General features: G+C 54.9%; 46 protein-coding genes (2 of these 46 only partly in view). 28 read left to right on the plus strand and 18 right to left on the minus strand.

Annotated elements, in window-relative coordinates; genetic code table 11:
* On the plus strand, positions 1–123 hold the end of the coding sequence (locus H7U06_RS08975) for an energy-coupling factor ABC transporter ATP-binding protein (protein ID WP_175625785.1). Its footprint begins 567 nt before the window's first position; the window shows 123 of its 690 coding nt (coding positions 568–690); its start codon lies off the left edge, out of view; the stop codon is at positions 121–123.
* Between the two features lie 7 nt (positions 124–130).
* Here H7U06_RS08975 and H7U06_RS08980 read toward each other — a convergent pair whose 3' ends face one another.
* The 6 genes from H7U06_RS08980 to H7U06_RS09005 all read right to left on the minus strand — a co-directional run bounded on the left by H7U06_RS08980 (position 131) and on the right by H7U06_RS09005 (position 5856).
* On the minus strand, positions 131–730 hold the full coding sequence (locus tag H7U06_RS08980; RefSeq protein ID WP_175625786.1) for a sensor histidine kinase KdpD: 600 nt from the start codon (positions 728–730) through the stop codon (positions 131–133).
* Between the two features lie 2 nt (positions 731–732).
* Positions 733–2361 carry a tetratricopeptide repeat protein gene (locus tag H7U06_RS08985; RefSeq protein ID WP_175625787.1) on the minus strand — a complete coding sequence of 543 codons (1629 nt, stop codon included), beginning with the start codon at positions 2359–2361 and terminating at the stop codon, positions 733–735.
* A 98-nt stretch (positions 2362–2459) separates the two neighbouring features.
* On the minus strand, positions 2460–3221 hold the full coding sequence (imuA, locus tag H7U06_RS08990; protein WP_175625788.1) for a translesion DNA synthesis-associated protein ImuA: 762 nt from the start codon (positions 3219–3221) through the stop codon (positions 2460–2462).
* Between the two features lie 149 nt (positions 3222–3370).
* Positions 3371–4033 (minus strand): hypothetical protein, encoded by a 663-nt coding sequence (locus H7U06_RS08995; RefSeq protein WP_254873189.1) that lies wholly within the window; start codon positions 4031–4033, stop codon positions 3371–3373.
* The gene (locus tag H7U06_RS09000; protein WP_175625790.1) at positions 4030–5013 is read right to left on the minus strand and encodes an MlaD family protein; all 984 of its coding nucleotides are present in this window, start codon (positions 5011–5013) and stop codon (positions 4030–4032) included. The genes H7U06_RS08995 and H7U06_RS09000 overlap by 4 nt, the downstream gene beginning before the upstream one ends.
* A 27-nt stretch (positions 5014–5040) precedes the next feature.
* Positions 5041–5856, minus strand: coding sequence for an ABC transporter permease (locus H7U06_RS09005; RefSeq protein ID WP_175625791.1), 816 nt, complete (start codon positions 5854–5856; stop codon positions 5041–5043).
* Between the two features lie 126 nt (positions 5857–5982).
* Between H7U06_RS09005 and H7U06_RS09010 the strand changes: the two genes are divergently transcribed.
* Positions 5983–6738 (plus strand): fused MFS/spermidine synthase, encoded by a 756-nt coding sequence (locus H7U06_RS09010; RefSeq protein WP_175625792.1) that lies wholly within the window; start codon positions 5983–5985, stop codon positions 6736–6738.
* 62 nt (positions 6739–6800) lie between these two features.
* Here H7U06_RS09010 and H7U06_RS09015 read toward each other — a convergent pair whose 3' ends face one another.
* Positions 6801–7238 (minus strand): PPC domain-containing DNA-binding protein, encoded by a 438-nt coding sequence (locus tag H7U06_RS09015; RefSeq protein ID WP_175625793.1) that lies wholly within the window; start codon positions 7236–7238, stop codon positions 6801–6803.
* 384 nt (positions 7239–7622) lie between these two features.
* Between H7U06_RS09015 and H7U06_RS09020 the strand changes: the two genes are divergently transcribed.
* Complete coding sequence (locus tag H7U06_RS09020) at positions 7623–16403, plus strand: GH36-type glycosyl hydrolase domain-containing protein (protein WP_175625794.1); 8781 nt, start codon at positions 7623–7625, stop codon at positions 16401–16403.
* 201 nt (positions 16404–16604) lie between these two features.
* The gene (locus H7U06_RS09025; RefSeq protein ID WP_175625795.1) at positions 16605–17537 is read left to right on the plus strand and encodes a methyltransferase domain-containing protein; all 933 of its coding nucleotides are present in this window, start codon (positions 16605–16607) and stop codon (positions 17535–17537) included.
* A 57-nt stretch (positions 17538–17594) separates the two neighbouring features.
* Here the strand turns inward: H7U06_RS09025 and H7U06_RS09030 are convergent, their stop codons facing one another.
* Positions 17595–17807: a DUF2970 domain-containing protein gene (locus tag H7U06_RS09030; RefSeq protein ID WP_230089586.1), complete on the minus strand. Its 213-nt coding sequence runs from the start codon at positions 17805–17807 to the stop codon at positions 17595–17597.
* 111 nt (positions 17808–17918) lie between these two features.
* Positions 17919–18986, minus strand: coding sequence for a histidinol-phosphate transaminase (gene hisC / locus H7U06_RS09035; RefSeq protein WP_175625796.1), 1068 nt, complete (start codon positions 18984–18986; stop codon positions 17919–17921).
* 188 nt (positions 18987–19174) lie between these two features.
* On the opposite strand from hisC, the gene H7U06_RS09040 reads away from it, so the two are divergent.
* Positions 19175–19891: a pseudouridine synthase gene (locus tag H7U06_RS09040; RefSeq protein WP_175626098.1), complete on the plus strand. Its 717-nt coding sequence runs from the start codon at positions 19175–19177 to the stop codon at positions 19889–19891.
* A gap of 240 nt (positions 19892–20131) precedes the next feature.
* The gene (locus H7U06_RS09045; protein ID WP_175625797.1) at positions 20132–22540 is read left to right on the plus strand and encodes a DUF1631 family protein; all 2409 of its coding nucleotides are present in this window, start codon (positions 20132–20134) and stop codon (positions 22538–22540) included.
* A 6-nt stretch (positions 22541–22546) separates the two neighbouring features.
* Here H7U06_RS09045 and ppnN read toward each other — a convergent pair whose 3' ends face one another.
* Together ppnN and H7U06_RS09055 are read right to left on the minus strand one after the other, a co-directional pair.
* Positions 22547–23917: a nucleotide 5'-monophosphate nucleosidase PpnN gene (gene ppnN / locus H7U06_RS09050; RefSeq protein ID WP_175625798.1), complete on the minus strand. Its 1371-nt coding sequence runs from the start codon at positions 23915–23917 to the stop codon at positions 22547–22549.
* Positions 23918–24094: 177 nt separating this feature from the next.
* Positions 24095–25078, minus strand: a complete 984-nt coding sequence (locus tag H7U06_RS09055; RefSeq protein ID WP_175625799.1) for a DnaJ C-terminal domain-containing protein — start codon at positions 25076–25078, stop codon at positions 24095–24097.
* 301 nt (positions 25079–25379) lie between these two features.
* Here H7U06_RS09055 and H7U06_RS09060 point away from each other — a divergent pair, with 301 nt between their 5' ends.
* From H7U06_RS09060 to H7U06_RS09070, 3 genes are all read left to right on the plus strand, one after another.
* A complete protein-coding gene (locus tag H7U06_RS09060; RefSeq protein WP_175626099.1) occupies positions 25380–25607 on the plus strand; it encodes a hypothetical protein in 228 nt (75 codons plus the stop codon).
* Between the two features lie 130 nt (positions 25608–25737).
* A complete protein-coding gene (locus tag H7U06_RS09065; protein WP_175625800.1) occupies positions 25738–26859 on the plus strand; it encodes a class I SAM-dependent methyltransferase in 1122 nt (373 codons plus the stop codon).
* Between the two features lie 69 nt (positions 26860–26928).
* Complete coding sequence (locus H7U06_RS09070) at positions 26929–27150, plus strand: hypothetical protein (protein WP_175625801.1); 222 nt, start codon at positions 26929–26931, stop codon at positions 27148–27150.
* A gap of 25 nt (positions 27151–27175) precedes the next feature.
* On the opposite strand, the gene dbpA is transcribed toward H7U06_RS09070, so the two are convergent.
* Positions 27176–28570 (minus strand): ATP-dependent RNA helicase DbpA, encoded by a 1395-nt coding sequence (dbpA, locus tag H7U06_RS09075; protein WP_175625802.1) that lies wholly within the window; start codon positions 28568–28570, stop codon positions 27176–27178.
* A 136-nt stretch (positions 28571–28706) separates the two neighbouring features.
* Positions 28707–29840, minus strand: a complete 1134-nt coding sequence (locus H7U06_RS09080; protein WP_175625803.1) for a GGDEF domain-containing protein — start codon at positions 29838–29840, stop codon at positions 28707–28709.
* A gap of 610 nt (positions 29841–30450) precedes the next feature.
* Between H7U06_RS09080 and aceA the strand changes: the two genes are divergently transcribed.
* Both aceA and aceB read left to right on the plus strand, forming a co-directional pair.
* Entirely contained in the window at positions 30451–31773 is a 1323-nt protein-coding gene (aceA, locus tag H7U06_RS09085) for an isocitrate lyase (protein WP_175625804.1), read from the plus strand.
* A 94-nt stretch (positions 31774–31867) separates the two neighbouring features.
* Positions 31868–33466, plus strand: coding sequence for a malate synthase A (aceB, locus tag H7U06_RS09090; protein WP_175625805.1), 1599 nt, complete (start codon positions 31868–31870; stop codon positions 33464–33466).
* Positions 33467–33566: 100 nt separating this feature from the next.
* Here aceB and chrA read toward each other — a convergent pair whose 3' ends face one another.
* On the minus strand, positions 33567–34895 hold the full coding sequence (gene chrA / locus H7U06_RS09095) for a chromate efflux transporter (RefSeq protein WP_254873192.1): 1329 nt from the start codon (positions 34893–34895) through the stop codon (positions 33567–33569).
* A gap of 157 nt (positions 34896–35052) precedes the next feature.
* Between chrA and H7U06_RS09100 the strand changes: the two genes are divergently transcribed.
* The 5 genes from H7U06_RS09100 (at position 35053) to H7U06_RS09120 (ending at position 39481) form a co-directional block, all read left to right on the plus strand.
* Positions 35053–35469 carry a MarR family winged helix-turn-helix transcriptional regulator gene (locus tag H7U06_RS09100; protein WP_175625807.1) on the plus strand — a complete coding sequence of 139 codons (417 nt, stop codon included), beginning with the start codon at positions 35053–35055 and terminating at the stop codon, positions 35467–35469.
* Between the two features lie 46 nt (positions 35470–35515).
* Positions 35516–35905 carry a 4-oxalocrotonate tautomerase family protein gene (locus tag H7U06_RS09105; RefSeq protein ID WP_175625808.1) on the plus strand — a complete coding sequence of 130 codons (390 nt, stop codon included), beginning with the start codon at positions 35516–35518 and terminating at the stop codon, positions 35903–35905.
* Between the two features lie 122 nt (positions 35906–36027).
* Positions 36028–38022, plus strand: coding sequence for a glycosyltransferase family 41 protein (locus tag H7U06_RS09110; RefSeq protein WP_175625809.1), 1995 nt, complete (start codon positions 36028–36030; stop codon positions 38020–38022).
* Between the two features lie 48 nt (positions 38023–38070).
* Positions 38071–38463, plus strand: a complete 393-nt coding sequence (locus H7U06_RS09115; RefSeq protein WP_175625810.1) for a VOC family protein — start codon at positions 38071–38073, stop codon at positions 38461–38463.
* Between the two features lie 118 nt (positions 38464–38581).
* The gene (locus H7U06_RS09120; protein ID WP_175625811.1) at positions 38582–39481 is read left to right on the plus strand and encodes a DMT family transporter; all 900 of its coding nucleotides are present in this window, start codon (positions 38582–38584) and stop codon (positions 39479–39481) included.
* Between the two features lie 10 nt (positions 39482–39491).
* On the opposite strand, the gene H7U06_RS09125 is transcribed toward H7U06_RS09120, so the two are convergent.
* The gene (locus H7U06_RS09125; protein ID WP_175625812.1) at positions 39492–41279 is read right to left on the minus strand and encodes a monovalent cation:proton antiporter-2 (CPA2) family protein; all 1788 of its coding nucleotides are present in this window, start codon (positions 41277–41279) and stop codon (positions 39492–39494) included.
* A 369-nt stretch (positions 41280–41648) separates the two neighbouring features.
* On the opposite strand from H7U06_RS09125, the gene H7U06_RS09130 reads away from it, so the two are divergent.
* The 5 genes from H7U06_RS09130 to H7U06_RS09150 are packed head-to-tail and all read left to right on the plus strand — an operon-like array spanning position 41649 to position 46908.
* A complete protein-coding gene (locus H7U06_RS09130) occupies positions 41649–43121 on the plus strand; it encodes an efflux transporter outer membrane subunit (RefSeq protein WP_175625813.1) in 1473 nt (490 codons plus the stop codon).
* A complete protein-coding gene (locus H7U06_RS09135; RefSeq protein ID WP_175625814.1) occupies positions 43118–43621 on the plus strand; it encodes a MarR family winged helix-turn-helix transcriptional regulator in 504 nt (167 codons plus the stop codon). The genes H7U06_RS09130 and H7U06_RS09135 overlap by 4 nt, the downstream gene beginning before the upstream one ends.
* A complete protein-coding gene (locus H7U06_RS09140) occupies positions 43618–45840 on the plus strand; it encodes an FUSC family protein (RefSeq protein ID WP_175625815.1) in 2223 nt (740 codons plus the stop codon). The genes H7U06_RS09135 and H7U06_RS09140 overlap by 4 nt, the downstream gene beginning before the upstream one ends.
* The gene (locus H7U06_RS09145; protein ID WP_012079785.1) at positions 45830–46027 is read left to right on the plus strand and encodes a DUF1656 domain-containing protein; all 198 of its coding nucleotides are present in this window, start codon (positions 45830–45832) and stop codon (positions 46025–46027) included. Before H7U06_RS09140 ends, H7U06_RS09145 begins: the two co-directional genes overlap by 11 nt.
* An 11-nt stretch (positions 46028–46038) precedes the next feature.
* Positions 46039–46908 (plus strand): HlyD family secretion protein, encoded by an 870-nt coding sequence (locus tag H7U06_RS09150; RefSeq protein WP_175625816.1) that lies wholly within the window; start codon positions 46039–46041, stop codon positions 46906–46908.
* A gap of 14 nt (positions 46909–46922) precedes the next feature.
* On the opposite strand, the gene H7U06_RS09155 is transcribed toward H7U06_RS09150, so the two are convergent.
* Positions 46923–47540, minus strand: coding sequence for an NADPH-dependent FMN reductase (locus H7U06_RS09155; RefSeq protein WP_175625817.1), 618 nt, complete (start codon positions 47538–47540; stop codon positions 46923–46925).
* Positions 47541–47760: 220 nt separating this feature from the next.
* Between H7U06_RS09155 and soxR the strand changes: the two genes are divergently transcribed.
* The 6 genes from soxR to H7U06_RS09185 all read left to right on the plus strand — a co-directional run bounded on the left by soxR (position 47761) and on the right by H7U06_RS09185 (position 52820).
* Positions 47761–48237, plus strand: coding sequence for a redox-sensitive transcriptional activator SoxR (gene soxR / locus H7U06_RS09160; RefSeq protein WP_175625818.1), 477 nt, complete (start codon positions 47761–47763; stop codon positions 48235–48237).
* A 142-nt stretch (positions 48238–48379) separates the two neighbouring features.
* The gene (gene ycaC, locus H7U06_RS09165) at positions 48380–49006 is read left to right on the plus strand and encodes an isochorismate family cysteine hydrolase YcaC (protein ID WP_175625819.1); all 627 of its coding nucleotides are present in this window, start codon (positions 48380–48382) and stop codon (positions 49004–49006) included.
* A 225-nt stretch (positions 49007–49231) separates the two neighbouring features.
* Complete coding sequence (locus H7U06_RS09170; RefSeq protein WP_175625820.1) at positions 49232–50749, plus strand: CYTH and CHAD domain-containing protein; 1518 nt, start codon at positions 49232–49234, stop codon at positions 50747–50749.
* Between the two features lie 189 nt (positions 50750–50938).
* Complete coding sequence (locus tag H7U06_RS09175) at positions 50939–51472, plus strand: DUF3455 domain-containing protein (RefSeq protein WP_175625821.1); 534 nt, start codon at positions 50939–50941, stop codon at positions 51470–51472.
* The gene (locus H7U06_RS09180) at positions 51472–52122 is read left to right on the plus strand and encodes a sigma-70 family RNA polymerase sigma factor (protein ID WP_175625822.1); all 651 of its coding nucleotides are present in this window, start codon (positions 51472–51474) and stop codon (positions 52120–52122) included. The genes H7U06_RS09175 and H7U06_RS09180 overlap by 1 nt, the downstream gene beginning before the upstream one ends.
* On the plus strand, positions 52119–52820 hold the full coding sequence (locus H7U06_RS09185) for an anti-sigma factor domain-containing protein (RefSeq protein WP_175625823.1): 702 nt from the start codon (positions 52119–52121) through the stop codon (positions 52818–52820). Before H7U06_RS09180 ends, H7U06_RS09185 begins: the two co-directional genes overlap by 4 nt.
* 38 nt (positions 52821–52858) lie before the next feature.
* On the opposite strand, the gene H7U06_RS09190 is transcribed toward H7U06_RS09185, so the two are convergent.
* The gene (locus H7U06_RS09190; RefSeq protein ID WP_175625824.1) at positions 52859–53800 is read right to left on the minus strand and encodes a DMT family transporter; all 942 of its coding nucleotides are present in this window, start codon (positions 53798–53800) and stop codon (positions 52859–52861) included.
* A gap of 100 nt (positions 53801–53900) precedes the next feature.
* Between H7U06_RS09190 and H7U06_RS09195 the strand changes: the two genes are divergently transcribed.
* Positions 53901–54668 carry a helix-turn-helix transcriptional regulator gene (locus H7U06_RS09195; protein ID WP_175625825.1) on the plus strand — a complete coding sequence of 256 codons (768 nt, stop codon included), beginning with the start codon at positions 53901–53903 and terminating at the stop codon, positions 54666–54668.
* A gap of 13 nt (positions 54669–54681) precedes the next feature.
* On the opposite strand, the gene H7U06_RS09200 is transcribed toward H7U06_RS09195, so the two are convergent.
* On the minus strand, positions 54682–57671 hold the 3' portion of the coding sequence (locus tag H7U06_RS09200) for an error-prone DNA polymerase (protein ID WP_175625826.1). It continues 142 nt past the right edge of the window; 2990 of the gene's 3132 nt are visible here — the last part of the coding sequence; the start codon falls outside the window, past its right edge; the stop codon is at positions 54682–54684.

Here is a 57671-nt window from a genome sequence, read left to right on the forward strand (position 1 = left end):
ATCATGGCATGCCATGACCGGGATTTGATCGCCTTGCCGGGCGTACAGCGCCTGAAAATCCGTGACGGCAAACTGGAGATGCGTCCGGTGAATTTGCATCCGTCAGCAGAGACGCCGGCCTAGCCTGAACCTAAGGTAAATACAGGCAGAACAGCGCACCACCTTGCGGCAGGTTGTGCAAGCGGGTGCGTCCTTCTCTGTCCCCATTCTTATGGGCAGCGGCAATGGCAGAACACAAGGCCATGCCCATGCCGGTCGATTGTTTTTCTTCTTCGGTACCGAGACCGGGTCCATCATCCTGTACCGTAAACACCGTTTCCTCAGCCACGGTTTTGCAGCCGACCACGATAGTTGATTTGGCGAAGCGCAAGGCATTTTGTAATGCTGCATCCAGCGCCAGTCCCATCAGGTTTTCATCAAAAAAAGCTACCGGCGGCATGTCGTCGGTATCCAGCGTGATGCTGATCGCGGCTTTGCTGTGATTGCGCAACAAGCCTTTCAGGAAGTCTTCCGGATTGACCGCTTCGATGCGCGGGTGCAAGCCTTGTTCCGACGCTTTGTACAAGGTGAGGAAGCCCACCATCTTGTCGCGCAAGTTCTGGCAGTGATGGTGTGCTTCGGTGGCCTTGCCCTGATCCAAGTCTAGCGTCAGCGCGGAGAGTTCGCCTTCCAGTTCTCCCAGCGCATTCTTCAGGTCGTGCACGATGATGGCGGCCAGTTGCGGATCCATACTCAGGCCTCCACGCTGGCTTTGACCAGGGTTTCACGCAGGAAGCGATACATTTTGGCGACGCGTTCGCTATTTGGCATCAACACATCGAGCTGTGCCAGATAGGCGTTCACGCGTTCGACGTAGTTGCGATCCAGTCCTTTCTGGCTCATCCACAGCAAATGCAGTTGTGCGGCTGCCAGCAGCACGCCGGTGTTTTCAGGTGTTGCAGTGAGCGCTTCTTCCAGCTTGGCCAGCGATTCATCGAATTGACCGGAGCGCATCAATTGCGTCGCTTGTTCGACGATGAGCGCACCTTCGCTGATGGATTCATCGACGACTTTTTCTATCAGCGCTTCATTGCCGGTATCTTGCAGTACGCGACGGGCGAAGGCGACCAGACGAGTATTTTCGTGATCGGCCTTGATGGCTTTGGCGACGATGCGTGCACCTTCTTCGTCCAGGCCGACGCAAAATGCCGCTTTTGCCAGGGTCAATGTATGGATGTCGGCACGTATGCCGTCAGCCAGTTCTTTGGCTGAAGCAAAAGCCGCTTGTGCCGAGTTCATATCACCAAGGCGGGCAAAGGCTTGTGCCGCTATCGTGGCTTGTCGTGCGGCGAAGTAGGGATCGTCCTGATGGTCCTGCGCTGCTGCGCTGAGTACGGCGAGTGCATCTGCTGCATCGCCTATATCGACTTGTACCTGTGCCAGTGACAGTGCATCGGAAGCCTGTGCAGTGAGCGAGCCACGAGTATGCGTGAGCGCTTTGTTGAATGCCTGCTTAGCCTGTTCCAGATTGCCGACGCGGTAGGCGGCATCGCCCATCAGGCGGCTGCGTCGTGCAGATGGAATGACTGCATAGGATTTGTTGAAGGCGTCGAGTACCGCTTCTTCATTGCCCTGAGCTTCAGCAATTTGCGCCAGCAAATCATAGGCGTCGACGAATTGAACATTCGTTTCCAGTACTTCGTTGACCAGTTTTTTTGCCTGATCGAGCTGACCGGCAGCCTGGTCGCAGCGTGCGAGGCCGAGCCTGGCCCAGACCAGGTCGTTACGCAAAGTCAGCGCTTTGTTATAAGTTGAGCGCGCCTGTTCGATATTGCCCAGCTCCAGCGCGGAGCTACCCTTGATTTTAAGGATGTCGACTATCCACTTGGGTTCGGCTGCAAGTACGGTATCGCATTCGGCGATGGCGCCTGCCAGGTCTTTCATTTGCAGGCGGTCCGTGATTGGTTTCAACGCCTGTTGGCGATCCAGCAGGCGTTCCAGGCGATCAGCGATTTTGCCTCCGGTCAGTGGCTTCACCATATAAGCATCGGGCTGGAATTCGGCGGCGCTGGCCACGCTGTCGTAACTGCTTTCGGCTGTCACCATGAAGAACATGGCGGTCGGCGACAGCAGCTTTTGCGAGCGCAGGTACTCCAGTACTTGCTGGCCGTTGGTTTCCTTGTTCAGGTTGTAGTCGCAGATGATGACGTCGTAATTGGTATTGCGTATGCGTTTGATCGCATCATTCGGCGTGACGGACTGGTCGACTTGCTCGATACCGAGTTGGCCGAGCTGGGTGCGAATATTTTGTCGCATCGTCTGCATATCGTCGACAACGAGTGCGCGCAGCCTGGCAAGACGGGTATTGAGGATGGTGGCCATTGTGGGGCATGGAATTGGGATACCCCATCATACGGCTATGTGTGCGTGCTTGCCATCAAAAATGTTTTCTATACTAGTGTTTGCAACGACATTCAGGATTAAACCGGCAAGGCTGCGCGATGGCGGGCTGCGGTCGCTGCCAGTGCGGAGTGCGCAATGGTATAGGAGGGCATCTCGAATACCGACGAGCTTAAGGAGCGGGCGACGCGTGGTCGATGCATGATGACCGGTACCGCCAGCGGCAACACGATAGGTTTGCAATGCACCGGGCCGCGACGCTTGATGATCTCTACCGACATGCGGCCATCAGCAGCGGGCTGGCACAACATACGCAAAGGAGCTGGTGAAGACTGGTTTTGTGCTGCCAGCGGACGGAATACGAAAGTCAGGCCATCGTTGGCCGCTGCCATCAGTTGCAGGCGACGCAGATGATCGGGACGAGCTTCCGGCAGCCAGCACAGAAGGGCGCCGAAGTGCACGTTTTTGACGGCTTGTTCGACCGCCCAGATGCGGTCCATAGGCTTGTCGGCTTCAATCAGGATCAGGTGGTTCTTATCCAGGCCGAGGTCGGATAGCGCGGCGGAAATATGCGCCGGTGCCAGCAAAATAACGGTTTTGCCTTCTTGTGTCAGGCGTGTCAGGGTGGGAGCCAGCAAGCGCAGTTCACCGATATCAGGTTGCGCCAGCAGCAATTCGATCAGCACCGAAGCAGGCCAGCCGCCATTCGGCAATTCCAGGTCCAGCGCGCGATAAGCGGACGGCTGTGGGTGCGCACGAGCGGCTTGTGCTGCTTCTGCCGACCATGCCGATTCAGGAAAGGACGCTGCTGGGAAAGTGAAATTGCTTGCGACTGCGGCCATAAAACCTCCAAATGCTGTTTGGGATAACGCACCCGATGAACAGGTGAGTTAGCAATATACTGTATAAACATACAGTATAAAAGGTTTTTTTATATAAATTTGCTGACAGTCGTTTATGTGGCTTGCATGCCTTTCCTGGTCTTGGCCTGTTACTTGCCGCCTTCCACCAGCGTCATTTTCCGGCGTATACGCTGGGCTTCAGCGGCATCCCCGGCCTGTTCTGCACGCATCGCCTGCACTCCCAGCCAGGCCAGTAAAGGCCGTCGCCAGCCCTGTGCCGATGCTGTTTCTACCGCCGCACTAATGACTGCGGGAGACGCGCGTTTGCCTTGCAAGAGGACGCCAGCGGCAAGCAGACGCGATAGCGGATCTTCGATGCCGAGCATGGCACTGGCAGCGGCGCTGTCTGAGCTGGCTCCGGCTACTGCGCGATGCTGGGCCGGGAGTTGTGCGATCTCCGATGGCTGGATTTTTCCTGCCAGGTAGTTGGCATAGGCGACTTCGGCAGCGGGAGCGTCCTGTCTCAATTTCTCAAACTCGGTGCAGCCATCCAGTACCAGGCTCGCGACCTGGGCTGCGCAACGTGTGAGTTCTACGCGTGCCAGCAAGTCTATGCGCCCTGTGCGGGTGACTTCATTGCGGGCATACAGGAATTCCTGATCGGCGACGCGGGTATTGCCTGTGAGGTAGGCATTGCTGGCGCGTTCGGTCGCATCCTTGGCATTGATTTGCCAGTCAGGTACAGGTTTGCCTGCGCATGCAGCTAACAACAGGGTAGCTAATAGAGCAGGGGCGAGACGGATAGTCTTCATGGCAGGTTCAACTCCGTATCGCGGGCAAATGGCCATTTGCGGTTGATTTCATTTACCAGTTGTTCGACTTTGCGCAGGCTGCGATCCACATCGGCGCGCAAGGAGCCGAGGTCGCCGCTGGCTGCTTTGGCATTGCCACTGATGACTTGCGCATCGGCCAGTACCGTGTCGATTTTCTTCAGGCTGTTGCGTGCCTCGCCCAGCATGGCGTTGAGCTGGACGATGGTGGCCTGGCTGTCGCCATCCTTGCCGAAGACCTGCTTGTCGGTTTTCACCAGCAAGCCGTCGACCTTGGCCAGTACATCGTTGGCGCGATCCAGTGTCTGCAGGATTTTTTGTGCATCCTTGTCGCTGCCTACCAGCGCACCCAAAGCGCCATGTTTGCCATTGAGCTTGTCGGTCAGGCCTTGCAGGTTGGTCAGGCTGGCATTCAGCGCGGATTCGGCCGAGGTCAGGTTGTTGACGTTGTCGATTAATTGCTTGGCGGCGGAAACCAGCAGCGGTATTTCTGCCGCCACATCACCGACCAGCAAGGCACGTTCGGCACCGGCATCCAGCGGCGGATCAGTAGGGACGCCAGTAAAGGCGCGGATACGCGTGCTGCCGACGATGCCACGCTCCATCGTGAAGATGCTGGAGCTGCGCAGCCAGTGCGCATCCTTTTTGGCAATCGCGACCAGGATGCGGGCCTTGCCATCCTTGCCCAGTTCTATGCGGTTGATACGACCGACCGGAAAGCCGGAAAAGGTCAGGTCCATGCCGACGCTGACGCCGTCCGAATCATCTGCCAGCAATACCAGCTCCTGCGTCGCTTCGAACGCACCGCGTGCATACATCAGATAGGCGATCGAGCCCGCGATCAGGGCGATCAGGAAGATCAGCAGGATGGCGGCCTTGAATTCAAGGTTGTGCGGCACCACCGCGCGCAGTTGTGCGTTCGGTGAGGCTGGATTAGGTGTCTGTTCTGGTGGTACTTGCATGGCAATCAGGCGCAGCCTTTATCAGGATTAGAAATAATTGCCCATCAGGGAAGCAATCTGTATCAACAGGATAACGAAGAATAGCCTGACCATAGCTGCCAGTTCGCTGGCAGCCTTGAGACGGCTGGCGAGTGGTTCCCGCGGATTATCGTATAGCGACGAAGCCATAGGAATCAACGATACAGCAAGACTGAAGAATAAAGTCTTGAGCAGGAAAATCATCGAAACCGAGGGATTGAAGATTTGTCCGACCACGCGGGTGTAATCCGCGAGTGCCCATTGCGTGAAACCGTAGATCGACAGATAAGTCAGGATCAGCGCCAGTATGCAACTGACTGCGGCCAGCATCCAGACCGAGAAGATACCTGCAATCGCACGCGGGAAGAATTCAGCACGTATCGGGTCTATGCCTTGCTGGCGCATCGCCAGCAGGTCGCCGCGCCTGCGCATTTCTGCCAGCTCTACACCATCCGGCAAGGTACGGCGCAAGGCGACGAAGAGGGCGGCCGTCAGCGGGATCAGTTCCAGCACCAGCATGCGCACCACCATATCCAGTGCGTATTTGGAGAGGCCGTAGCTCAGTGCGGTGACCATCACGATGCGGATCAGGATCACGCTGATCAGTGATGACAGCAGCGAGAACCAGATCAGGTTGGTACTGGTGCCGAGTACCAGCTGGTGCGCAATCGCATAGCGATGCTCACGCTTATAAGTGGTGGGAGAGAAGGTCAGCGATAGTACGATGACGCCGAACAGGAGTATGCGCCAGCCGCCCAGCAGCCAGCTGAAGGCTGCGCCGCCGGTACGTACTACGGATTGCGGGACGGGTACTTTTACGCTCATGCGAATATGGTAGCAGTGAATTCTGTTCTATAGTCACACACCAGCGGAACCGATGCATAGTAGTCTTGTATCCGACGCGCAATGCCGTAAGCTTGCATCTTGTGATCCACAGACAAATAAACTTATATGGATTTCTTCAAGCCGGAACGTATAGCCCGACTCAAAGCCATGTCGCATGGCGGCAAACCCTTCGTCTTTGACGATGGCGATATACGTACGTTGCAGTTTGACGAGCGCATCGTGCAGAGCGCGATGCGTTTGTCAGCGCCGGATGAGCTGTTGATTCCTTACACACAGGCGATGACGGGCTTTTTGCTGTTTAATCCGGCGCCCGCGCATATCCTGCTGATCGGGCTGGGCGGCGGCTCACTCGTTAAGTACTGCTACAAACATTTGCCAGCGACCCGTTTGACGGTGCTGGAGATAGATGCTGACGTGATTGCCCTGCGCGAGCAATTCATGATTCCGGCGGACGATGAGCGACTGCAAGTTGTGCACGCCGATGCGCACAGCTATTTACGCGAGATGGCGGAAGCAAGTACTGATGTGATTTTGCTTGATGGCTTCAATGCTGACGGCGCGGTAGCGGAGTTGAGCAGCCATGTTTTCTTCGATGACTGTCATCGCGTGCTGCGTGACGGTGGCATCTTGTTGATGAATATGGCTGACGATATGAATACGGCGACTGTCGCCCTGACTGAGGGGCAGTCCCTGTTCACGCTGGGCCGCCTGTGGTGGCTCAAGACGGTAACAGGGAATAGTCATCTGGCCGTGATGCTGAAGGTGGCTGACGATGTGCCTGATGACGGTTTGCGTGACACCATGATGCGTATGTGTCGACAATTTTCACTGGAACTGATTTATCCGCGTCACTTGGTGTGAAAAGTGGTCGCGCGTATCAGTATTTGAAAATAATGCCGGTAATTTTTACAAGCGTACACGCATTAACATTCGAGATTGATTAAAGCGAGTCCGCTTTCCGGATCGAAGCTGCGTTTCAGATAGCTGGGTGCCTCCGTCAGCACCACTTCCAGCGTAGGGCGTACATAAGCCTCCAGCAAATGGCCGCCGTGTGCACTGCCATCGCGTTTGCCGACCACCACATGCGCATGTATTTTGGCTTCGCCATCCTGCAATGCGATATCGCCTATCAGTGACAGCACTTCAACCTGTTCATTCACTACTATCTTTTCATAGTCCTTCTGGTTCCAGTCGAAATAGCCGAGCGTCGCGCTGCTAAAGGCTCCTATCGCCGTGAAGCGGCTGGCGTTCAAATTATTATCCCGGGCGAAGCGCTGGATTTGTGACACGACTTCTTCACCGGTTTCCAGTATCAGTACATAGGTCTTTTCCGGTGCGTCGTTAATAATCTTGCTATGCATGTTAAGCTACCTCTCATATTGTTCTTCGATATCGTTTGTCAACAGCTGTACAGCTTCGGTTCCCTGACCGGGGCAAGCCATAAGCTGTAATCAGGGACATACGCTTTGCTACGCCTCTTCATCTTGCTGCATGTCTAAAAAGTTGGGAACTCTTGTTTGTTCTGCATCTCCAACTGAGCAAAATACGGACCACCATGTCAATCTAAAAACCGCGTCAGCGGGGAGGAAGAAATATGGTCAGTACTACCTGCACGCATGCTCGTACCTTATGCGGGACGCACGCTATCCTTACGCAGTGTTTCATCTGTAAGCAGCCTGGTTGCGGCCAGGTCATGTCTCCAAGCATCCGCCTGAGTTTTTCCTGCAAGCAAAGTGAGGTTCACTTTGTTTAAAAAACTGCTCAAACGGAATCTGGATTTTTCTTTTGCCGAAGACGCGTCCACGCCATCGGAAGAACCTGTGCGCGTGGAAATATTCAGCGCCGAGCGACTTGAAGCACACGCTGCGCATCTTGCCGCGATACAAAAAATCGGTACTGCATCCGGTGCCGCCAGCCTGGTTGCGGCCGCACGTGAAAACGGCAAGATACTGACCGCTGCGCACGCTGCCATCGAGCACGCAACTGCAGAGCGCCGTGCAATTACTTCAGCAGCAGAATGGCTGCTCGATAACTTGCACGTCATAGATGAAAATGTTGCCAGCGTGGTCGAAGGCTTGCCGCGGCGTCTGTATCGCGGCTTGCCCAAGCTCGTCGGTGGCGATCATGCCGGACAGATACGTATCTATGCCTTGTGCTGGGAGTTCGCCGCACATACCGACAATCATTTCGATCCCGAGATATTCCTGCGTTTCGTGCGCTCGTATCAATCCGTACAACGTTTGACGATGGCAGAGCTGTGGAGCTTGCCAGTGGTGATGCGGGCAGTGCTGCTCGAACATTTGCGTCGCGTCGCAGTACGCGTCGTCAAGGCGCAGGCAGCGCGTGAAGCTGCAGATGATTTCGCGAATGACCTGATCGTCATTGCACAGAAAATGCCGGAGAACGAACAACCCGGCATCGTCCTGCCACCGGGGCGTTTGCTGCAGCCATTTGTGGTGCAACTGGTGCAACGCCTGCGTTACCAGCAGCCGGGTTTCACTCCCTTGCTTGATGCATTGGGTGCACGCCTGCTGGACCAGGGGCCGACCATCGATGACATCGTCCTGCGTGAACATACGACGCAGGTGGCATCGAACCAGACCATACGCAACATCATCACCAGCATGCGCACGATAGCGGCATATGACTGGCGCGTCTTCTTTGAATCCGTCAGCCTGGTCGAACAGAAGCTGCTGTCCCTGGCCAATTACGCCGAACTGGATTTCCTGACGCGTGATCGTTATCGCAAGATCATTCAACACATCGCGCTGAACGCGCGCTACTCCGAGCAGCAAATTGCCGATGCGCTGGTGCGCAAAATAGAATCGCATCGCAGTCAGATGTCACCCGAGGATATCGTGGCAGATGAACGTGCACTCGACCCCGGTTACTACCTGCTGGGTCGTGGTCGCAGTGATCTTGAAGCGGAGCTGGGTTACATACCTCATCTGACACAAAAACTGCGTCGCCATTACATTGCGCATGCCAGCCTGTATTACCCGCTGACCATACTCTCGATGGCAGTGTTGATACTGGCGTTTCCATGGTGGACGACCTACGGCAAGGAGGTGTCGCCAATATGGCTGACGCTGCTGGTCGTTGCCGGTCTGTTTCCTGCTGTCGACATCGCCGTGGCTTTCATCAACAAGGTCTTGATGCGGCTGTTCTGGCCGCGCCATTTGCCACGTGTCGAACTGGCCGATATCACCGACAAGATGCGCACCTTTGTGGCGGTGCCCATCATGCTCACCAGTGAAGAAGGGCTGGAAGAAGAGATACAGCAACTGGAGACGCATTACCTGTCGAATCCGGACGGCGAAGTGTATTTCACCTTGTTGTCTGACTGGGCTGATGCGAAACAGGAGCACATGCCGCAAGATCTTCCTTTGCTGGAGAAGGCGCGGCGTTGTATCGCGGAGCTGAATACGCGTTATGGCCCGAGCAAAAGCGGACAGACACGTTTCTATGTCCTGCATCGTCGCCGCTTGTGGAATGAGAGCGAAGGCAAGTGGATGGGCTGGGAACGCAAGCGTGGCAAGTTGCATGAGTTCAATCGCTTGTTGCGTGACGCGCAAGAGACCTCCTTTTTACTCGACGACATACCAGTACCGCGCAATGTGCGCTATGTGGTGACGCTGGATGCTGACACGCGTTTGCCGATAGGTGCGTTACGCGCGCTGGTGGGTGTCGCCGTGCATCCGTTGAACCAGCCGCGGCATGATCCGGACACCATGCAGGTAATCGAGGGCTACGGCATCCTGCAGCCGCGCATTACACCTACCTTGCCTATGCAGCAGGAGCGCACCTTGTACCGTCGTTTCTTCTCGGCGCGCGGCGGGGTAGATCCATACGGTGGGGCGGTATCTGATGTGTACCAGGATGTATTCGGCTGGGGTAGTTACTCCGGCAAAGGGCTTTACGACGTCGATGCCTTCGAGCGTGCCTTGTCCGGCAAGGTGCCGGAAAACACCATGCTCAGCCATGATTTGTTTGAAGGTGCGCTGGCGCGTTGCGCGCTGGTGAATGATGTCGAGTTGTTTGAAGATTTCCCGTCGCATGTGGAAGAAGCAGCCGCACGCCAGCATCGCTGGACGCGTGGTGACTGGCAGTTGTTGCCGTGGCTGCTGCATACCGGGCGCGTTTCTATGTCGACCATAGACAGGCTCAAGATCGCCGATAACATGCGGCGCTCGCTGACCGCACCTGCGATACTGTTGACTCTTGTTGCCAGCTTCTTCCTGACCGGAGCACCGAGCTGGCCGTGGTTAGTGCTGGCGATAGTCGGATTGGCACCGCCAGCCGTCTTTCGTTTCTTCTCTGACTTGCTGCCGCACCGCGATGACCTCAATTTCAGGGCGCACTGGCGACGCGGTCTGGCCGTGCTGCCGGATACCATGGCAGTGGTCTTTATCTCGCTCGCGATGCTGGCGCAGTATTCCTGGCTGATGCTGGATGCGATAGTGCGGACGCTGGTGCGTCTGGTCTTTACCCGGAAAAAATTACTGGAGTGGATTACCTCGGCCCAGGTGCGGCGCGCGAAGAAGTATTCATACAGCAGTTTCTTCTGGCGTGGCCGCATGGGCATGGTCATCGCGGTAGTGATCATAGTCGCGCTTGCCGTATTTGATCCGGCCGGTTTATGGCTGGGACTGCCGTTCTGTCTGCTATGGCTGGCTGGCCCCTTGATCGCACGCGCGATCAGCTTGCCGCCGGTGGATACCAATGTCGAAGAACTGGATGTGGCGGAAGAGACCGAATTGCGTCTGGTGGCGCGCCGCACCTGGCGTTTCTTCACGACCTTTGTCGTAGCGCAGGACAACTTCCTGCCACCGGATAATTTCCAGGAAGATCCGCAGCCGGTGATTGCGCATCGCACCTCGCCTACCAATTTCGGCTTGTATCTGCTGTCGGTGGTGAGCGCGCGCGACTTTGGCTGGATCGGCCTGACAGACGTGATGCACAGGCTGGAAGCGACGATGGAGACGCTGCAGAAGCTGCCGCGCTATCACGGTCATTTCTACAATTGGTATGAGACCGAACGGCTGGAAGTGTTGTCGCCGCGCTATATCTCTACGGTAGACAGCGGCAATCTGGCCGGACACTTATTTGCACTGGCACAGGCCTGCAAGGATGCGAAGGAACAAAGCGTGCTGCGGCCGACTATCGTGGCGGGCATGCGGGACGCTGTGCTGCTGTTGCGATTGGCAATCGATGGCATAGGGCATGAATTGCGCACGCAGGCAGTCAGCATTCATGAGTTGCGTAAAAGCGTCGAACAATTCAGCGACTTCCTGCTGACCACGAATGCAGTATCGCCTGCATATGCGTTCTGGGAAAAAATGGTCGAGCGCTCAGAGCATCTGTTCGACCTGGCGCAAGCGTTTTCGGTAGAGGTCAAGAGTCCCGACAATGAAGTGCTGACCTGGGCCAATGAACTACGCGCCGCAGTACGCATGCATTGCAATGATTTCGTCGTGATGATGCCGTGGGTGCATCTGGAAGAACAGGATGGCGGCAGTCATCCCGAGCTGTGGCAAGTCATCAATAGCAATATCAATATACACATCGCACTGGAAGATTTACCCGCAGCCTATCTGGCAGCGCGACGCGACATCGCGCGACTGTTCAACGCGCAAAACCGGCTCGACCCGGACGTCATCCCGCAGCAATTGTTCGATGCACTGGATGGCGCGCTGATGCAGGCGGCAGTACTGGCGGTTGAATGGCTGGACAGGTTGGAGAAAATGGAAGCGACTGCACGCGAGATGGCAACGGAGATGGATTTCCGTTTCCTGATGTCGCCGGAGCGGCAATTGTTTTCGATTGGTTACAACGCGGACGAAGGCAGGCTGGACGATAGCTATTACGATTTGCTGGCGTCGGAAGCACGCCTCGCCAGCCTGGTCGCGATCGCTGAGCGCCAGGCTTCGCCGTCCCACTGGTTCCGCCTCGGACGTCGTATGCTGCCCGGCATTAACGGGCCGGTCCTGGCCTCATGGTCGGGCTCCATGTTTGAGTACCTGATGCCATCGCTGGTGATTTCGTCGCCACGCGGCAGCATGCTGGACCAGACTTGTCGCGACATCGTGGCGCGCCAGATTCAGTACGGCAAGGAGCGTCATGTGCCGTGGGGCGTATCCGAGTCCGCGATGAATGTGCGTGATCGTGCCTACACCTATCAATACTCTGCATTCGGTGTGCCGGGCTTGGGTCTCAAACGCGGGCTGGAGAAAGACATCGTCATCGCGCCGTACGCAACCGGACTGGCAGCGATGTATATGCCCAAGAGCGCGGTCGCCAACTTCCGTCGCCTGGCAGAGATAGGCGCACTGGGGCGTTATGGTTTCTATGAAGCGCTGGATTTCACCCCGGGACGCCGTGCGGAGAACCAGACCATGGCCACTGTGCGTGCCTATATGGCACATCACCAGGGCATGCTGTTGGTGGCGCTGGGGAATGTGATCAATCGTAATGTGATGCGTCATCGCTTCCACCACGAGCCTATCATTCGTTCGGCCGAACTATTGCTGCACGAATCACAACCGCGCTGGGTGCAACCAGCGTCGCTGGCACTGCGCGAAGAACGCGAGCGGCCGACTGTGGTGATGCCGGAATCCGGCGTGGCGCGGCAATTCGACAGTGCAATGACGGCGACGCCGGAAACCCAGTTGCTGTCGAACGGTCACTATGCGGTGATGATGACGGCGGCCGGTTCCGGCTACAGCTTGTGGAATAAGCTGGGTGTCACGCGCTGGCGTGAAGATGCGACCCGCGATCACTGGGGCAGTCACATCTATCTGCGCGATTCCGAAAGCGGTACGTACTGGTCGGCTGGGTTCCAGCCAACTGCGGTCGAGCCGGATTCCTATCAGGTCAAGTTCGCCGAGGACAGGGTGCGTATCTCGCGTGCCGATGGTTCTATCTCCAGCATGCTGGAAGTGATCGTGTCGCCGGAAGACGATACCGAGTTGCGCCGCCTGACCCTGACCAACAACGGTACCCGTACGCGCCACATCGAAGTGACTTCGTATATGGAAGTGTTGCTGGCTCCGGTCGCGGCTGATATTGCGCATCCGGCATTTTCCAATCTGTTTGTCGAAACCGAGTATCTGCACGAGATACGTGGCTTGCTGGCCTCGCGTCGGCCACGCAAGGATGGTGAACCCCGGCCGTGGGCGGCGCATGTAGTCGCGCGTGGTGAAGGCAGCGACAGTGCGGTTGGTATCGAGTATGAAACTGACAGAGCCCGTTTCATAGGCCGCGGCCAGGGCGTGAGCAATCCTTTGTCCATCATTGATGGTCGTCCTTTATCGAATACGGTAGGTGCGGTGCTGGACCCTATCTTCAGCTTGCGCGTTCGGGTGCGGCTGGAACCGGGTGAGATTGTGCATCTGGTGTTCTCGACGATGGCGGCTAACTCACGCGAAGAAATCCTCAGCCTCGCCGATAAATACCATGACGGCTCTGCCTTCGCGCGGGTTTCGGCGCTGGTGTGGACGCATGCGCAAGTGCAATTGCATTACCTGCGTGTCGAGCATTACGAAGCGGAACTGTTCCAGCATCTGGCCAGTCGCATCCTGTTTTCCGATCGCAGCGCGCGGGCCAGTGGCCGGGTGATACGTTCCATGCGCCTGAGTCATGCCGGCTTGTGGGGGCAGGGCATTTCGGGTGATAGGCCTATCGTCCTGCTGCGCATGGCCAAGCAGGAAGACTTGCGTCTGGTGTCGCAATTGCTGCGCGCGCATGAATACTGGCGCATGAAGCAATTACCAGTGGATCTGGTGATCCTGAATGAGAAAGGCGCGTCCTACGCACAGGAGCTGCAGGCAGCAATGGAAGGCATGGTACGTGCAGCGCAAGCCTTCTCGGCGCAGCAGGAGCAGGCTGAGCGTGGCGGTGCATACATCGTCAGGGCAGATGTCATTACCGATGATGAGCGTACCTTGTTGCTCGCTTCTGCACGTGTGGTGCTGGAAGGCGGGCAGGGTAGTCTGGCTGAACAATTGCAGGCGCGTCCTGAAGTGGAAGAGAATCCGCCGTTCTCGTGGCTTAAACGTGAAATTCAGGGTCCGCGTGCCGGACCGCCTAGCGTGCCGCCGCAACTGACGCTGTTCAACGGCCTCGGTGGTTTCGACAAGGATGGCCGTGAATATGTGATCGTGCTGGGGCAGGATCAGGTCACACCAGCTCCGTGGATTAATGTCATTGCCAATCCGACTTTCGGTTTCACCGTATCCGAGCGGGGTGCGGGCTATACCTGGAGCCAGAACAGCCGGGAAAACAAGCTGACGCCATGGTCCAACGATCCGGTCTCTGATCCTTCCGGTGAGGCCTTTTATATACGTGATGAAGAAAGTGGCGCACTGTGGAGTCCGACCATCTCACCTATCCGCGTACCGCATGCGATTTACACGACGCGGCATGGGCAGGGTTATAGTCGCTTCGAGCTCAATTGCAGTGGCATCGTCAGTGAATTGCTGCAATTCGTCAGCTGGGATGATCCGGTCAAGATCTGTCGTTTACGCCTGAAAAATGTATCACGTGGTGCGCGTCGCCTGTCGCTCAGCTCCTATATCGAATGGGCGATGGGTGCGACCCGTGCCGACAACGTTCCTTTCATCGCGACTGAACGTGATGCCGAGAGTGGTGCATTGTTTGCGCGCAATCCGTGGAATATCGAATTCGGCCACAGGGTGGCTTTCATGGATTTGTGTGGCAAGCAGACTGCGTGGACCGGTGATCGCAAGGAGTTTATCGGCCGCAACGGCAACTTCCAGAAGCCTGAAGCCCTGACGCACGGCAGCGTGCTGTCGAATCGCGTTGGTGCCGGTTTCGATCCTTGCGGTATACTGCAGACCCAGGTCGAGATTGCAGTCGATGGCGAAGTCGAGATTGTGTTCCTGATGGGGCAGGCCGATGACGCAGATACGGCGCGTGCGCTGGTGCAACGTTATCGCGCCGCCAATATTGAAGAAGTATTCGCAAGCAGTCAGCGTAACTGGCACAACATCTTGCACAAGGTGCAGGTAGAAACACCCGATCGTTCGATGGACTACCTGCTGAACGGCTGGTTGCTGTATCAGACCCTGAGTTGCCGCTTCTGGGCGCGTACGGCGTTCTATCAGGCTGGTGGTGCTTATGGTTTCCGCGATCAGTTGCAGGACACGCAAGCACTGGCACTGGTCGCGCCGACCCTGGCGCGTGAACAAATCCTGCGTGCGTCATCGCGCCAGTTCCCGGAAGGCGACGTGCAGCACTGGTGGCATCCGCCCAGCGGGCGCGGCGTGCGTACGCATATCTCGGATGATTTAATCTGGCTGCCGTACTGCGCTGCGCATTATGTCGGTGTGACGGGCGATGCGCAGATTTACGATGAAATGCAGCCTTTCCTTGAAGGCGATCCTTTGCCATTGGAGAAGGAAGACGCTTATTTCGAAGCGCATATCTCGGAACAAACCGCGAGTGTGTATGAGCATTGCGCGCGTGCACTGGATCACAGCCTGCATACCGGGCCGCATGGCTTGCCGTTGATGGGCGGTGGCGACTGGAACGATGGCATGAACCGGGTCGGGCATGGTGGTAAAGGTGAAAGCGTGTGGCTGGCGTGGTTCCTGTACGCCACCTTGCTGCGTTTCGCACCAGTAGCGGAAGCACGCAAGGACAAGGCGCGCGCGACGCGCTGGCGCAAGCATGCAGAGAAACTGAAGAAAGCTACCGAGCAGCATGCATGGGATGGTGCATGGTATCGCCGCGCCTATTTCGACGATGGCACGCCGCTAGGTTCGGCCAGCAATGCCGAGTGCCGTATCGATTCGATCGCACAGAGCTGGTCGGTCATTTCCGGCGCGGGCGAGCCGGAGCGTAGCCAGCGTGCGATGGACTCAGTGGATCAATACCTGATCCGGCCGGGCGATGATTTGATCCTGCTCTTCACACCGCCGTTCGACAAGACGCCGCTGGATCCAGGCTACATCAAAGGCTATTTGCCGGGCGTGCGGGAAAACGGCGGACAGTACACGCATGCCGCCGTGTGGTGTCTGATCGCTTATTCAAAAATGGGCAAGGGCGGGCAGGCGCATGACTTGTTCAAGATGATCAATCCGGCAAATCGCAGCAGTTCGCGCACCGGCATGGCCGCATACAAGGTCGAACCGTACGCAGTGGCTGCCGATATCTATGCGGAGTCGCCACATGTCAGGCGCGGCGGCTGGACCTGGTACACCGGTGCCGCAGGCTGGCTGTACCGGGCCGGGGTAGAGTCGATACTGGGCTTGTGCGTACAGGCGGATCGGCTCAGCCTCGATCCTTGTCTGCCGAATGAATGGCGGAATGCGAAGCTCCATTATCGCTATGGTGCGACGGTCTACAACATCACGATCCAGAATCCGACCGGTATCAGCAAGGGTGTGCTGCGGGTAGAGCTGGATGGTGTGGTGATGCCGGATCAATTCGTCACCATGCGTGATGATGGCGCAGCGCATACCGTTACCGTGCTGATGGGCACGCCGGTCTTGCCGACCGTCTGACTCATGTCCGGAAGCAGTGGGTGCCGAGCCGGGCATCCGTTGCTTTGCATCATCAGCCAGATTTTTCCAAACCGCGAATAGCTATCCAAAAGCCTCGCATCTCGGCTCTTAGCTTCTGCATCCAATCACGATAATGGTGTTCCATGCCGTCATACCCATACCGGGTACGAACGCTCACCGACTATCCATAAGGATGAAACGATGCTGACCGAACGCGAATTAGAAAGCTGTTACCTGGGCCAATTCATTCCTGTCCACTATCACCACAATATGCTGATGGACAACCGACGCATGTCGGGCTTCAAGGCAGCGATCACGCATCTGGTTGCGCCGGGCGCCAAGGTGCTGGAGCTGGGTGGCGGTACTGGTGTGCTGTCATGGTTTGCCGCGGCCAAAGCAGAAAAAGTCTGGTGCGTCGAGTACAACCCGGACCTGGTAGCAGAAGCGAAGCGTTTCCTGGCGCAAAACGTAAACGGTGACAAGGTGGAAGTGATACAGGGCGATGCCTTTGAATACCTGCCGCCGGAGCCGGTCGATGTCGTCATCTGTGAAATGATCCACGTCGCCATGCTGCGTGAGAAGCAGGTGCAGGTGATTGAGTCCTTCAAGCAGCGCTATCTGGAGAAATTCGGTGGTCCGCTGCCACTCTTCATCCCGGAAGCGATGATCATGGCGGTCCAGCCTTTACAGCAGGATTACTGCTTCGAGGGTTATAACGCGCCTATCGTACAGTTCCAGGAACCGACTTTCATCCAGCCTGGCAGCGTTGAGCTGGCGCAGCCTTCGGTTTATTCCCTGCTGGATTTCACCCAGGCCGTACCGGCGCAAATCGCGTGGCAAGGTGTGTTTGCGATCGAACACGACGGCACGGTGAATGCCCTGCGTTTTGTGACCAAGAATATCCTGGCCGTCGTGATGGAACAGTCAACGACAGTTGATTGGCTGAATCATTACCTGGTCTTGCCGTTGGCGGAACCAGTCAGCGTACAAAAAGGCGATCAGCTATACGTCAGCCTGGAGTACAAGGCGGGCGGTTCGATCCCGTCGCTGCAAGCTTCGTTGCGTGCCCAGCATTTGCATGTGGTGGAAGCGGAATGGGCGGCGCAGAGCCAGCATGTGGCGGCATATGCCTGATAAGTAACGCGGGGCAGGACAAGAAGCAAAATAGCGAGCGCAGCAGGCTCGCTATTTTTATTTGAGCACGAGGGAAACGACCAGCAGTAGGATGCCGATAAAGATAGCGACGCCCAGCAGCGCGGCAGCCAGCACATAGAACGGATTCAGGCTGGTATTGTCCTTCTCGTAATCCGAGCGGCGGCGCAAGCCGATGAAGGACCAGAAAATCGCACCCATGGTCGCGAAAAACGACATTTTTTCGGGTTCCTGCTTGATCGGTTCCGACATCATTTTCTCCTTCAGGTCAGCAAAAGCATACTCCTGGTATGCCCGGCTACACAGCATCAGATGCGACGATATTTCCCGTAGCAGACACGTGCGTACGGGAAATTCTGCCGGTTAGTGCTCGGATGTCAACAAACGCATGGTCTGGATCAGTGCCTTGCATTCATCCGGATTGCCTATGCTGATGCGCAGGTATTGGTTGATACGCGGATGGTTGAAGTGGCGCACGATAATCGCACGTTCACGCAAACCGGCTGCCAATTGGCTGGCGGGCAGCGACGCATGGCGCGCAAAGATGAAGTTGGCAGTTGATGGCAGCACCGAGAAGCCGAGCTTTTCCAGTTCCTGCGTCATATGTTCACGGCTGTCGATAATCGCCTTGCGGGTTTGCTGGAAGTAAACTTCGTCGCCATAGCTGGCAACCGCACCGGTCAGCGCCATACGATCCAGCGGATAGGAGTTGAAACTGTTCTTCACGCGTTCCAGCGCTTCTATCAGCTTGGGATGGCCCATCGCAAAGCCGACGCGCAAGCCAGCCAGTGAGCGCGACTTCGAGAAGGTGCGGATCACCAGCAGGTTCGGATATTTATGGATCAGCGGCAAGGCAGTCTCACCACCGAAGTCGACATAGGCTTCATCGATAGCAATTACCACATTCGGTTGCTTGATCAGCAGTTCTTCGATTGCAGCCAGTGGCAGGGCGATGCCGGTCGGTGCGTTCGGGTTCGGGAAGATGATGCCGCCACAGGACTGGTCGTGGTAGTCGGCCAGCTTAATGCCCATTTGCTCATCCAGCGGGATTTCCTGATAGTCGATGCCAAACAGTTTGCAATAAACCGGATAGAAGCTATAGGTGATGTCCGGGAACAGCAAAGGTGCCTGGTGCTTGAGCAAGGCCATGAAGACAAAGGCCAGCACTTCATCGGAACCATTGCCGATGAAAATCTCATTGGTCGCTACCTGATGATAATCAGCCAGCGTCTGTTTCAGCGCGCTGGAGTCCGGATCGGGGTAGAGGCGCAGCGTTTCTGCGGTGACCGCGTGCAGTGCCGACATGACGGTTGGTGACGGCGGGTATGGGTTTTCGTTGGTATTCAGCTTGATCAAGCCCGGCAATTTCGGTTGCTCACCCGGTACGTACGGCGTGAGTGTTTGCACTATAGGGCTCCAGAACTGGCTCATGACTGCTTTCCTTTTTCGATAGATATGCGCATTTTATCGTGAGCGGTGGCTAAATAGAAAATCGCCAAGTGGCGGGGACGGAAAGATCCTTGCGCTTGTGACAAGGAAAGCGTGGCCGGGGCAAGGATTTATGCATGTCTGCACGCGCCACGGCTGATAAATCGGCCTCATTCTGGTACAGTGCCGCCATGAGTAAATTGACCCTAGACCGTATCCTGCAATCGCAGGGATTCGGCACCAGAAAATACTGCCGCAACCTGATAGAAGACGGCGAAGTCAGCATTAATGGCGAGAGCGTGACCGATTACCGCGCCGCTTTCGATACCAGCGACCTCGAATTCACGATTTTTGATGAAGTCTGGCGTTATCGTGAACACGTCTACATCGTGTTGAACAAGCCAGCCAACTTTGAATGCTCGCGCAAGCCCAGCCATCATCCCGGTGTGTTGACGCTGCTGCCTGAGCAATTCACCTGGCGTGAACTGCAACCGGTCGGACGACTGGATCACGATACGACCGGCATGCTGCTGATGTCGGACGACGGACCTTTCATCCATGCGCAATCGTCGCCCAAGCGCCATATCCCGAAAGTCTATGTTGCCACCACCGCGGATCCGGTCACGCCGGAGCTGATCGCGCAATTGCTGGGCGGCGTGCAGTTGCACGATGAACCGGCGCCGCTGGCTGCGCAAACCTGCCGCATGCTGAGTGCGAATGAACTGGAAATCGTGCTGGAGCAGGGTAAATACCACCAGGTCAAACGCATGCTGGCGGCGGCAGGGAATCATTGCTCGGCTTTGCGTCGCGTTGCCATCGGCAGCCTGACACTGGAATCGCTGGAGCTGGAAGAGGGCGAGTGGGCCTACCTGAGTGAAGCGCAGCTGGCTTTGCTGGCTCCGGTTTAATCCAGATCGGCACCTGAGTCCTGCCACGAACGGGCTTGCTGAACTTGCCGTCAGCAAGCCCGTTTGTTTTCAACTGTATCTGCAATTTGTAAATTAGCGTTAAATGTGTGTAATGAGAGACAAATGTCAGGTTAAATCTAACATTTGCAACACGCCTTGCAGCGCGGTCTCGTCACATTCCATGCATTACGCTATGATCAAAAAAATACACACAAACCCTCGTCGGAGACGGTCACTGTAATGCACGCGATTAAACCTGTTATCCAACTGGCCAAAGAGCGCGCCTTATTCCGATTCTCTGCCCTCGCAGAGCACATGCTGCAAGATGCCAACGTCAGCCTGGCACAACAAATTCCGACCGCCGGTTCAGCCAATGAACAAAAATGGATATCCGCTTCACGCGACTTCCTGGGCACGCATGGACAAGAGTTCCTCAAACGTTTAAATCTCAGTTACATCGGCTACATAGAGCGCGGCATGCAAACCATGTATCGCGACTTGCGTATGAGCCTGCAGGATGTCTCGGTGGATACGCTGGCCCTGATGGACGACGATACCGTGACACGTCAGATTGAAGTGGAGCGCCGCGTGCTGCGTCTGCGTGAGGCTGACCAGCAAAGCCTGGGGCGGCTGAACCTGATGATCGCGCAATTGCACGATGAGCATGATGTGCGTGAACGTGAGAACCCGTTCCGTCCCTACCTGATGGCGCGCGCACTGCATGATGTGCTGTGCGAAATGAATAGCAATAGCAATGTCTGCGCAATGCTGTTCGATCATCTGTCCGGTGCACTGGCTGAACAACTGCCAGAGTATTTTTCCGCGATCCGCGATGTGTTTGAGTCGAATGGCGTGCATGCACGCCTGCTGGCGCGTCCGAGCGCATTGAGCAAGCGCGAACGTGAAATGCTGGCGCTGGCGAACCAGGGTGCCTATCGCGCGACAGCTGTTGACGCGGGTTTGTCTACCGGGCTGGTGAGTGGCATCACGACCGGCGTGGTCAACGGTTTTCCGACTTTGCATGAAACGGTACCGGCGTCACCTGCGCTGGAGCGCGTACTCTCGCAATTACAAAAGCAGGGTAAGCAGGGCAATAGCATGCCGGTCTTGCCGTCGGATGGGCAAATTGAATTGCAAGATTTTGTCTGGAAGATCTTTAACCAGTCCGCGCCGGGTCGCATACCACCCAATTTACGTTTCCCTGATGGTGCACCCAATGCGCCAACAGTTAAAGCTGCAGGTCAGCAAGCCAACGCCCATCCCTTGTTTAAACAACTGCAGCAAATGCAGCAGGCAGGTGTGGCAACACAGGGCGGTGCTGTCGCAGCTGATGCGAATGAAGCAGTAGCGGATTTGCGCGAAGTGCTGAATCTGGATCAGGTCAGTGAGATCGACAGGGTGGGACTGGATGTCACCACCATGCTGTTCGAATATATAGCTGCTGACGAAATGCTGTCTCCGGCTTTCCGTGACTTGCTGGCGCAATTGCGGATTCCGTTTGTGAAAGCTGCGATGCTGGATGCCGATGTCCTGCAGCTGGCGCATCATCCGGCGCGCCAATTCCTGAATCGCGCAGCCTCGATTGCGAGTGGCCTGAATGCGAGCATTACACCGGGGCAAGAGATTTATGCCGGCATGGCGGAAGCGATCGCCTGCATCAATAGGGACTTCAATGCGGATATGCAGGTGTTTACAACCGCCAGCCTGCATCTGAACCATGCAGTGGCAGATGCCTTGCATGCTGGTGACGCCGAAGTCCTGCGCGCCATCGATGCGCTGGAAAACGCGCAAAAGAATCCGCAGCAGCATGATGTACTGGTGGTGCAAACCGTGAATGCCTTGCGCGAACGCTTGTCATCGATAGAGACCGACCAGCGCGCCGTCGATTTCCTGATCAAGGTGTGGAGCCGGGTACTGGTGTATGTCAGCGAACACGACAGCATGGACATAACGCCATATCGTGAAGTCGTGCCAGACTTGCTGTGGAGCGTGCAGGAAGAACTCGATGCCAGTGAGCGCAGTGCGCTGATGCGGCTCTTGCCCAAGCTGGTGCAAAGAATCAAGACCGGCCTGCAATTGCTGCTGATGTCGGACATCGAAAGCAAGCAGGTGCTGGATCAACTGGTCGCCATGCATGCCGAAGTACTGCGCACGATACAGGGCAACCAGATCAAAGGTGCACGCTCATTGCTGAGCCTGCAGCAACACTTCTCTACGCTGCATATAGGCAGTGCACTGGCAGCGCAACCTACCGAGATACACGCACCTACTGTGCCGCATGAACGCCTGCAAACAGCATTGCAGCAATTCCAGGTGCAGGCACACCTGCATCTGGATAGCGACCTTGGTACCTTGATGAGTTCGGATGCCAAATGGCTGGGTGGCATGCATGTGGGTACCCAGGCCGAGTGGTGGCACGAAGGTGCTTATCAGCCTGCGACCTTGCTGTGGATAGATGCGGCGCAGTCTTTCTATCTGTTTCGGATCAATGCGCCCGAAGCACGGCCACGCCTGCTGGTCTACTCCTCGATCGCGCTGATCAAGGGTTTGCGTGAGGGATCGGTGGGGATGGTGGAGTCTGCGCCTATCTTCGACAGGGCTATGGAATCACTGCTGAATGCCAGTGGCACCCAGCAGTATGCTGCCTGATTCTTCTTACTTGATGACGCGATAGCAGGGCGTGTAAGCCTTGCCCGGCAGTTTCATGCGTCCCTGCGCGACGAAGGCCGCCAGCAATTTATCCATAGGATCCATGATGCTGAGGTCACCGCTGATTTCAAAGTGACCATGCTCTTCTATTGCGCGTATGCCGCTTTCCTTGACGTTACCCGCCACTACACCAGAAAACGCCCGGCGCAGGTTGGCCGCCAGTTCATGTCGTTCCTGATTTTGATGCAGCGATAGATTGCGCATGTTCTCATGGGTCGGGAAAAACGGCATCTGGAACGCGTGGTCTATCTTCAGACCCCAGTTGAAGTAATAGGCGTCGCCTTTGCTCTTGCGGAATTCGCGTACTGCCTTGATGCCATCCTGCATTTCCTGCGCTACTTGCACTGGATCATCGACGATGATTTTGTACAGCTTCTGTGCTTTCGGCCCCAGTGTCACACCAATGAAATGGTCGATCTGCTTGAAGTAGTCGGCTGAATTGGCGGGGCCGGTAAATACCAGCGGGAATGGTTGGCCAGCATTGTCCGGGTGCAGCAGTATGCCGAGGATGTAGAGGATTTCTTCCGCAGTCCCTGCACCGCCGGGGAACACGACGATGCCGTGGCCTATGCGTACAAATGCTTCCAGGCGTTTTTCGATATCCGGCAGGATCACCAGGTCGTTGACGATAGGGTTAGGTGCTTCGGCTGCGATGATGCCTGGCTCAGACACACCGAGGTAGCGGCCGGTCGGGATGCGTTGCTTGGCGTGACCGATAGTCGCACCTTTCATAGGGCCTTTCATCGCGCCTGGTCCGCAACCGGTGCAGATATCCATTTCGCGCAAGCCGATTTCGTAACCGACTTTCTTGGTGTAATCGTATTCTTCGCGCGAGATCGAGTGACCGCCCCAGCATACGACCAGTTTCGGGTTGAGGTGCGGGTGCAGCACATTCGCATTGCGCAGGATGTGAAAGACCGAGTCGGTAATGCCGGCCGACGACTCGAGGTCGAAGGTCGGATTCGAAATCACTTCATCATGGGTGAACAGGATGTCGCGCAATACCGAGAACAGGTGTTCGTGTATGCCCTTGATCATTTTGCCATCGACAAAGGCGCTGGCCGGTGCATTTTTGATGTCGAGCTTGATGCCGCGCTCACGCTGGATGATGCTGATTTCAAAGGAGCTGTAACGGTTCAGCAATTCCTTCGCGTCATCGGTGTCATTGCCGCAGTTCAGTACCGCCAGTGCGCAGTTGCGGAAGAGTTGGTATAAGCCGCCGTTGCGGGTGTCCAGAAGCCTGTGTACTTCGGCTTTAGACAAGATATCAAGACGGCCGTCAGGAGAGAGCTGTGTATCGACTACTTCATATGCCATAGAGTGCTTAACTTCCGAATGAGTTTATATTTTTTAGATGGTGTTTTCAGGCAAGTATAGCGTCTGTGTCGCGCCGCAGATAGTGTGCTGCAGAAATGCGTGCGAGGACTAATCCGTTTTCATGCCTGTAGGAATGATCAGACCATGAAAACGGTGGTTTGTTGCAAAGGCAGGAGATTAGCGCTCGGTGTCGGTACGCGGCGCAAAGTCGAAAGCGGCCTTTAATGCGCGATACGCTTTTTGTGCGACCGCAGTATGGATGGGCTGGCTCAGCTTGGTAATGACCGCATACATATCACCGGCCGGATCGCCGGGTATCCCTTTACCCTTGAGGCGCAGCTTGCGTCCTATGCTGGAGCCGGGCGGGATCGCCAGCTGGACTGAACCTTCCGGTGTCGGCACATGCACGACCGTGCCTTGTTCGGCATGGTCGCTGGTGAGCGGTACATCGACATAGATGTCACGCCCATCGACCCGATAGCGGCGGTGCGGGCGGATCACGATTTCCAGGTACAGGTCACCGGCCTTGCCGTCGCCGGTGCCGGGGAAGCCCTGGCCTGCCAGGCGCAGCGTCTGGCCCGAGCGCATGCCTTTGGGAATGCTGACTTTCAATGTGCGCTTGGAGACGATAGGCATGCCGTATTCGTCGGTCATATAGGTCGGCATCGACACATTGCGTGTGGTGCCATGGAAAGTGTCTTCCAGGTCTATCTGTACTTTGGTGTGCTGGTCGCTGCCGTGGATGTGCACACCGCGCGGCTTGGGCGGTGGCGAACCCGGGCGGCCCATCATTTCATCCAGGATGTTGCTGAAGTTTTCTTCGGCGCGTGGTTTGGCTGATGGCGGTGGTTCTTTCGGTGCCGCGTTACGTGTGCTTGCGCCAGCTTGCGGTTGTGGGCGTGCTTGTTCCTGTGTGCGTTTGGCTGAGGCTTCGCGATAGCTGAAAGCAGGGCGGTATTCCTGATCGTAGGCCATACGCTTGGCCGTATCCTTCAGGATGGCATAGGCTTCGCCGACTTCCTTGAAGCGGATTTCGGCATACATCTCCCGGCTCACGTCAGGGTGATATTTGCGCGCGAGTTTGCGGTACGCATTCTTGATTGCGTCTTGCGTCGCATCGCGCGGGATGCCCAGGGTTGCGTAATGATCCTTGAATTTCATCTGCTGTTTTCGTCACTTGCCTGCGTCGATTTTGCCGGAATTGGTCCGTTTTGGTGCTGAAGGCGGTTTATGGCAGGGTCATTTTGACATGATCATGTCACGGCTGATTGGATGAATAAGGCGAGTATTGTTTGTCAATTTCCAAGCTAGGCGAAATGCCTGAATACTTTCAATATAGTCAATATTCCCTGTTGTTGTTGCCTAAATTGAAAGCAAACACTGCGATACAGCTAGGTCGCTGACAGTTTGAAGGGCATACTCTCAACTTCGTTCAATAAACCGCATTATTAAGATGAAAAGCATGACCTACGAAGAGTATCTGGACGAAGTGACGACGCTCATGACCGAAAGATTCGACCTCAGCGACGCCGCTGCCATCAAGTACGTGATGCGCGCCCAGGCCGCGGATTACTTCACTTTGCACGACGATGATCCGGCCATGCGTACGCAGGACAGGGCGGAAAAAGACGCCAAAACCATCTTCGAACAACGCAATAAATCCAAGCCGGAAATCTACAAAAAGAAATAAGGCTGGCTGCGACACACTTTTCACTCCAAGCGGCGCATCTAAGCTGGCGCCGCCTTTGCAACATCGGAATAACCATGCATTTTAACCTTCCTGCCACCAGGGCTGCTGTATGCCTGTCACGGACACCATTTTGAGCACGCCTGCACAGATCACCTGGAATGAAGCCGGTGCTGACCGTACGGCGCGCTGGCAATCCGAGAGCGGTCATGCGGCGCCCAAGCGCGTCATGATCGCCGACGACAAGTTGACGGCTGATACCGCTTTCCGCCTCGCCAGTGAAGGTACTGCCTTGCTATGGCGCGGTGACTACCAGAATGCACGTCAACTGCTGCAAGCACTGGCACGCCGTATCGAGCGCAAACCGCGCAAGGCGGCGACGACACCGATAGATGCATTCAATTTCCACCGTCAGGCGCAATCACAACGTGCACGTACGCTGGGCATGGTGCTGCTGGAAGTCGATGCGGACTACAGTATAGGCTTGCGCCGTGCGCCGGATATCAAGCTGGCGTGCAATGAAGCGTATGGTGCGAGCACCGGGCCGTTCGTGGTTTCGCTGCGCGAAGTGCTGGGTTTGATCGGTGCGCATGAGTGGCGCAAGAACGGCGTGGAAATTCCTGCGCTGGGTGCGCGTATCCATCCTTACTACGGTGTGTTTTCACCTGTGCGCGGTGAATACCTGAACCTGATTGCGGAAGCGCCGCTGCCATCGAAGAAGCTGGCCTTTGATATAGGTACCGGTACTGGTGTGATTGCGGCCCTGCTGGCGCAGCGCGGCGTCGAGAAAGTCATCGCTACTGATCAGGATGCGCGCGCACTGGCCTGTGCCAAAGAGAATTTGTCGCGCCTCGACCTGCGTGATCGTGTGCAAGTACTGGAAGCCGATTTATTCCCGGAAGGCAAAGCACCGCTGATCGTCTGTAATCCGCCGTGGATACCGGCACGCCCAAGTTCGGCTATTGAATACGCAATCTACGATCCGGACAGTCGCATGCTGCGTGGCTTCCTCAACGGACTGGCGGCGCATCTGGAAGCCAGGGGCGAGGGCTGGCTGATCCTGTCGGATCTGGCCGAACATCTGGGTTTGCGGACAAGGGAAGAATTGCTGCAAATGATAGAGAGCGCAGGCTTGAAGGTCATCGCCCGCATCGATACCAAGCCAGTGCATCCACGCGCAACAGATGCCAGCGATCCGCTGCACCATGCGCGCGCGGCTGAAACCACTTCCTTGTGGCGTCTGGCAGCACGCTGATCTTTTATAATAGCGGCGCTGCAGCTCACGCAAAGTGCAGCGTCGTACTCACATCATTCAGGAATTAATATGGCTAACAAACCGGCCCGCATACTGACTTTCAAGTGCAAGAAGTGCACGAAATCGGTACAGGTATTTTTGCAGAAAGTCTCTGCCTGCTCACACATCCAGCCGTACCAGGGTATATGCACCTGCGGTGAAATCACGCGTTACGCGACCGGTCAGAAAGACGCGGTCGAGTCCTTTATGAATTCGGAAGACGGTAACTGGTCGCACCACCATCATCATTGATGTGCAGCAGCATCGCTACCGCGGCTTAATTGCTGTCGGTATCGATGAAACGCATTTTGAAATTGCGCCCCTTGATATTGCCATTGCTTAAACGCGCATAAGCCTTGTCCGCCACCTTGCGATCCAGCGCGACGTAGGTCATGAATTCAAACACATTGATCTTGCCGACCTGTTCCTTGGTGAGGCCTGCATCGCCGGTCAATGCGCCGAGCAGGTCGCCGGGCCGCAGTTTGTCTTTCTTGCCGCCCATAATGCACAGCGTCACCATGGGTGCGTGCAAGTCGCCACCTTCAGCTACTTCGAGTTCGTTCAGCTCATACCATTGCACCGGCTTGTTCTGATATTCCTCTATCAGCTTGACCCATTTCTTTTCATTCGGCGCGCACAGGCTCAGCGCCAGGCCCTTGTCACCACCACGACCGGTACGGCCGATGCGGTGGATATGTACTTCGGTATCTTTCGAGACATCGACGTTGATCACCGCGCCCAGCGACTGGATATCGAGTCCGCGTGCCGCGACGTCGGTGGCGACCAGTACCGAGCAGCTTTGATTCGCAAACAGCACCAGGATCTCATCACGTTCGCGTTGTTCCAGTTCACCGTATAAGGCTAGCGCGCTGAAACCTTGTGCGCGCAACTCGGCTGCCAGTTCGCGGCAATGGATTTTGGTATTGCAAAAAGCCAGCGTGGATACCGGACGGTAGTGCTTCAGCAGCGTCGCGACAGCGGCATTGCGGTCGTCATAGTCGACCGCATAGAAACGTTGCTCGATCTGGCTGTCGTCGTGTTGTGCTTCGACTTTGATTTCGACCGGATCGCGCAGGAACTCGGCGCTGGCGCGGCGTATATCGTCGGGATAGGTCGCGGAGAACAGCAAAGTCTGGCGACGTGTCGGACAGGCGCTGACGATGCCTGCAATCTCTTCATAAAAGCCCATATCGACCATGCGATCAGCTTCATCCAGCACCAGCGTCTGTACTTTGGACAGATTGATCGTTTCGCGTGAGATGTGATCACGGATACGACCAGGCGTGCCGACCACGATGTGTGCGCCATGCTCAAGCGAGGCGATTTGCGGACGCATCGGAGCACCACCGCACAGCGTGAGTACTTTGATGTTTTCGGTGGCGCGCGCGAGGCGACGCAGTTCATTTGACACCTGATCCGCGAGTTCACGCGTCGGGCAAATCACCAGTGCCTGCACCGCAAACCAGGTCGGGTTCAGCTTCTGTAGCAAGCCTATGCCAAACGCTGCGGTCTTGCCGCTGCCGGTCTTGGCTTGCGCAATCAAATCGCGTAACTCCAGTATCACAGGCAGGCTCTGCGCCTGTATCGGCGTCATCTCGCGATAGCCGAGTGACTCCAGATTGCTCAGCATGGCAGGTGAGAGGGCGAGACTGGAAAAGGAGGTGGCGGTCATGGATTTTGAAGTAATGCGGCAAAGGACACGCAGTCTAACAGGCATGGGCGGCAGATGCGGAATTCAGCTGCATAAAGCGCCAATAAATTCATGCAAGCGTAGCGACTTGCATATTGGCATCACATTACAAGCAAAATCAGGCAGTCAACCTTACCGAGCTGGCGAGTGTGCAACCACGTCCTTGCGACTTGGCTTCATATAGTGCGAAGTCGGCTCGCTGCAACATGGCGTCTATGGTGTCTTCATCGTGCAAACGCATGGCAATACCGGCGCTATAAGAGAGGTTGAATCCCAGCTCCTGGAGGGAGTGCTGCGCCAGCCACTGGCGCATGCGTTGATCATATGCCATCACCGCGTTGAGATCCGCACATTTGAGCAGCACACAAAATTCCTCACCACCGTATCGACAGAATACGTCCCCGGTACGGCTGACAGCCCGCAATCCGCTCGCAAAAAGCTGGAGCGCGCCGTCGCCCACAGTGTGGCCGTGTGTGTCGTTGATTTGCTTGAAATAGTCTAGATCTATCATCAGCAGGGCGATAGGCTGTCGGTAGCGCATGCTGCTGGCGAAGTCGATGCCAGCCTGCAGCAGCCAGGCGCGACGATTCAGGACACCAGTCAGGCCGTCCAGTGTGGCCAGCCGTTCCAGCTCGCGTGCAGCTTCGTCACGATGAGCGAGCAGGATAGCGACGACTGACAGCACCATCATCGAATTCGATGACAAGGCAAATATCTGGTTGACCAGATAGGGGCCAAAGAAATTCGGGAATTCGGCAGTGTAGAACGCCCCCAGCACCGCGCGGCAGGCCAGCACGATCATTTGTATGGTGAGGCAAATGGCCAATAGCCAGCGCCAGCGTCCGACTGCTACCGTTGGTGGGCGACACAGTTCAACGATCACCGTGGCGATCTGCAAGGCCAGCAGGGCGTTGGCCCAGCCCACGCGAAATGGATAGTTGGCAAAGCCTATGCTGTAGCCGACGGTCATTAATACGGCAATGGCCGCTGGCGTACGTGCACTGACCTTGCGGCCGCACCATATCTGAAAGGCCATGGCATTGAATACCATGCCACTCGAAACACAGCCCATCGCTATGGTAGACAGCAGTTGGTCGGTCCATCCGCCGGGTACGGTTGCGCTCGATGAAAACAGCGAAATCCAACCTGCCGTTTGCAGCACGATCCCGGTTTGCGCGTACCGTGCGGCACGATTCACCCGACCCATAAAGTACGGCAGTGCGACGGCCATGATGCATAAGTTGAGTGTCATGGCGACAAACAGGGAAAAGACGTCGATTTTTGGCACTGGCTGTACTCTCAAAAAATAAGCGTTTGAAACGCAGCGCCCTGGGCCGCTTGCTGAAATAGTCGGGAAACATGCCATCTGGAGCAGGCTCCAGAGGCAGAGATGAGTTGCGTAAAAGCTTGTGCGATGCGGCATGCATGCCGCAACAACATGGGTGACATCTTACCGCCTTGCAACTCAAGTTGGAAGGTTGCTAACGGCTGTGCACTTTGATGCACGTGTGTGGTGGTTTGTGTAGCGTTCGCGTCCGGATCGCCACTCCTTCATTCCTTCACATCGTTTATTTGCCCAATTGAAATCATGTAAACGCCTGAAAAGCGCTGATTTTTCACGACCAAATATATGTTTTCATAATACGGAATATTAATATCGCGCTGCATCAATAAAAAATTCCAAAGGGTAGAATATCGTTTCACATTCAGAAAAATGCATTATAAGTATTTGATAAATAACGAAAATAAAAAATTAAAATATCTTATATAAGACATTGTTGCTGTGCGCAATATCGCCTATGATTAAGTCAATGTTTTTTCTTGTCTTTGTTATTTCACGCATTTAACTGAGGAGAATCATCATGGCAAACCGCGAACAGCAAATCGAAGCACTCAACCGGGACTGGCAGGAGAATCCGCGCTGGAAAGGCGTGACACGCAATTACACGGCTGAAGATGTGGTGCGCCTGCGTGGCTCGCTGCAAGTCGAACACACACTGGCACAACGCGGTGCCGACAAGCTGTGGGAGATGTGCAATAACGAACCCTTCGTCAATTCGCTGGGTGCGCTGACAGGCAATCAGGCGATGCAACAGGTAAAAGCAGGTTTGAAAGCGATCTACCTTTCGGGCTGGCAGGTCGCCGGTGATGCCAATGTCGCCGGTGAAATGTACCCGGATCAATCCTTGTATCCGGCCAATTCGGTACCGCTGGTGGTCAAGCGCATCAACAACACCTTCCAGCGCGCCGACCAGATCCAGTGGTCGGAAGGCAAGGGTGATGTCGACTTCTTTGCGCCTATCGTGGCGGATGCGGAAGCTGGTTTCGGTGGTGTGCTGAATGCCTATGAGCTGATGAAAGCAATGATAGAAGCGGGCGCTGCCGGCGTGCACTTCGAAGATCAGCTGGCTTCGGTCAAGAAATGCGGACACATGGGCGGCAAGGTGCTGGTGCCCACCCGTGAAGCAGTAGAAAAACTCAATGCGGCGCGCCTTGCTGCTGACGTTTGCGGCACCCGCACGCTGGTGATCGCACGTACCGATGCCGAAGCAGCTGACTTGCTGACCTCGGACGTCGATGCCAACGATAAACCTTTCCTCACTGGTGAGCGTACGGTAGAAGGTTTCTACAAAACCCGTTCCGGCTTTGATCAGGCAGTCTCGCGCGGTCTCGCTTATGCGCCGTATGTCGATATGTTGTGGTGCGAAACCGGCAAGCCAGATCTGCAATTCGCCAAGCAATTTGCAGATGCGATTCATGCCAAATTCCCCGACAAGATGCTGGCCTATAACTGCTCGCCATCGTTCAACTGGAGAAAAAACCTCGACGACGCAACCATTGCCAAGTTCCAGAAGGAGTTGGGCGCGATGGGCTACAAATTCCAATTCATCACATTGGCCGGTTTCCATTCGTTGAACTATTCGATGTTCAACCTCGCACATGGTTACGCACGCAACCAAATGTCGGCCTTCGTCGAATTGCAGGAAGCCGAGTTTGCAGCTGCGGACAAAGGCTTCACCGCCGTAAAACATCAGCGCGAAGTCGGCACCGGCTATTTCGATGCGATCACCCAGGTCATCCAGCAAGGTCAGTCTTCGACTACCGCCTTGCATGGCTCTACCGAAGACGAACAATTTTTTGACAGCAAAGTAGCCAAGGTTTGTATTGCAGGGCGCGCAGCTTAGCGTCTTGTAAAAGGAGGCCGCACCCGTGGGGGTGCGGTTAGTTTGAAGTTATAACAAAGTAGACCATCACTGATTTAATTATACGGAGACAAGCATGACTGAGAGCACGATAGACATCCCGGCAGGTATTGAAATTGAAGGCGAATTCAAAGCAGACTACGAACAGGTGTTGACGCCTGAAGCGCTGGCGTTGGTCGTCAAACTGAGCCGTAGCTTTGAAGCGCGCCGTCAAGAATTGCTGGCGATACGAGTCCAACGTGCCAAGCGTATCGACGCCGGTGAACGTCCGGACTTCCTGCCGGAGACTGCCGCGATCCGCGCAGCCGACTGGCGCATCGCACCGATACCGGAAGCACTGGCTTGCCGCCGCGTCGAAATTACCGGCCCGGTCGATCGCAAGATGGTGATCAATGCGCTTAACTCGGGTGCCGATGTGTACATGGCTGATTTCGAAGATGCGAATACACCGAACTGGGAAAACCAGATCGAAGGCCAGCTTAATTTGATCGATGCCGTGCGCAAAACCATCACCACCGAGCGCAACGGCAAGCAATACAAACTCAACGACAAAATCGCGACCCTGCTGGTGCGCCCGCGTGGCTGGCACCTGGACGAGAAGCATGTACTGGTCGATGGCAAACGCGTATCCGGCGGTATCTTCGACTTCGCGCTGTACATGTATCACAACGCGCATGAATTGCTGAAACGTGGCTCCGGCCCGTTCTTCTATCTGCCTAAACTGGAGTCGCATCTGGAAGCGCGCCTGTGGAATGACATCTTCGTCATGACGCAACGTGAACTGGGCCTGCCACAGGGTACGATCAAGGCGACCGTGCTGATCGAAACCATACTCGCCGCTTTCGAAATGGATGAAATCCTGTACGAACTGAAAGACCACAGCGCAGGTTTGAATGCGGGGCGCTGGGACTACATCTTTTCGTGCATCAAAAAATTCCGCCTGGACAAAGACTTCTGCCTGGCTGATCGCGCCAAGGTCACCATGACTGTGCCTTTCATGCGTTCCTACGCTTTGCTGTTGCTGAAGACTTGTCATCGTCGTGGTGCACACGCGATGGGCGGTATGGCGGCGCTGATCCCGATCAAAAACGATCCGGTCAAGAATGAACTGGCGATGAATGCGGTGCGCATCGACAAGGAACGTGATGCGATAGACGGCTACGACGGTGGCTGGGTCGCGCATCCAGGCCTGGTCGATCTGGCGATGACAGAGTTCAAAAAAGTCCTGGGCGACAAACCTAATCAGATTAACAAACAGCGTGATGATGTGCATGCAACGGCGGATGATTTGCTGGCCTTCCAGCCGGAAACGCCGATCACCGAAGCAGGCCTGCGCTACAACATCAACGTCGGTATCCACTACCTCGGTAGCTGGCTGGACGGCAATGGCTGCGTGCCTATCCACAACCTGATGGAAGATGCGGCAACTGCAGAGATTAGCCGCTCGCAAGTCTGGCAATGGATACGTTCGAGCAAGGGGGTACTGGATGACGGCCGTAAAATCACCGCAGAAATGGTGCGGCCTATGATTCAGGAAGAGCTGCTGAAAGTGAAGCAGGATGCGCCTAACGGCAGCAGCCCCAGCTATGCGCGCGCAGCGCAAATCTTCGAGGAAATGTCGACGGCAACTGCATTTGCAGAATTTCTGACACTACCTCTATACGAAGAAATTTGAAGCACAGAAAGTTAAAGCGAAATAATTGATGTGTCTGGGATAGCGCTGAAGAGTGCCTTCTCTTGCGCCGGAGTTGCCCTGCAAGGTAACTCCGGCTTTTTTACAGGACCAGTGTTTTCAGCAGCAAACCGATAACGGCACTGGCAGCAATGACGTGAATGACATTGCGTTTATAGCGTACCAATGCAATCGCTGCGACGATAGCCATGCATGCCGCGATCCAGTCAAAGTCTCCGGCAAATCCCTTCGGCCACAACACGTGATAGGCAAAGAACACCGCCAGGTTCAGGATTACGCCGACGACTGCGGCGGTAATGCCGGTCAGTGGCGCGGTGAATTTCAGGTTGCCATGGGTGGATTCAACCATTGGGCCGCCAGCAAGGATAAAGATGAACGAGGGCAGGAAGGTGAACCAGGTCACGAGTATTGCCGCCGTACAACCCGCAATAAACTGCAAGTCCGGGCCGAACACGGATTGCACATAGGCGCCGACAAAACCGACAAAAGCCACCACCATAATCAGCGGCCCCGGATTGGCTTCGCCCAGCGCCAGGCCATCTATCATTTGCGTAGGTGTAAGCCAGTTGTAATGACTGATTGCACCCTGATAGATATACGGTAGCACCGCGTAGGCACCGCCAAAGGTCAGCAAGGCGGCCTTGGTAAAGAACCAGCTCATCTGTGTCAGCGTATGATCCCAGCCCAGTTGCAGGGTCAGGATCGTCATCGGCACGCACCACAACACGGCTCCAGCCAGCAGGATTTTGATCAGCCTGGACCGGCGAAATTGCGCATGGGCAGGCGTCGGTGTGTCGTCATCGATCAACGCCGGGCCATACGATTTATCGGCCTGCTTGTGCCCGCCGCCAACCGTGAATTTGGCTGGCATATAACGGCCGCCGAGAAAACCGGTCAGTGCTGCTGCGGCGACGATGATAGGGAAGGGCACATTTAGCGCAAAGATTGCGACAAACGACGCGGCCGCTATCGCCCACATCCAGCCATTCTTCAGGGCGCGCGAGCCTATGCGATGGACTGCATGTACGACCACAGCCGTAATCGCCGGTTTGATGCCGTAAAACAGACCCGCTACCAAAGGCACATGACCGTAGGCGATATACAACCAGGACAGCGTGATCAGGAAAAACAAGGAGGGCAGCACGAAGAGCGCGCCAGCGGCGATGCCTCCTTTGCTCTTGTGCAGCAGCCAGCCCATATAAGTGGCCAGTTGCTGTGCCTCGGGGCCGGGCAGCAGCATGCAATAGTTAAGCGCATGCAGGAAGCGCTTTTCACTGATCCAGCGTCTTTGTTCGACTAGCTCCCTGTGCATTAGCGAAATCTGCGCCGCCGGACCACCAAAGCCGATAAAGCCCAGCTTGAACCACAGGGCCAGTGCCTGCATGAAACTGACTGGGGCGGGAGTCGCCATAGCTGCTGCGGCAGGGGTGCCAGGTTCTGGGTTCATGTCGGATGGAAAGGTTGTGTACTGGAGTGGCAAGACTATTACATAGAGCAGCTGTGTACGGAGCATAAAATAAATCAAATATTTAGTTGCATAGCGAATTAGTTTGATCTATGCTGCAGTCATGTTTGATTACTGCCTCTATTTCAATACGACAGCCCTGGCCCGCGTACTCGAACGTGAATGGACCAAGGCTTTCAAGCCGTTTGGCCTGACGCCGGCGCAGGCTTTCATGCTGCGGGCAGTGTTGGCGAATCCAGGGATGTTGCAGAGTGAAGTGGCAGCTACTTTGGCGATTTCTCGTTCAACCGCGACCCGTACGCTGGATGGTTTGCAGCAGATGGGCTTGTTGCGGAGGGTGGCGACCGAGCGTGATGGGCGCGAATCGGCGATCGAACCAAGTGCAGCGGGTATCGCATTAAGGGAACAGCTGGACACGGCCAGTGGGGAAGTAAGTAAGCGCCTGAAGAAGGAGCTGGGTCAGGCAAATTTTGATGAAACCGTTAGTAAAGTTAAAAAAGTTCGCTCAGTCATCAGCTGAGTTTTTTTAAATAAGTAGTTGCATAGCAAACTAAAAGGGGTTGAAAATGCCTATCCTGAACGTGAAAGTAAGTGCAGAAAAAACACCGGAACTGACCAGGCAAATTGCCGAGTTATTGCTGGACCTGACGACCCGCATCCTGAAAAAGAAGCGCGAAGTCACGGCGATTGCTATCGACTATGTGAGCCACGATAGCTGGGTGGTAGGCGGGCATCTCTTGAGCGAGCAAAAGAAAAACAGCTTTTACTTCGACATCAAGATTACAGATGAAACCAACACCAAGGATGAGAAGGCGCAGTACATCAGGGAAGCGTTTGCCGGTTTCGAGCGCATCCTGGGCAACCTGCATGAAGAAAGCTATATCTATGTGCAGGATGTGAGGGCGGCTTCGTATGGTTATGGTGGTTATACGCAAGAGTATCGCTACCACCATTGAGGACGCGATAGAATATCGGCATCTACGATTCATCTGCCTGTGCAGGAAGAAAATCCTGGCTGCAGGTGATTTGCCGTATATAGTTTCCGTCGCCCTCGGAACTAAAAAATAGAAAGCGCATCTTGAATACTGAGAAATACAAGTCCAATTTTCAACTGGCAAATAGTTTCTATGAAAAAAACGATCTGGATGCAGCAAAAAAAATACTGATTCAGTTGTCAGTCGAGATGCCGACCGATCCGCATGTCTTTCGCTTATTGGGGTTTATATTCGGTCGTCAGGGAGATTTCTTTAAGGCCGCAGAGTATTTGGCCCGTCTCATGCAATTGGAACCAGGCTTCATAGAAGGTTGGTATTACCTGGGGAAAGCATGGTACGAGATAGAGAAGTTTGACGAAGCAATCAAATGTTTTGATACAGCAATTGGTTTATACCCGAATTTCTTTGAAGCGCACCACGATAAGGCACGGGCACTTTGTTCCTTGCGTCGATTAAACGAGGCTACTCAGGCATTTGAAATTGCATATAAGTTAAATCCAAACTCTGCCGAACTTTGGACAAATCTTGGCTGGGTGTTTGTGCAGTTGCGGCAGTTTGAAAAAGTGATCGTTTGCTGTAGTCAGGTGTTGAGATTGCAGCCTAAAGATGCGATGGCTTTGCGTGCAAAAGGTGATGCTCATTTCAGTTTGCAACAGTACCAGCAGGCGATTGCAGAATATGAAAAAGTATTAGTTATTGATGCGGATTTTGAGGGCGCGCGGGGTTCTTTGTTGTACGCGAAGTTTATGTCTGCCGATTGGTCCAATCTTGATCATCACTATGAGTTGATGAAAACATCGATTCGAAATGGCAAGAAATGCGTTACACCTTTTGTGATGGCAATCCTTTCAAACTCACCTCAAGAGCAGTCACTTGCTACAAAGAGGTATACGGCAGATTTATATCCGCCCGCGAAAATGGCGCCCCGCAAAGACGGCTCGAAGCCAAATGAGCGTATTCGGCTTGCCTATCTGTCCGCCGATTATCATCAGCACGCTACTGCATTTTTAATGTTGGAGCTATTTAAAAGACATGATCGAAAACGCTTTGATGTCATTGCAATATCGTACGGCCCGGATGACGGAAGTCAGACCAGGAAAGAATTAGAGACAAGTTTTGATGAGTTTATAGATGTTCAGGGAAAGAGTGATCGTCAGATAGCTGAGCTTTTATCAGAATTGAAAATTGATATAGCGATTGACTTAAAAGGCTATACGGACGACGGAAGGCCCGGCATTTTTACTTATGGTGCAACCCCGATCCAGGTTAGTTATTTGGGCTATCCAGGGACGATGGGGGCGGAATATTTCGACTATCTGATCGCTGATAGATTCCTGATTACGCCCGAAGATGAGGATCTGTACTCCGAATCAATTGTGTATATGCCTGATAGTTACCAGGTAAACGGCAGGAACAGGGAGATACATCAGCCGTTGCCTACGCGAGCAGATTGTGGATTGCCGGAACAAGGATTTGTATTCTGTTCGTTCAATAACACCTATAAAAATAATCCGACAGTATTTTCTGTCTGGATGAGTTTGTTAAAGCGGGTGGAGGGTAGTGTTCTTTGGTTGCTGACGAAAACGGGCAACTTTGAAGACAATATTTGCAACGAAGCTATAAAAAGAGGCGTTGATCCGAAGAGAATTATTTTTGCAAAAAATATGCCGCTGCCGCAACACTTGGCGCGCGTGACGCTATCCGATCTGTTCCTGGATTCTTTGCCTTGCAATGCGCACACGACGGCAAGTGATGCTCTGTGGGCCAATGTGCCGGTTGTTACTTGTGTCGGGACTACCTTCGCGGGTCGAGTCGGGCAAAGTGTACTGAATGCAATAGATATGCCTGAGTTGGTTACGCATACGTTGGCGGGTTATGAACAGTTGGCTTTTGAGCTGGCGACGGATAAAAATGCTTTATCGGCCGTACGTGAAAAATTGCGTCATAAGATACAAGCATCACCGCTATTCGATGCAGATCGCTTTGCACATCATTTAGAGTGGGCGTATGAAGAGATGTTGCGACGGTATAAAAATGGGGAAGACTCTGCCAGAATGAACGTACCGAAGAAATCATGATGGATTTTTTCATAGTGAATTGTTGCCTCTGACAGAACTGGAGCGGCCATGAAGCTGGATCAACTTGATCACCTCGTCCTGACGGTCAAGGACATAGAAGTCACGATCGCGTTCTATCAGCGTGTGCTGGGAATGGAAGTCGTTATCTTCGGTGCTGGCCGCAAGGCGCTGACTTTTGGCACGCAAAAAATCAATTTGCATCAGCACGGCAAGGAATTCGAGCCCAAGGCCGAACATCCGACACCGGGTTCGGCTGACCTTTGCTTCCTCACCAGCGTACCGCTGGATGATGTGCTGCAGCACTTCAACAACTGCGGCGTCACGGTACTGGAAGGGCCGATACGTCGCACCGGTGCCACCGGCCCCATTCTGTCGCTTTATCTGCGCGATCCCGATTTCAATCTGATTGAGGTATCGAATCGCATCGTCGATGCCGGTTAGCGTTAAAGCTTGAATAAGGCGGCGTCAGACACAAGTCAGCCTTATCAAGTATCCTCTCGGATTGTTTACATCTGCCTTTGCATAGTCAGGACTTGCAAAGGCTTTCTCTTTTCTGCTCATGACTCACAAGATTACGCCATCGACTGTATTACTGCTAACGCTCGCGCCCATGATGTGGGCCGGGAATGCAATTGTTGGCCGCTCGGTGAATGCGATGGTGCCGCCGGTTACCTTGAATCTGTTGCGCTGGTCGATTGCTATGCTAATCCTGTTGCCGCTGGCAAGCTGGATCTTCCGCCGTAACAGTCCGTTCTGGACGCACTGGCGACGGTTTTCGATATTGGGGCTGCTCGGCGTCGGCTTGTACAACACGCTGCAATACCTGGCGTTGCAGACTTCTTCACCGATTAACGTGACGCTGGTAGCGGCCAGTATGCCGGTGTGGATGTTGCTGATAGGGACGCTGTTCTTCGGCGTGCGCGTATCGTTCAAGCAGGGCTTGGGCGCAGTGCTATCGATAGTAGGTGTGCTGATTGTGCTGAGCCGGGGCGAGCTGCGACAACTGCTGGCTTTGCGCCTGGTGGCCGGTGATATCTTCATGATCATCGCCGCCATCGTCTGGTCTTTCTACAGCTGGTTGCTGACGTTGCCGAAAGACCCGGAAGAGATACGTAGCAACTGGGCGGCTTTCCTACTGGCACAGGTTGCTTTCGGCGTGGCCTGGTCTTGCATGTTTACAGCTGGCGAATGGGCGCTAGGAGATCTGCATATAGACTGGGGCTGGCCATTGATCGCGGCGCTGATCTTCGTCGCAATCGGCCCAGCCATCATCGCTTTGCGTTGCTGGGGCATAGGCGTGCAAAGGGTGGGGCCGACGATCGCTGGCTTCTTCAGCAACCTGACGCCGTTGTTCGCCGCATTGATGTCATCAGCATTTCTCGGCGAAATGCCGCATCTGTATCATGGCGTCGCCTTCATATTGATCGTGGGCGGGATCGTCGTTTCTTCACGGCGCTAATCAAGCGAGGTTAGCCATCCTTAGGCTCATCTTCTTCGGCTCGCGGCGGCGGGATATATTCAATATTCCCCAACACCAGTGCACGACCGGCAAACAGCCCGCCGGTAGTCTCCAGCGCAAAGCGCTCTGCGTCGCGGCTACGTACTTCGCTAATCAAATCTTCCGCTTCCTGCGGCTCTGAGCCCAGCAGGACGACCGCGTGTTTGGCCATTTGCAGCGATGCTTCAAAGGTTTCGCGCACGACGAAGTCGGCATTGTGCTTGACCAGTTCGAGAGCGTGTTCACGGTCGAAAGCACGCACCACGAGTTTGGTGTGCGGGCATTCCTGCCGCGCCGTTTCCACGATGCGGGTGACAGCGTGTTTGTCATTGATGCAGACCAGGATGACTGAGGCTTGCAATGCGCCCGCAGCGTGCAGGATCTCCGGGCGTCCGCCGTCACCATAAAAGACCTTGAAGCCATAGGGCTCAACCGCGCGGATGACGTCCGGATCGCTGTCGATGATGGAGAGTTTGACTCCCTTGGCCAGCGGGCCTTGGCTCGCGATCTGGCCGACCCGGCCAAAGCCGATGATGAGGACGCTGGCTTGCACATCCCTTGGTTCTTCGACGCCGTCGAGTGAGGCAGTTATTTTCCCGCCTAAGCGTTTGTGTAGTACCACTACCATCGGCGTCAGAGCCATCGAGAGCACAACGATGGCAGTGATGTTTGCATTGATTTCAGCTGAAATCACATTCAACTTGAGTGCTTCAGTGAAGAGTACGAAGGCGAATTCGCCGCCTTGTGCCATGAGGATGGCGCGGTCGATGGCTTCCGAGTGATTGCTTTTTGCCAGTCGTGCGACGCAGTAGATGCAGAAGGCTTTGGTCATCATGAGTGCTAATACACCAGCCACAACGATGCGCCAGTTCTCGCCGACCACATCCAGATTCAATGCCATGCCGACGCCGAGGAAGAACAGTCCCAGCAGCAAGCCGCGGAACGGTTCTATATCTGCTTCCAGTTGATGGCGGAAGGTGGATTCCGACAGCAGCACGCCTGCGAGGAATGCGCCCATTGCCATCGACAGGCCACCGACTTCCATCAATAGCGCTGCACCGAGTACGACGAGCAGGGCGGCTGCGGTCATGACTTCACGTGCCTTCGCTTTTGCCAGTACACGGAATAGCGGATTAAGTAGCCAGATGCCTGCGCCTATCAGTATGGTCAGAGAGAGGGCGGCGAAGATGATTTTTTGCAGTACCGGTGCGCCATGCGTAATGGTGGCGTCAGGCGGCGCAATGAAAGCGACGATCGCCAGCAAAGGGACGATCAGCAAATCTTCAAACAATAAGATGGAGACTATGCGTTGTCCGCGCGGCGTTTGCATGTCGCCGCGTTCGCTGAGTACCTGCATGACGATGGCGGTCGAGGTCAGCACGAATCCTGCGCCAGCAATAAATGACACTTGCCACGAGTAACCAAAGGCCATGCCTACAGCTGTCAGCAAAACCGAGCTAAGAACTACCTGCATGCTGCCCAGGCCGAATATTTGTCCGCGCAAGCTCCACAGATGCGACGGTTTCATTTCCAGGCCTATGATGAAGAGGAACATGACGACGCCCAGTTCGGCGACGTGGATGATGGTTTGCGCGTCCGACATCAGGCCCAAGCCGGATGGGCCTATCGCCAGTCCGGCGGCGAGGTAACCAAGGACGGATCCCAGTCCTATGCGTTTGAACAGCGGCACCGCGACGACGGCGGCACCGAGGAGGGTCACGATGCCTACCAGTTGGCTGGGGTTTCCTTCGATGGCCATAAAATTTTCCTGATTTTTGTTAGTGAAGCTCGAAGGGCGATATTGCCAGCAGGACTGCAAACAAAAAAGCCCGCGACCAAAAGGTAGCAGGCTTGATATGAGGGTTTCACCAGTCCTATAGTGGAAAGTGCAAAACCTGGCGCGAGTTGCCTCAACGCGGTTTGATTATGCGCTTGTTCGCTGAAATGTACAACGTTGATTTCTAACACCATATTTCCCTGGATAATCTTGTCGTCTTGCCTATATTGCTAAGACGACATTTTTGTTGGTGAAATAAATCATTTGTAAATTTTCAAAAAATTATAGTTCATTAGTAAAATATATTGGAGTAAAATAAAACACGGTCACAAGCTAACGGGTGTTTGCATCATGAATCGAAGAATTGCTTATTTGGGTATTGCCTGCATGACGGCGCTGCTGAGCGCCTGTGCGGATATGGGCAATATCAAGCCACAAGCGCGGCGCATGGATGCGAATGCGCTGGGCAGCGGCTCGGTAATTAGCCAGTCCGCAGCCAACGATGCGACGCTGTGGCCGCAGCAGCAGTGGTGGCATGCATATGGCGATGCACAACTGGATGCATTGATTGCGACTGCCTTAAGTGACAGCCCGAACCTGCACATTGCTGAAGCGCGCGTGCGCCAGGCGCAGTCCTATGCCGGTCTGGCCGAGTCGGCTACCTTGCCGAATGTCAGCGCGTCGACGTCGATGACGCGTCAATTGTTCTCCGCACATGATTTCATTCCGCCACCGGAAGCTGGCAACTACGCCTGGTATAACCGCGTCGCGGTAGAAGCGACTTACGATCTTGACCTGTGGGGCAAGCATCGTCAGGAATTGGCAGCAGCGTTGGATGAAGTAAAAGTATCTGCGGCTGAATCGCAGATGGCGCGACTGGCACTGGAAAACAATATTGTGCGCAGCTATGTGCAGCTGTCCCTGCAATATGCATTGAAGGATATAGTCGAAGATACCTTGTCGCATCGCGAAAAAGGTTTGCAGGTGATGCGCAAACGCCTGGCCGCAGGCCTGGCTACCGAGATGGACGTGACGCAACTGGAAGCAGCGATTCCTCCATTGCATATACAGATAGAGCAATACGACGAAGCAATCATTGTGTTGCGCAACCAGCTTGCCGCATTTACCGGCAAAGGTCCGGCAGAAGGCGAGAAGATCACGCGTCCGACACTGGCGCTGGATAATAATGCGTGGTTGCGTTTGCCTGCGGTGCTGCCTGCCGACCTGATCGGTCGTCGTCCGGATGTGGCGGCACGTCGTTGGGGTGTGGAAGCCGCCGGTAAGCAAATCGAAGCGGCCAAAGCGGCGTTTTATCCCGACATCAACCTGATGGCCTTTATTGGTTTCCAGGGCATAGGCTTTTCGAATTTCCTCAAAGGTGATTCGTCCATACGTGGCATAGGGCCAGCAATTTCATTGCCGATTTTTGATGGTGGCCGCCTGCGCAGTAATCTGGGTGCGCATACTGCAGCCTACGATATTGCCGTCGAAAGTTATAACGGCACCTTGATCCATGCACTGGAAAGCGTAGCCAACACATTGGTGGTCGCACAATCATTGCAGCAACAAAAAACATTGAACGATGGTGCGCTCGTGACAGCGAGCAAGGCACGTACGCTGGCGAGCAAAGGCTTCGCTGCGGGCATGACTGACTTCCTGGTATTGCTTAATAGCGAGGTCGCCTTGCTGACGCAGGAACAACAACGTGCACAAATCACTGCGCGCATGCTGGAAAGTCACGCTGCACTGATGCTGGCGCTGGGTGGTGGATATCAAGCGGAACCGCAGCCGGAACAAACAAACAGCAACAAGGATAAGCCATGAGTAACTTTGACAGTACCGTACGTCGTATCGCGCGCTGTGGTGAGCGCATGCCCGAACATCCGAAGCAGTTGGTGACCCTGAGCCGTCTGGCGTATCACATCCAGAAGCGTACGCAAGATCAACTGAATGCGGTGATGAAAGAACATGGCCTGACCAGTGTCAGCTATACCGCGCTGATGGTGCTCTATGGTTCGGATGAAGAAACGCAGCGTGCGTCGGACCTGGGTGATGCCTGCTCGGAAAAACCAGCCAACCTGACGCGTATTTGTAACGACCTCGAAAAGCAGGGCCTGATCAAACGTCGCTTCAGTCTGGAAGACCGTCGCAGTGTAGAGATATCGCTGACGACCGCAGGTCGCAAACGCGTCGAACAAGTGTCGCCGGATTACTGGGCTATCCTGCATCAGACCTATGAAGGCCTGACGGAAAAAGAATTGTCGCAGCAGGAAACCATGCTCCGACGCCAGCTCAGCAACCTGGAAGCAAGAAGCCCGGAATGAGCAGCAGCGTCGAAGCCACTGCGCCAGCCCCCACGCCAGCACCGGCTGCTGCATGGCACCGCCGCGCACGCGTGATTGCGCAGGATTGGCTGGAGACGGAAGGGCAGCGCTGGGTCTTCGTGTTGAAAACCTTGCTGGCGGCTTTCCTCGCTTTATGGATAGCGTTCCGTCTGGGCTTTGATTCGCCACGCAGCGCGATGATGACGGTATTCATCGTGGCCTTGCCGAGTAGCGGTATGGCGCTGGAAAAAAGTATTTATCGTTTGTTTGGCACATTGGTCGGTTGTGCTGCAGCGCTGACGCTGATCGCTTTGTTCCCGCAACAGGCAATGTTGCTCTTCATTGCGCTCGCATTCTGGGTCGCCTTGTGTACCGCCGGTTCTGCGTTGATGCGTAATGCGCGTTCCTATGGTTTTGTGCTGGCTGGGTACACCGCTTGTATGATCGCGGTACCGGCCATCGATGCGCCTTTGCAGGTATTCAATCTCGCAGTGTCGCGCGTGACGGAAATCTCCTTGGGTATTCTCTGTGCAGCACTGGTGAACGATGCCTTGTTTCCGAAACATCAGAGTGAGCAGCTGGTGCAGGCCGTACGTCGTTTATATCGCAATATTGCGCAGTTGTGCAGCGATGCGATGCAAGGGCGTTTAACTCCGGAGCAATTGGAACGTTTGCACCTGCAGTTTGCTACCGAAGTGGCGGCACTGGAATCCGGCCGCGCCGCTGCTTTCTTTGAAGCTGGCGATATCCGTACACGCAACCAGCAATTGCACGCCTTCAATGCGGCAGCGATGGTCGGCCTGACCACATTCCATACCTTGCATCAATTGATGCAGCGCCTGCGCAATCGTGGCGACATGCTGGTGCCGGATGTGATGCTGCCTTTGTATGATGCGTTTTCAAATGCTTTGCTGGTGACGAATATCCCGGCGCGTACCGCGGTCGAAGTTGGTGTCACGCGCGACAAATTGAGTGCCTTGCATGTAGTCTTGCCGCAAATGATTGCCGAGGCGCGCGGGAATTTCCTGCGTCATGAATACAACGATGTGCAAAGGCTGAACCTGGATACGGCGCTGGAACTGATGCAGCGTTTCAGTGATGAGTTCTATCAGCTGGTGGTGATTTACCACGATCTGCCCAAGCGCCTGTCGGACAAACCTGCGAAGAATGCCCGACAGATCCTCAGCTACAGCGCCAAGACGCCACCGATGATTGCGCTGGCAGCAGGTTTGCGCAGTGCCGCCGCCTTGTTGCTGCTGACCTTGGCATGGCATGGATTGAACTGGCCGAGCGCAGGTGGTGCGGTCATCATCACCGTGATTTTTTGCGGGCTGGCGGCATCGTCGCCTGATCCTAGTGGTTTGATACGCCAGACCACGCTGGGCTTTGCGAGTGCGACGCCGTTTGCTTTCTTCTGTGCCTTCTTCATGCTGAATCACGTCGAAGGTTACATGATGCTGGTGCTGGCGATGCTGCCGTTCTTGCTGGTTGGTGCGTATATCAGTACCTGGCGCAAGGTGGCGGGTATCGGTATCGGCTTCAACCTGATGTTTGCGCAAATGATTGCACCAGAAAACCTGATGCGCTTCGATGTGCTGAACTTCATTAATGACAGCATGGCGCAAGTACTGGGCCTGGTTCTGGCCGGTCTGATGTTTGCCTTGATCCTGCCTGAGCATAAACAAGGGTCGCGGCGCCATATTGCTGATTCCTTGTGGGGCGAGGCTTTACGCCTGTGCATCAGTGATGCGGCCAACCTGCGCCATCATTTTGAAAGCCGGGTGCGTGATTTGCTGAATCAACTGAGCATGAGCATACGTGGTACGGCAGATGCCGACACACGTCGTACTCTGAATCAGGCGATCACCTTGCTGGAAATTGGCCATGCCATTATCGATTTACGTGATCTGAGCGCACGCCTCAAGCCCGGCCATCCGGCACGCGTGGCCAAAGAGAAGTGCGTCGCTAGCCTGGCTGATTACTTCCGCAAGCCGCAAGCGCCGCAGCATGCACGTGCGCTGGCAGAGACACAAGCCGCAGGCGTGATGTTACGCAGTCTGTTGTTGAGTAAAGAAACATTGCAGGAAAATGAAGCAGCACAATTGCAGCGCGCGCTGACTGACCTGCACCTGATCCATGCTTCCTTGCTGGATCAGTCACTGAACGAATTTTCTACCGAAGCTGCATTGACGAACGGAGCAAGCCATCATGCCGCGTGAGATTTCCATTTTTGGCGTATTGGCGCCATCGCTGCTGCTGGTCTTCCTGCTGGCGGTCGTCATCCACATTGGTGTCGACTGGCTGTGCGGCCACTTCGGTATTTATAAACATGTCTGGCATCGCTCGCTTTTCCGCTTGTGCCTGCTGGTTTGCATATTCGGCGCACTCGCGCTTGTTATTTACTAGGGATCATCGCTATGCGTACCTCCGCTTATCTCCGCTACATCATCACCGGCGTACTCTTGCTGCTTGCCATTTTATTTGGCAAGTATCTGTGGGATGACAATATGTATTCGCCATGGACGCGTGATGGTCGCGTCAAGGCCAATATCATCCACATCGCACCGGATGTGTCCGGCATCGTGACCAGGGTTGAGGTGAAGGATAATCAGTTTGTGCACAAGGGCGATATCCTGTTCACTATCGACAAGAGCCGCTATGCACACGTGTTGACGCAGGCGGAAGCAACGCTTGCTGCGCAGCAGGCAGAGAAGGGTATGCGCAGCAAGGAAGCAGCACGTCGTAGCGGACTGGATGCTTCCATCGTCACCAGCGAGAACCGTGAAGCCGCAGCGTCGCTGTCATCGATAGCCGGTGCCAAGTACCAGGCAGCTGCAGCCGCGCGCGATACTGCGCAATTGAATCTGGAACGTACCGATGTGCGCGCACCGGTCGATGGTTATGTCACCAATTTACATGTGTATGCGGGTGACTTTGCAACTTCAGGCGTACCGCAGCTGGCCGTGATCGATAGTAATTCCTACTATGTCAGCGGCTATTTTGAAGAAACCAAATTGCCGTATCTGAAGGTCAACGATAAGGTCGAGATACGCCTGATGAGTGGCGGCGCGACCTTGCAAGGTCATATCGAAAGTATTTCGCGCGGTATTACCGATCGTGAAGCGAACACTGGCCGTGAATTACTGGCCGATATCAATCCGACCTTTAACTGGGTGCGCCTGGCGCAGCGCGTACCGGTGCGCATACGCATAGACGACCTGGATAAGGATCATCAGCTGGTGGCAGGCATGACTTGTACCGTGATCGTCCAGCCGGCCAAGAAGTAAGCAGCCGTTTTCCCTCAGGTGGCGACGATGCCGTACGGTATCGTGCGCCGCGCATCCTTCAGGGCGACCGCCCACCAATGCAGCTGCGCCAGCATCATCTCCATTGATTTTTCCGCACGTGTAGCTGCGTATAAACGCCCTTGGTCGTCGAACTGTTCCCATGCATTGGCAAAGCTCACGCTGTTGCGCATCGTCGCGACATGCAGTTCGGTAAACACCTGGCGCAATTGTTCGACTGCGCGCAAGCCGCCGGACACACCACCATAGGAAACAAAAGCCAGCGGCTTGGCTTGCCATTCGCGTGATACAGAATCGATCAGGTGCTTCAGCGGAGCGGGGTAGCCATGGTTGTATTCAGGCGTGATCACGATGAAGGCATCGGCGCGATCCAGGCAAGTCCTGAGTGCGTGCAGATCCGGATTTTGCTCGCTCTGTGGTTGTAAGGATAGCTTGGCCGGATCGACGATCTCCAAGGCAAATTCCTGATGCTTGCGGACTTGCGCGCTGGCCCAGTTCGCGATGATGTCGCAGTAACGTCCTTCGCGGATGCTGCCGTAGATCAGGACGAGATTGAGTTTCTCATTCGTTGCGCTTAATTCCCTGGTGGCTATGGTTGGTAACAGTGCTGACATTGAACCTCCAAATGCTGTTTTTCTGCTGTTTTAGGTAATGCGCCGGATGAACGGTGCGCTGATAATATACTGTATATACGTACAGTTAAAAAGAAATAATTACATCCGTTGACCATCCTGCGGATGACGCCCTAAAGCGATGCCTGGCAGTGCATGGGACTTGCGCAACGGTGACGGCTTAGTGTAAAACCTCAACTTAACTTGAGGTCAAGAGGTCGCCATGAAAAAAATCCCGGACGGACAAATACACATGGAGCTGACGGTAGGAGAAGTCGCCACGCGCAGTGGTGTGGCCGTGTCTGCCATTCATTTTTATGAGGCGAAAGGCTTGATCAGCAGTCGCCGGAATACCGGCAACCAGCGTCGTTATGCGCGCGATGTTTTGCGCCGGGTGGCTGTGATCAAGGTGGCGCAGCGTTCCGGCATTCCGCTGGCTTCGATCGCCGCAGCGCTTGCCAGTTTGCCGCAAGGTCGGACGCCGACTATCAAGGATTGGGCGCGACTGTCGGCTGGCTGGCGCGCCGAGCTGGACGAGCGCATAGCAAAGATGATGCAGTTGCGTGACCAGCTAGACCAGTGCATAGGCTGTGGCTGCCTCTCGATAGGGCACTGCAGTTTGCGCAATCCGAGTGACCAATTGGCTGAACAGGGAGCGGGAGCGCATTTCCCGGACGATATAAAGGTGGGGCCAGAATAGAATCAATCGTTCCAAAAATAGGACGGTTAAGCGAAAAATTGCTATCTACCGGGCATTTTGCTTTCCAATTATTGTTCGTCTGTGGCCGGAATCAACCGTGCACAACCCCAGACAGATTCAATAATTTAAAGGAGAAATAGCCATGTCTAAACCTTACACCCGCCTCGACAAAAACGACGTTGCCGTTCTATTGGTAGATCATCAGGCTGGCTTGCTGTCGCTGGTGCGCGATATCGATCCGGACAAATTCAAGAACAATGTGCTGGCGCTGGCCGACCTCGCCAGCTACTTCAAACTGCCTACCATCCTGACCACCAGCTTCGAAGATGGCCCGAATGGCCCGCTGGTACCGGAACTGAAAGCGCAATTCCCTGATGCTCCTTACATCGCACGTCCTGGCCAGATCAATGCGTGGGATAACGAAGACTTCGTCAAGGCCATCAAGGCTACTGGCAAAAAACAATTGCTGATCGCTGGCGTAGTGACGGAGGTCTGCGTGGCATTCCCGGCTTTATCGGCCCTGGCCGAAGGTTATGAAGTGTTTGTTGTTACCGATGCGTCCGGTACCTTTAATGAAATCACGCGTGACGCTGCATGGGATCGCATGTCGCAAGCTGGTGCACAACTGATGAGCTGGTTTGGTGTCGCTTGTGAACTGCACCGCGACTGGCGTAACGATATCGAGGGTTTGGGTACGCTGTTCTCGAATCACATTCCTGACTATCGCAACCTGATTACCAGCTACAACACGCTGACCAAAGCGAAGTAAGGCTGATAGCTACAGATAAAAAGCCCATGACCTACATGGGCTTTTTTTATTGTTACTAGTATCTGCACAGTATTGAATATGACCGTTCGATGACGTGCGTGCTGAATTATTTTTCACTCATGCCAGGTTAAATTCATCTGCCGGAAAAAATAGGCGCGCTTAATATAGCGAATGTATGGCAATCAAACACGCAGCACCTGAAAGTGGAACGACATGGAAGTCGAATTGAAACTATTTATCCGTCCGCAAGATATCGCATCCTTCAAGAAGCATCCCTTGCTGAAGAAGTATGCGCAGTCCGCTCCCGTGGTGCAGGAACAGGTCGGGATCTATTTCGATACCGAGACGCATGAGCTGCGGAAGTCGGATGCAGGTTTGCGGGTGCGCCTGGCGGCCAAGGTCTGGACGCAGACTTTGAAAGCCGGTGGCGAGGTCGGTAGCGGATTGCATCAGCGGCATGAATGGGAATCGGTGGTGCATCGTGCCGAACCGGATCTGTATGCATTGCGCAAGATGATAGACGTGCGTGGTGCATGGGATCACTTGCTTGCATCGCCGAAATTCGCAGCACGCTTGCGTCCCATCTTTACGACCACGGTGAGCAGGACGATCTGGCAATTGCAGCTGTCCAACGGCAGCGAAATCGAATGTGTGCTGGATCAGGGCAATATCAGCCATGCAGATCGCAATGACGCGGTCAGCGAAGTTGAGCTGGAACTGAAGTCGGGCAAAGCATCGCATCTGTTCGGGTTTGCTCTGGAGTTGCTGAAGAAAGTACCGTTACGCATAGAGAATCTCAGCAAGGCCGAGCGCGGATATATTTTGCACGCGCAGGAGAAGCCGGGTGCGGTGAAAGCTGAGAGTTTACGGTTGTCGAAGAATATGACGATGAACCAGGCTTTCGCCACTATCGTCGAAAATTGTTTGCGTCAGGTGCAGGCAAATGCGCCCGGTGTGATCGCAGCAGATAGCATGGAAAGCCTGCATCAGATGCGCATAGGGCTGCGCAGATTGCGCTCCGCTCTGAAGCTATTCCAGGAATTGATTACGCTGCCGGAAGACCTAAAGGAGGAGCTGGAATGGTTGTCCGATGCCATCAGTGCCGCGCGTGACTGGGATGTGCTGGCGACGAAGACGCTGGCAACGATCAGGACTGATGCGGTGGATGACGAGCTGGACGAGGTCAGGCAGGCGGCTTTGGCAAAAGCAGTGCTGCTGCATCAGGTTGCCGCCTCGGCCGTTGACTCGGTACGCTACACACGTCTGATACTGAGTCTTGCGCATTGGTTGCAAGATGGGGCATGGCGTGAATCGCTGCCACCGCTCAAGGGTAAGGATTTGCGTAAACGCCTGAAAATGTTTTCGCAGGACATGCTGGAGAAAGACCAGCAGCGCCTGAAGAAGCGTGGCCGCCAGTTGAAAGATGCAGATGCGAAAACACGCCACCGAGTACGTATAGCGGCGAAGAAGATGCGTTACGACACCGAATTCTTTCAGTCGCTGTATCCATCGCGTGAAACGAAAGAATACGTCGCTGCATTGGCTGATTTGCAGGATGGTTTGGGCAGCCTGAATGATATCGCGGTAGGTGATGAGTTGTTGTCGCAGATCGAGAAAGATCAATCTGAACTGACCGGCATCACCGGCTTTATCCGTGGCTATCTTGCCGCTCGTGCGGCGGAAGACGAGTGCAAGGTCAAGAAGTTGTGGAAGAAGTTTAAGGCCAAGCAGTTTCCTGAGTGAAATGCGGCAGCGTGCATGGCCTGATCTGGCCACGAGACGTCAGATTGGGTAACTAAAATAATTAAAAATATATTTTTCTGACCCTGCCTCCAAAACGGTTTCCCGTGGGTAGTACCTGTATCAACCGGATTATTGCAGTGGCGATAGTTCCTGTTGGTCACACTTATCCACTACAAAAAGGAAACCATCATGAATAAGCTCCATTCCGTTGTCGTCCTGGCCGGTTTTGCCGCATTCTCCAGTGCATGGGCAGCCCCATTTACGCAAGATGCACTCCCTGCCGCAGTGCAGGTTCCTGCTGGTAATCATGTAGCGATGGAAACCGTCGGTGCCGGTACCATCACCTATGAATGCAAAGTTAAAAAAGACACGATGGACCAGCATGAATGGGTATTTGTCGGTCCTGATGCCGTGTTGTCCGATCGCAGCGGCAAAGCAGTAGGCAAATACTTCGGTCCACCAGCAACCTGGGAAAGCAATGATGGTTCGAAAATCACCGCAACCCAGCTGGCAGTCGCACCAGGCGGCACTGGCAACATCCCGCTGCAACTGGTCAAGGCCAACCCTGCCATGGGTAACGGCGCGATGAACGGCGTGACCTTCATCCAGCGCGTAGCGACCAAAGGCGGTGTGGCACCAGCTTCGGCTTGCGCAGCAGGCAACCTGGGCGCGAAGGAAATCGTCAAGTACCAGGCTGACTACATCTTCTGGAAAGCCATGTAATGACAAGCTTGCCCGTCACAATTGTCGGCGGGCAAGGTTGCAGCAGTTATAATCGGCTGACACGACTGTTAGCAGCCGATTACTTACTGGCGTATCTATCCTTGAACGAAGACTCCTTTGATTACGATGCCGCCTTGCGGGCTTGTGCCCGCGGTGAGCAAGAGGCACTACAACAGATCTACCGGCAGGACGGACCACGTCTGCTGGGTGTCGCGTTGCGCATAGTGCGGCAACGTGCATTGGCTGAAGATGTGTTGCATGACGCCTTCGTCAATATCTGGCGCAAGGCCGGCAGCTTTGATGCAGCACGCGGTGCTGGGCGTGGCTGGATACACAGCATAGTGCGACACCAAGCATTGAATCTGATGCGTGATCGCCAGCAGGAGATATATACCGATGAAGATACGGTAGAAGCACTGGATGCGCAGCAGGGTGAGCATGCACATGATTCGTTTGAAACGCATGTCAATCTCGGCAAGCTGGATGACTGCCTGTCGCATCTGGATCACGCCAAACGCAGCAGCCTCTTGTATGCCTATGTTGACGGCTGTAGTCATCGCGAAATTGCAGAGCGGATGAAGTCGCCGGTAGGTTCAGTCAAGGCGTGGATTAAACGGGGTTTGTTGGCCTTACGGGAGTGCATGGGATGAATGAATCGGATGAGGAGTTGCAGCAGCTCGCCGGTGAATACGTACTCGGCACGCTGAATGCTGCGCAACGCAGGGATGTCGAAGCTCGTCTGTCACGGGACGACGCATTGCGTCACGCCGTCGAACAATGGGAGCGACGTCTGATGCCACTCACCGCGATCCCTGAACCACAGGAATTACCACCACAGTTGTGGCCGCGTATCGCTGCCAGCATAAGACCAGCGACACGTGCGCTGGAATCCGGCTGGGCCGGTTTATGGAATAACGTGCGCCTATGGCGTTTCCTGAGTGCCGGCAGCATGACTGCCGCCGTTTTGTTGGCAGTGCTAATGGTGACGCGTCCGGTTGCGACTGAAACTAAATTTATGGTGGTACTGGTTGACCCGAAGGCGCAGACACCGGGCTGGATAGTACAAGCCAAGCTGGGACAACAATTACAGTTGCAACCATTGGGCAAGGAAGAAGTCCCTGCCAACAAGTCCCTGCAGTTCTGGACCAAGGGTGACGGCTGGAATGGTCCGGTCTCACTGGGACTGGTCAGCCCCGGCAAGGATGCAACTTATACGCTGGATCATTTGCCTCCTATGCAGGAGAACCAGCTGTTCGAAATCACACTGGAACCTGAAGCCGGTTCACCTATCGGTCGTCCGACCGGACCTATTCTCTACATAGGTCGCGCCGTCAAACTGACGACTTAAAAATACAGGCGGCCTACTTATGGCCGCCTGTCTTCATATCAGGCCTTGGCTTGCATCCTGTTTCCAAACAAAGGCTTCTGCACAGTCTGTGTCAGCAACACGCCTATCAATGTCACGCCGCCACCGATTACATGGTAGGCATGCATCGCATCGCGCAGCCAGATCACAGCAAACAAGGCAGTCAAGACCGGCAGCAGGTTGATAAAAATGCTGCAGCGATTCGGCCCCAATTGTTTGACGCCTTCTATCCACAGGAAGGACAAGATAATCGATGAGCCTATACCTGCATAAGCGATCAGTGGCAGCGTACGTGCATCCAGTTCAGCTGCACCCGGCGGCAACATCACAAACATAGGCAGCATGAACAGCAGGGCTGCGCCGGCCTGGATATAAATCGCCTGCCATGCCGGTACGTTCATCTTCCAGTGCTTCAGCAAGACGCCATACAGCGCATACGAAGCCGCCGCCAGCAGCATCAGCAAGTCACCAAGATGCACGCCCGAGCTGAGCGCGGCGGTGAGACTGCCTTGCCCGACCAGATACAGGATGCCGCCAAACGAAAGTATGCCGCCGCCTACCATGCCCAAAGTGATGGCTTCACCCAGCACCATTACGCTGAGGATGGCGGTCAGCAATGGGATCAGTGCGGTCACGATAGCCATATTGGTCGCGGTCGTACTTTCGGCAGCGCGGTAAGACAGGCTCTGGAACAAGGCCATCGCCAGCAAGCCGGACAAAGCCAGTTTCCAGAGATGACGACGGATCATCGCGCGGTTGCGCCATAAAGGTCCGAGCATGACCGGACTCATCAGCAACAGTACCAGCACCAGGCGATAAAACGTGATCGCAGTCGGCGAGATCGCAGAGGCGGCGAGTTTGGAAACGATCACATTTCCGGCCCACAGCACGATGGCAAAGAAGGGGTAAAAAAAGGCGGATAACGCAGGCGTATGTGGGTTGGCAGCAGGGGATGCGGACATAAGACACTCTCAGTATTCTTGATAACGGGAGTAAATTTTGCCCTGATCTGGCTAGTCGTTCGCGTGCTAATATGACTCAACTTATCGCAAAAGTGACACTATGGCTGACGCCACTCCCTATCAGGATCTGGTCGGTTCGGATGCACCTGCTGCCGCACTGGCCATCGATTACCCGCACGGACATGTGATTCCGCCGCACCGGCACGCTTATGCGCAGTTGCTGTATGCACTGGAAGGGGTGTTGACGGTTGAAACGCAGGATGGACGCTGGGTGGTGCCGCCTACGCGTGGCGTCTGGTTGCAGCCGGATGTCGATCATCAGGTCAGCATGCGCGGCGACGTCAAGATGCGTACCGTGTTCGTGAATCCGACTTTCCTGCCCAATCTGCAGCAGCACAGCTGTGTGCTCGATATTCCGGTTTTGTTGCGGGAACTGATCGTATCAGCGATAGGCATTACGCCGGATCTGCAAGTCGGCACACGCGACTGGCATTTGCTGCATTTGCTGGTGATGGAATTGCGCTCGGTACCGGTTTTGCCGCTGTATTTGCCTTTACCCGCGGACAGTCGCTTGCGTGAAATTTGTCAGCAGACCATGCTTTATCCGGATGAGCAAAATACCGTGCAGCAGCAGGCTGAGTTACTCGGTATTTCCACGCGTACCTTCCACCGCTTGTTCCTGCGTGAAACCGGCATGCGCTACGGGCACTGGCGACAGCAGGCTCGGCTGTTGCTGGCGCTGGAAAGCCTGGCACGCGGCGACAAGGTGATCGATGTGGCACTTGAACATGGCTACAGCAGCCAGAGTGCGTTTGCGGCGATGTTCAAGAAACACTTCGATATTTCACCGAGTCGTTTTTTCAGCTGATGCTATTTGCTGCTTACTGGAAGTCACGGCTGGAGATGGATAGCTCGCCGAGCAACTCCGAGTGATCGACGATGCGTTTGGCGACCAGGTGACGTACATCGTCTTTCGATTGCCAGATGCCGTAGACAGTCATCAATTGCGCATTCAGGATTTCCTTGCGTTGTTTGTCGACCAGGTCGGGCCAGATGATGACGTTGGTGATGCCGGTTTCATCTTCAAGTGTAACGAACATGGTGCCTTTGGCGGTCGGTGGCCGTTGCCGCATGGTGACGATGCCGGTGGTGCGTGCCAGCTTGCGGTTGGCGAAGCCTTTCATTTCCAGTGCCGTTGATAAGTTCATTTGCTTGAGCCGTGGTCGCAGCAGGGCAAGCGGATGGCGCTGCAGGGTCAGGCCGGTACTGGCATAGTCGGCGATGATTTCCTGACCTTCACTGGCCGGTGGCAGGATTAATGGCGCTTCCACTATAGGTGCGTCGCGCAGCAAGGCTGGTGGAGGCAGCATGCCAGCAACTTCCCATTTGGCCTGACGCCGATGTCCGGTCAGCGCGAGCAGCGCATTGGCGCGTGCCAGTGCGCCCAGTTCATGCTGATCCAGTGCGGCGCGACGTGCCAGGTCATCGGTATTGCTGAAGCTGCGATGGGTACGCGCCTCGACTATGCGTTCCGCCGCAGCCAGCGATAATCCTTTGACCATATGCAGGCCCAGTCGTACTGCCGGATATTGCGCGTGTATGTCCTCCATCGAGGAATCAGTCCCGCTGATCATGATGTCGACCGGACGTACTGGTACACCATGGCGTTTTGCATCTTGCACCAGTTGTGACGCGGAATAAAATCCCATCGGTTGTGAGTTCAGCAGCGCCGCGAGGAAGGCGGCTGGTTCGTGGCACTTGATCCATGCCGAGACATAAACCAGCAGCGCGAAGCTGGCGGCATGCGATTCGGGGAAGCCGTATTCGCCGAAGCCTTTGATTTGTTCGAACAGGCGATCCGCAAAGCCGGGATCGTAGCCATTTTCTGCCAGCCCATCCTTGAGTTTCTTTTCGTGTTTTTCCAGATTGCCTTTGCGTTTCCACGCTGCCATCGAGCGCCGCAAATCATCGGCCTCACCGGGACGATATCCGGCCGCAAGTACTGCGATTTGCATGACTTGTTCCTGGAAAATAGGAACCCCACAAGTGCGGGATAGCGCTTCTTTGATTTTTTCGCCGGGGTAAGGTACATCCTCTTTCTTCATGCGCCGGTTCTTCAGATAAGGATGCACCATGCCACCCTGTATCGGTCCCGGCCTGACGATGGCGACCTGTATCACCAGGTCGTAATAACAGGTAGGACGCAGACGCGGCAACATGGACATTTGCGCGCGCGATTCGATCTGGAAGACGCCTATGGTATCGGCGGCGCAAATCATTTCGTAGGTGGCGGCATCATCATCATGGATGTCCTGCAGTTCGAAGTCACAGCCGCGCCGCTGGCTTATCATTTTCAGTGCACGCTGTATCGCCGATAACATACCCAGTGCGAGCACGTCGACTTTCAAAAAGCCGAGTGCATCCAGATCATCCTTGTCCCATTCAATGACGTTACGATTTTCCATCGCGGCGTTTTCTATCGGTACCAGTCGCGCCAGACTGTCGTGCGCGATGACAAAGCCGCCGGTGTGCTGCGATAGGTGACGTGGAAAGCCGATCAGCGTTTGCGTTAGCTCGACCAGCTTTTGCACTATGGGCGAGTCCGGATCAAAACCGTTTTCCTGCAGGCGATCTGCGCCTATTTGTTTACCGTCCCACCATTTATGCGATTGCGACAGGCGATTGACCTGCTCAAAGTCCAGCCCCAGTGCCTTGCCGACATCCTTCATCGCCGAGCGTGGCCGATAGGTGATGAGGGCGGCAGTTAATGCGGCACGATGGCGGCCGTATTTGTCGTAAATGTATTGCATGACTTCTTCACGTCGTTGATGTTCGAAGTCGACATCGATGTCCGGCGGTTCATTGCGCTCACGGGAAATGAAACGTTCAAACAGGACACTGCTGCGTGACGGATCGACCTCGGTGATGCCGAGGCAATAGCAGACGATGGAGTTGGCCGCCGAGCCACGTCCCTGGCACAGGATTTTTTTGCTGCGCGCGAATTTGACGATGTCGTATACCGTGAGGAAGTAAGGTTCATAGCGCAGTTCGTGGATCAGGCTGAGCTCATGTTCTATCTGCTTCTGGAATTTCTCCGGGATGCCATTCTTGTAGCGTTTTTGCGTCGCGCCTTCATAGGTCAGGCGACGCAGATAGGCTGACATGGTTTCCCCGGCAGGAACGATTTCTTTTGGATATTGATAGCGCAATTCTTCCAGCGAAAATTCACAGAGTGCAGCCAGCTTCAGTGTTTCTTCCAGCAAGGCAGCCGGATAAACCTGCGACAGCCGTAAACGTGAACGCAGATGCTGTTCGGCATTAGGTTGCAAATCCATCCCGCATTCGGCTATCGATTTGCTGAGCCGTACCGCGGTCAACGTGTCTTGCAGAGGTTTGCGCGAACGCACATGCATGAGCACATCACCCATCGCGACCAAAGGCAACGTATGTTGCACAGCCAGTTCTTTTAATTGTGCATGCCAGTGCTCATCACCTGACCAGTGCAGCAGCTCAAGCGCTATCCATGCATGTTTGCTGAATGTTTGCCTGAACCATGCGGCTTGTTCGCTTAATTCGTCGTAACTGGCGCAGCGTTGTGGCAGCAGGATGGCGAGGCAATCCGGTAAGTGCATCAGATGTGCAGCGCTGGCATCAAGCTGGGCGTCCAGGTCGCTGCGATACAAGGTATAGCTGCCTTTCACCGCACGCCGTCGTGCCAGCGTAATCAGTTCGGATAAATTGCCATAGCCTTCCTTGTTCTGTGCCAGGAAGAGCAGTTTCGTGCCACAAGCCAGTTTGATTTCGCTGCCTATGATCAGATGCAGTTCGCGCTTTTTTGCTTCCACATGTGCGCGGACTACGCCCGCGAGCG

It is taken from the genome of Herminiimonas sp. Marseille-P9896 (assembly GCF_903993245.1).
Taxonomy (GTDB): Bacteria; Pseudomonadota; Gammaproteobacteria; order Burkholderiales; family Burkholderiaceae_D; genus Oxalicibacterium; species Oxalicibacterium contaminans.

Bases quoted from the DNA above. Each gene is read 5' to 3' on its own strand.
- H7U06_RS08980 (WP_175625786.1), bottom strand. From the start codon at position 730: ATGGATCCGCAACTGGCCGCCATCATCGTGCACGACCTGAAGAATGCG.
- H7U06_RS08985 (WP_175625787.1), bottom strand. From the start codon at position 2,361: ATGGCCACCATCCTCAATACCCGTCTTGCCAGGCTGCGCGCACTCGTT.
- imuA (WP_175625788.1), bottom strand. From the start codon at position 3,221: ATGGCCGCAGTCGCAAGCAATTTCACTTTCCCAGCAGCGTCCTTTCCT.
- H7U06_RS08995 (WP_254873189.1), bottom strand. From the start codon at position 4,033: ATGAAGACTATCCGTCTCGCCCCTGCTCTATTAGCTACCCTGTTGTTA.
- H7U06_RS09000 (WP_175625790.1), bottom strand. From the start codon at position 5,013: ATGCAAGTACCACCAGAACAGACACCTAATCCAGCCTCACCGAACGCA.
- H7U06_RS09005 (WP_175625791.1), bottom strand. From the start codon at position 5,856: ATGAGCGTAAAAGTACCCGTCCCGCAATCCGTAGTACGTACCGGCGGC.
- H7U06_RS09010 (WP_175625792.1), top strand. From the start codon at position 5,983: ATGGATTTCTTCAAGCCGGAACGTATAGCCCGACTCAAAGCCATGTCG.
- H7U06_RS09015 (WP_175625793.1), bottom strand. From the start codon at position 7,238: ATGCATAGCAAGATTATTAACGACGCACCGGAAAAGACCTATGTACTG.
- H7U06_RS09025 (WP_175625795.1), top strand. From the start codon at position 16,605: ATGCTGACCGAACGCGAATTAGAAAGCTGTTACCTGGGCCAATTCATT.
- H7U06_RS09030 (WP_230089586.1), bottom strand. From the start codon at position 17,807: ATGTCGGAACCGATCAAGCAGGAACCCGAAAAAATGTCGTTTTTCGCG.
- hisC (WP_175625796.1), bottom strand. From the start codon at position 18,986: ATGAGCCAGTTCTGGAGCCCTATAGTGCAAACACTCACGCCGTACGTA.
- H7U06_RS09040 (WP_175626098.1), top strand. From the start codon at position 19,175: ATGAGTAAATTGACCCTAGACCGTATCCTGCAATCGCAGGGATTCGGC.
- H7U06_RS09045 (WP_175625797.1), top strand. From the start codon at position 20,132: ATGCACGCGATTAAACCTGTTATCCAACTGGCCAAAGAGCGCGCCTTA.
- ppnN (WP_175625798.1), bottom strand. From the start codon at position 23,917: ATGGCATATGAAGTAGTCGATACACAGCTCTCTCCTGACGGCCGTCTT.
- H7U06_RS09055 (WP_175625799.1), bottom strand. From the start codon at position 25,078: ATGAAATTCAAGGATCATTACGCAACCCTGGGCATCCCGCGCGATGCG.
- H7U06_RS09060 (WP_175626099.1), top strand. From the start codon at position 25,380: ATGACCTACGAAGAGTATCTGGACGAAGTGACGACGCTCATGACCGAA.
- H7U06_RS09070 (WP_175625801.1), top strand. From the start codon at position 26,929: ATGGCTAACAAACCGGCCCGCATACTGACTTTCAAGTGCAAGAAGTGC.
- dbpA (WP_175625802.1), bottom strand. From the start codon at position 28,570: ATGACCGCCACCTCCTTTTCCAGTCTCGCCCTCTCACCTGCCATGCTG.
- H7U06_RS09080 (WP_175625803.1), bottom strand. From the start codon at position 29,840: ATGACACTCAACTTATGCATCATGGCCGTCGCACTGCCGTACTTTATG.
- aceA (WP_175625804.1), top strand. From the start codon at position 30,451: ATGGCAAACCGCGAACAGCAAATCGAAGCACTCAACCGGGACTGGCAG.
- aceB (WP_175625805.1), top strand. From the start codon at position 31,868: ATGACTGAGAGCACGATAGACATCCCGGCAGGTATTGAAATTGAAGGC.
- chrA (WP_254873192.1), bottom strand. From the start codon at position 34,895: ATGGCGACTCCCGCCCCAGTCAGTTTCATGCAGGCACTGGCCCTGTGG.
- H7U06_RS09100 (WP_175625807.1), top strand. From the start codon at position 35,053: ATGTTTGATTACTGCCTCTATTTCAATACGACAGCCCTGGCCCGCGTA.
- H7U06_RS09105 (WP_175625808.1), top strand. From the start codon at position 35,516: ATGCCTATCCTGAACGTGAAAGTAAGTGCAGAAAAAACACCGGAACTG.
- H7U06_RS09115 (WP_175625810.1), top strand. From the start codon at position 38,071: ATGAAGCTGGATCAACTTGATCACCTCGTCCTGACGGTCAAGGACATA.
- H7U06_RS09120 (WP_175625811.1), top strand. From the start codon at position 38,582: ATGACTCACAAGATTACGCCATCGACTGTATTACTGCTAACGCTCGCG.
- H7U06_RS09125 (WP_175625812.1), bottom strand. From the start codon at position 41,279: ATGGCCATCGAAGGAAACCCCAGCCAACTGGTAGGCATCGTGACCCTC.
- H7U06_RS09130 (WP_175625813.1), top strand. From the start codon at position 41,649: ATGAATCGAAGAATTGCTTATTTGGGTATTGCCTGCATGACGGCGCTG.
- H7U06_RS09135 (WP_175625814.1), top strand. From the start codon at position 43,118: ATGAGTAACTTTGACAGTACCGTACGTCGTATCGCGCGCTGTGGTGAG.
- H7U06_RS09140 (WP_175625815.1), top strand. From the start codon at position 43,618: ATGAGCAGCAGCGTCGAAGCCACTGCGCCAGCCCCCACGCCAGCACCG.
- H7U06_RS09145 (WP_012079785.1), top strand. From the start codon at position 45,830: ATGCCGCGTGAGATTTCCATTTTTGGCGTATTGGCGCCATCGCTGCTG.
- H7U06_RS09150 (WP_175625816.1), top strand. From the start codon at position 46,039: ATGCGTACCTCCGCTTATCTCCGCTACATCATCACCGGCGTACTCTTG.
- H7U06_RS09155 (WP_175625817.1), bottom strand. From the start codon at position 47,540: ATGTCAGCACTGTTACCAACCATAGCCACCAGGGAATTAAGCGCAACG.
- soxR (WP_175625818.1), top strand. From the start codon at position 47,761: ATGAAAAAAATCCCGGACGGACAAATACACATGGAGCTGACGGTAGGA.
- ycaC (WP_175625819.1), top strand. From the start codon at position 48,380: ATGTCTAAACCTTACACCCGCCTCGACAAAAACGACGTTGCCGTTCTA.
- H7U06_RS09175 (WP_175625821.1), top strand. From the start codon at position 50,939: ATGAATAAGCTCCATTCCGTTGTCGTCCTGGCCGGTTTTGCCGCATTC.
- H7U06_RS09180 (WP_175625822.1), top strand. From the start codon at position 51,472: ATGACAAGCTTGCCCGTCACAATTGTCGGCGGGCAAGGTTGCAGCAGT.
- H7U06_RS09185 (WP_175625823.1), top strand. From the start codon at position 52,119: ATGAATGAATCGGATGAGGAGTTGCAGCAGCTCGCCGGTGAATACGTA.
- H7U06_RS09190 (WP_175625824.1), bottom strand. From the start codon at position 53,800: ATGTCCGCATCCCCTGCTGCCAACCCACATACGCCTGCGTTATCCGCC.
- H7U06_RS09195 (WP_175625825.1), top strand. From the start codon at position 53,901: ATGGCTGACGCCACTCCCTATCAGGATCTGGTCGGTTCGGATGCACCT.